Here is a 56,898-nt window from a genome sequence, read left to right on the forward strand (position 1 = left end):
AACCAGCAGGTCGCTGCGATGCTCGGATACTCCCCGGAAGAGCTCGGCCGCATGATCTTTTCCGAACTCTTCGTTTCCCGCGATATCCAGCGCCGGTTTTTTGAGCACCTGGGATCCGGGGAGGATATCAGGAATTTTGAAACCTGTTTTACCACGAAAACAGGGGAGCCCCACTGGGTCAATCTCTCATGGAGCCGGATCGATGACACTGTCGTGAGTTGTTCGGTCATCGACATCAATGCCGAGAAGATCGCCCGGGAGCTGGCGGTTGACAGCTCGACCCGGTACCGGCAGGTGACCGAAAACTCTCCTACCGGCATGGTTATCACGGAGCATACAAAAATTCTCTTTGCAAATCCAGCTTTTTCCTCTTTCTCGGGTTATGCGCCGGAAGAATGCACAGGCAGGGATATAACCGACAGCGTCTTTGAAGAGGATAGGGAGCGGTTTGCGACATTTGCCGGCCGCTGGGATGCACCCGTACCAGTCCCGGACCGGGCTGAGTTCCGGTTTGTTTCAAAGAATGGTGAGATCCGGCGTGCGGTTCTCTACTTTACCCCCATCACCCGGAACAACCGGCCGGCAGGGCTCGTCAATATTATTGACAATACCGAATGGGAGGAATACCGTGAGCGGGTGGAGCAGACCAAAGAACGGCGGCACGAAATAATGCGTGCCATCGCCCATGAGCTCAGGACGCCACTCCAGCCGATTATGGGGTACCTCAACCTGCTTCTCCAGGACCCCCGGTCGTTCGGGATGACCGATGAGGCACAGCAGATCCTTGACCGGTGTGCAAAAAGCGTGGACCGCGAACGCCAGATCATCAACCAGATGCTGGAACTCTCAGTGCTGGAAGGGGAGGAAACCGGCCTCGATTACTCGGTCTTTTCCGTCCGGGAGATGGCCGATGCCGTCATTGCGAACGGAGGGTATGCCCTCAAGGCGGAGATTGCAATAGAAATCCCTGCCGATCTCACGTTCGAGGCCGACCGCCAGAAGATCTCCTATGTCCTCGATATACTTCTTTCAAACGGGATAAGTTATTCCAAACCCCCTAAGAAGATTTGGATCACGTCATACGAGGGCTCTTTTGCCCTCCCGTTCCACCGGCTGTCGATTCGGGACAATGGTGTCGGCATCACCGAGGCCCAGCTTGACGAAATCTTCAAATCCGAAAACGACGGGGGTGCCGGTTCTCACCGGCCCAGCGCCGGAGAGACCGGGCAGTTGCTTGCGATTGCAAAAAAGTATATCCATCTGCACGGGGGGTATATCAGTGTGGACAGTATCGTAAATATCGGGAGCACGTTTACCATCCATATCCCGAAAAAACGACCCGACAAAGTTGATCGCCATGATACGTAAGATTGTTGTAGTCGAGGACGACCAGCCTATTCTCGACCTTATGGATATCCTGTTGAAAAAGCTGGGATACGAGCCGGTACTTATAGCGAACGGGCTTGACGCACTGACCTATGTACGGTCACAGCCTCCTGCCCTGATCCTGCTTGATATCATGATGTCCCCCCTGTCAGGCTGGGAATTCCTGGAACTGCTGCGGGCAAAATATAATTTAAAGGAGATCCCGGTGATCCTTTTTACAGCCTCACCCACGGTTCCCGGGAAGATGGCAGAACTCAATGATCCAAAATTGGGAATTCTCCAGAAACCGGTCACCTTTGATGAACTCAAAACCGCTCTCAGGCAATTTCTTGAATAATAGTACCAGGGATGGTAAGCGGGCAGCCTTTTTTATGACGGATTGCCCTGAATGCGTTTAATGCGCGTGTTTTTTAAAAAAAAGATATGATGCCGTACAGGCAGGGCGCGGCATACAACCTTATCTATGTTGAAAAACGATGGGAATATACGTAAGGTTTTGACCCGGCTCCGCCGGAGGCAGCCATGATCTCGGTCTTATATGTTGACGATGAATCAGCGCTCCTTGAAGTGACCAGGGTTTTTCTGGAACGGGGAGGTGAATTCAGGGTTGACACGGCCATTTCGGCACACGAAGCAATAGAAAAACTTAAAGCGGGACGCTACGATGCGCTGGTCCTGGACTACCAGATGCCTGGAATGGACGGGCTCGAGCTCTTAAAATACCTCCGCCCCCGCTGCAACGGGATGCCCGTCATCCTTTTTACCGGGAAAGGCAGGGAAGAGGTTGCAATTGAAGCGCTCAACTCCGGCGCAGATTTTTATATCCGGAAAACAGGTTCGCCCCGGACCCAGTTCGCGGAACTCGAGACAAAAATACGATCGGCCGTATCACGGCGGCAGAGCGAGCAGGCCCTCCGGCAGTCCGAACGGCATTACCGTTCGCTTGTGGAAAACCTCACGGACATTGTCTACGAAGTCAATGGAGAGGGGATAATCACCTATGTCAGCCCCGGCATCACCCGGTTCGGTTACAATCAGGAAGACCTGATCGGGAAGAATTTTGCCCTGCTGGTCTGTGCGGAGGATATTCCGTCAGTCGCCCGCCATTTCGCCAATGTTAACCGGGGTATTACCTCATCGTTCGAGTTCAGGATAACCTGTACGGGCGGGCAATCACGCTGGGTGCGTGCCTCGTGCCGCCCGCGGACGGTGCGCGGGAAGTTTACGGGGGGGCAGGGCCTGCTTGCCGAGATAACCGGATCAAAAAAAGATGATGAAACGGTGCGCAGCCGTGAGGTACTGCACCGGCTGCTGCTTGATTCCGCCACCGACGGGATGCTCATCATCGATCCCGGAACCGGTACTCCCGTTGAGTTCAACGAAGAGGCCTGCCGCCAGCTGGGCTATTCCCGGGAGGAGTTTGCCGGTCTTCGCCTGCATGACTGGGAGGTTGCGGAGGCGCCACAAAAACTCCGGGAAAGAATCCCTGACATCCTGCAGACCGGCCGGGCAACATTCGGGACACAGCACCGGACAAAAGACGGCAGGGTCCGGGAGGTGGTCGTAACTGCACGGGTTCTTGACGATGGCATGACAAAAAGGATCGGTGCAGTCTTCCACGACGCCACCGATGAGAACGAGGCGAGGCGGACCCTTGAGAACCAGGTTTGCAGATTCGGGGAGTTATTCGAGCGGGCCCCGCTGGCGCACCTCGCGCTCTCACCGGAAGGGTACGTAACGGCGGTCAACCGGGCAGGAACAGATCTTTTGGGCTGCCCCGAAAACGAGGTGATCGGAAAATCCCTTGCTGAATTCATCGCCAAAAATGAACAGTCACATTTTTTTCTTGCAATCCGTGAGCTGGGGCAATCCGGCAGCATTCACGCAGCACGGTTTTCCCTCGATCTCCACGATAACCGCAGTGTCCTGGTCTCCCTGGAGGGTACTGCTATCTGCGATAGCGAGGGAAAGGCGCAGCAGCTGGTTGTCACGCTCACCGACATCACCGTACAGGCAAAAGAGATGGCAACGGTGCAGGCTGCTGCCGCATCCGCGGAAGAGGTAATTGCCGGAGCCCGCGAGGGTATTTTCGTCTGCACCCCCGGCCAGGTCCTCACCGGGTGGAACCCTGCCATGGAGGATATTACCGGGATCGCTGCCCGCGATGCCCTGGGAAAGCAGCTTTCCGATATGCTGCCCTTCCTGGATACGACGGGGAACAACTCGCCGCCGGCACGCGCATTCGCCGGGGCGATCGTTGCAGCACCCGAAAGCAGGTACGAGTATCCCCTCACCGGTAAACGCGGCTGGGCAAGGACGGTCTTCTCGCCACTGCGGAACGCTCGCGGCGTAATTGAGGGGATGATCGGCGTTGTGCAGGAGATCACCGCCCGTACATCTGCCGTTCAGAGGATCCGGGCGGCAAACCGGCTTTACGCGATCAGTTCCCGGGTCAGCCTTGCTGCAGCAACGGTTCATGACCTGGAGACACTGCTTGCCGACACGTGCCGGATCGTTTCCGAAGAAGATGCCGGCTGTGCAGCATGGATCGGGCTTTTCGACAGGGCAGCTGGCATCCTCCGTCCGGTTGCGCACGCCGGGAATACAGGAGAGCTTCCCAGGGAGGGATACCGGATCACGGGTAGCGAACAGGAGGCCGGTCTGGCAGGTGAGGCTATCCTCTCGGGCGGATTTGTGGTCTGCAGTGATACCGGGGCAGATTCCGCTGCCCGGCCGTGGATGCAGGATGCATACCGGTACGGACGCCGGTCATGTGCTGCCATACCTTTCCGGCTCAAAGGTGAGATCGTCGGTGTCATCACCCTCAGCTCCGGTGAACAGGATACCTTTTCCGAGGCTGATGCAGAGCAGCTCGGGATCCTAAGCACTACGCTCACTTCAGCGCTCGATCTGCTGGATAAAAAAACACTCCGGCGCCGGGCCGCGAGAGGCACCCGCAGCAGCTGGGAACGCACACGGTTCCTTGCCGGCGGGATCGAGTCCGCCGCCGTCCCGTTTGCCGCGATTCTTCCTGACGGGAGCACCGGGGCGGTGAACGCGGCACTCTGCGCCATGCTGGGCTTCACCGAGGACGAGCTGCTCGCACTCCCGCTGACCAGCCTCCCTGGTACACCGGCAGATGCTGATCGGTTCCTGCAGGTTTCTGCCACAAAAAATCCCGGGCGCTGCGAAAGCACTCTCCGGAAAAAGGACGGCACCCTCGTCCCGGTCGAGCTCTTTTTCCAGACCATCCCTGATGAGACCGGCGGCCAGCCCTGTACCGGTGTTTTTATCGTCGATATTTCAGACCGCAGACAGCGGACAGAGCTGGTCGACGAAGAACGCCGCCAGTACCGGGCATTTTTTGAGACCGGCAGCGCCGCCATGCTGATCACAACGCCCGGGGGCGTGATCCTCGCCGCAAATCCGGCTGCATGCCGGTTGTTTGGCCGGACGGGAGATGAACTGCGTTCGGTTCCCGGGGAGGGTCTTGCCGGTGCCGGGGACCCGCGCTTTGTCGAACTCTCCCGGATGTGCGCGGAGGCGGGAAGCGCTGAAGGGGAACTGCGGCTCATCCGGGGGGATGACGCGCCTTTTGATGTGATGGTCGAGGCAGCCCGGTTTCTGGATCAGGACGGCAGTCCTGCCATGAATATGATCCTCAGGGATATCACCGGCCAAAAAAAGGCCGGAAGGGCACGGGCGCGGGATAAGGCGACAGCCGCGGCCATTCTCGACAGCCTGCCAAATCCCGTCCGCAGGTCCGATACCAGCGGCACATGCATCTTTTTCAACAAGGCATGGCTTGCATTTACCGGACCGGCTCCTGCCGATGAACAGGGAGACGGCTGGATGGAGGGCATCCACCCTGATGACCGCGATCATTACCGGGAAACATTCGGAAACCCCGGAGATATCCGGGGCTCATCTGAAACGGAGTACCGTCTTCGGCATCATTCCGGTGAATACCGGTGGATCCGCGAGGTCCGTATACCTGACGCCGTGCCCGATGATGAAGAAGCCGGCGTCACGTACTCCTGCTACGATATCCACACGTGCCGGCAGGCGATGGAAGCACTTAACCGGGAGAAAGCACAGTCACAGGCCGTCTTTGAGAGCACCGCAGATGCAACACTTCTCGTAAGTGACCGGATCCTCGACTGCAACGCCGCGGCGGCCCGGCTGTTTGCCTGTACCCGTGAGAATCTTATCGGACACGGCCCGCTCGATTTTTCCCCTCCCTGCCAGCCTGACGGCAGGGCATCTGCCGATATCGCAAGGGAGTACCTCGAGGCAGCCCGTGGAGGAACACCGCAGGTTTTTCCCTGGGTGAGCACGAGAAGTGATGGTTCGATCCTTGAGACTCACGTCACCCTGACCCCGCTGGACAACCACGGTGAGCGGAAGGTGCTCGCCGTCATTGCCGACGAGACGGAACAAAACCGGGCGGAGCGCGAGATCCGGAGGCTTGCCTCCTATCCGCAGATGAACCCCAATCCGATAATCGAGGTCAAGCCGGACCGGACCATAGGCTATGCCAACCCGGCAACTGCCGCAGTGCTCCAAGCACTCGGGCTTCCTGATGACGCGGCGGTGTTCCTGCCGGCAGACTTCGATGAGATCACAAGAACATTCAATCCGGCGCAGCCCGTGATGACAAAACGCGTCGTGCAGATCAAGGAGCGATGGTTCAACGAGACGATCTGCACCGCCCCGGGGTACGATCTCCTCAGGATCTATGCCTACGATATCACCGACCGGGTACAGGCGATGGCAGCGCTTGCGTATGCCAACCACAAACTGGGCATCCTCTCGAGCATCACCCGGCATGATATCAAGAACAAACTTACCGGGGTGCTCGGGTACCTCGATCTGCTCCGGGGATCCCTGAGGGATCCGCAGCTGATCGAATTCCTTGACAAAGCTGAAACCTCGGCCGATGCCATCCGGCACCACATCGATTTTACCAAGGATTATGAATCACTCGGAGGCACTGCCCCGGTCTGGCAGGAGATCGCGCCCATCCTTGCCGTGGTCAGGTCGCACTTTGATGTGGGACGGATTGCATTCGAGGAGCCGGCGCCGGGTTTTGCCGTCTTTGCCGACCCGATGTTTGCCAAAGTGCTGTACAACCTGTGCGACAACTCGCTGCGCCACGGGGTGCATGTCCGGCACATAAGGATTCAGGGCGAGCCTGATGAGAGAGGAGGGTGCACGCTCATCTATGAAGACGACGGGGTGGGCATCCCGCAGGACAAGAAGGAACTGATCTTCGAACGCGGGTTTACCACGTCGTCCGGCTCTGCAAAGTCATCCGGCCTTGGCCTGTTTCTCGTCCGTGACGTCCTTGCTATCACCGGAATTACCATAAAAGAGACCGGAGTGCCCGGGATGGGCTCGCGGTTCGAGATGGTCATACCCCCGGGAAAATGGAAGAGCGGGCCGGCAGAGTAGCTAAAGACACACATTTTGAGGAGGGGAACACCGGGCAGACACTGGTGTATCCCTGATAGGGATTCCACCATAACTTCCTATAATTTTAAAGGATGGGCAAACTCTGCATGATCTGATCCTGATCGCCTGCGGGAAAAGGGCCCGGTGGTTTTCAGGAGATTCATCCCTGGAAAAAGTGATAAAAAAGTTCAGATATACCGCGCTTTCAGGGAGAGTTTGCGCGGGGTATAGAGCGGGCGGAACGGTTTGCCCGCTATTTCTTTCTTCACCGTGGCCACAAGGGAGTCTGCGGTCACCTGTTCCTTATGGGGCTTGTTAGGCTCAGACATCCGGCGGATCGTCACGGTGAGTTTCTTACCGGCCATTTCCTCGTCACCGATAACTATCACATAGGGCACCCAGTCCATACCTGCCTCACGGACTTTTTTGCCCACGCTCTCCTCGCGGTCATCAAGATCGCACCGGATGCTCTGCGCGTTCATGGCATCGCAGACTTCCTGCGCATAGGCAGTGTGGCGCTCGGCAACCGGCACGATACGTACCTGTACCGGCGAGAGCCAGGTCGGCAGGGCCGGGACTTTCTGGGTCGAGATGTTTTCGAGGATCGCACAGATCACCCGCTCGACACTCCCGGTCGGGGAACAGTGGAGAATGGGCGGATACACCGGGGTGCCGTCGTCTTTGAAGTACCTGATGTTAAACCGGGTCGAGCTCTCGACATCGATCTGGACGGTCGGGTTCTCGATCGGGCGGTTCTGGCCGTCGATGGCTGCAAGGTCGATCTTGGCCTCCCAGTAGTGGACGCGCTCGGAAAGGATCTCGATGAGCATCGGGCAGTCTGAGTCTTTTACGATCTTTTTCACCCATGCCTCGTTCTCATCGTAGAACTTCTTCGTGCACCGGAAGGCAGCAACCAGTTTTGTCTCGAAGTCCCGGCCGGTCTGCCACCCGATGGCAAGCTGCTCCTCGAAGCACTTCATCGCCTCGGGCATATCGGTACAGAGCGAGTGCATATCGGGCATCGTAAAGGCACGCAGGCGCTTTAACCCGATCACCTCGCCTTTCTGTTCGTGCCGGAAGGAGTAGGTGGAAAGCTCGTACATCTTCAGGGGGAGTGTGTTTTTGGAGATGTGCATGTCACGCATAATGGAGAACATGCCAAAGCATGCGGCAAACCTGAGCATCATGTTCCGGTTGTTGCTCTTGAACCGGTACTGCCGCTCACCGAACTTGTCCGCATGCTCGGAGATTGCCTTGTCGCCGAGGTCGTACATGACCGGGGTCTCGACCGGGGTCGCCCCGTAGGGAAGCAGGATGGCGAGGACATAATCTGCCAGCAGGTCGCGGACAAGCTTGCCCTTGGGCATCCAGCGCAGGCACCCGACATCGCTCGCCGGTTCGTAATCGACAAGTTCCTTTGACCTCATCAGGTCGACGTGTGCCGGTTCGCCGCCGGTCGGCTCCGCGACGCCCAGCTCCTTTTTTACGAGGCAGCCAAACGGGGTGTCGTCAAGATACTGGTGGTAGTCGTGGGTCTTCCCGTCCGGGGTCAGGACAAACCAGTCGTGGGTGACCTCTTTCTTGCCCGGCTTTTTCAGGACCGATTCCCCTTCCCCGCCGCCGGGCACGATCGTCTTCGAGAGTTCGGAGAGCGGGTGGCCCTTGCAGGAGATCTTAAAGGACTTGTACCAGCCAAACGGGGCACGCTTCACGGCAAAGCCTTCCGCAGCAAGGCCGTCCTTAAGTGCTGTTAAAGCCGATACTGCCACATCCGGCCGGGCAAGGTCGCTTGAGAGGTGGGCGTACGGGTAGATGACGATCTTATCGGCATGCACCTGTGCAGCGGTCCTTTTTACCTCTTCGATGGCCTGGAGGATGACGCCCTCCATATCCTCTTCATCGACGGACTCGACCGCAGAGAAAACCGTAAGCGCGTCTTCTTCACGATCCGCGAGCACGGCCCCCTCCTCTGCCATCTTTGTCTTCTTTTTTGCTTCGTATTCGATGTAATCTGAATGTATCAGAAGAAGTCGCATTGCTTCATCTCCACTCCGGAACGATTATCCGAATAAAATGGGATCTTAAGGTATATACCCTCATTGCCCCCGGCACGCGGCCGGGACGGGGGTTTTCGGCACTCCACGCCACTCTACTTCCGGTTCTCGTGGTACCGGGAGAGGGTGGCCTGCCGCTGGTCGAGATACCTGGCATCGGCCTTTTTGTCGTACGGGTTCTCTGCCCGCTCGGTCGTGTAAAAGACCAGCTGGCCGATGGGCATACCGGCATAGACCCTGACGGGGCGTGCGTTCACGTTGGCCATCTCAAGGGTAATGGTGCCCCGGAACCCGGCATCGATCCAGCCGCCGGTCTGGTGGAGGGTGACGCCAAGCCGGGCGATGCTCGACTTGCCCTCGATGGTCGCGACGATGTTGTCCGGCAGGCCGATAATCTCGAGGGTTTCGGCGAGCACGAACTGGCCCGGCATCAGGATAAATGAGTCGGCGTGAGTCTCGCCTGTATCGGAGGTCACGGTCGCCTTGTCGAACGGGTCGATAACCTGTTCACCCGGGTTGTACCAGACAAAGTGGCTGCCGAGCCGGATGTCGACAGAATTGGGCTGTACGAGGGTGGGATCGAAAGGGTCGATTTTGATATGGCCCCGGGCGATGCGGTCCCGGAGCTGCCAGTCCACAAGAATCATTGATCTACCGGGTTGGTGTTGCTCGGTGATAATTTCTCCCGGGGCCGGGTTCCGGTTTACTGGTGTGGGGTTTTGGGAGTTTATAACTGCCGGGATTCGGCCGCACAAAAAGAGTGAGATTTCCTCCCGCATGATTCACGTGAGATCGCATGGGCATTCAGGAGTGGCCGGGATCTGCAATCCAGTCCCGGGTTGTCATCACGGTTGAGAACCGCATTGCCTGCGTCACGCAGATCGCCCGGTGCAGTTCTTCAGCCGTGACTGTCCCCGCGGTATTGGTAACAGCGAGCGTCCCGGTTGCATCGGAAATGAACCGGACACCATATCCCCGGTGGAAGGCCTGCCGCGCCGTGGTGTCGCAGCACATCTGGGTCATGTACCCGACAATGGTGACCGTGATAATCCCATGCTCCCTCAGCCATGCGTCAAGGCTGGTACCAGTGAAACTTCCCGGCAGGGTCTTTTCAATCAGGACATCGCAGGGACGGCTTTTGATCTCATCGAGCAGTTCCCACCCGTATGTCCCTTTACGGAACGTCTTTGCATCCGGCGCAGTGCCCGTATGCCTGATGACGACAACAGGGATATGATGGTCCAGCGCGGCGTCCATGATCGCAAGGATATTCTCGATGCTGCCGTGCGGGTGGGTGACCGGGAGGTCCCCCGTGAAATACTCGTTCTGGACATCGATGACGAGCACCGCTTCAGCTGTATGTTTTAATCCGGGAGTATCCTGTGCCACCGGGTCTGCCTCCATCTGTTCGAACAGATCGCGGTGGACGGTCATCTGGAAGAACTCGACGGGTTTTCCCTGGATATCTTCCGTACATTCCCCCGTGCGCTGGAACCGGAGCGATGCGTAAAGTTTCTGCGCCCGGAGATTGGTCTTGCGGACGATCAGATGGATTGAGTGAAGGGCAGGATCCAAAAACCCGTGCCGGAGCGTAAGGAGTGCGATAGTCTTACCGAGGCCATGACCGACCCGTTCCGGGTGCAATGCGATCCGGAACTCGGCACACCCGTCTCCATCGCGTGAGAGGATAGAGAAGCCGGCAATGGTGCCTGCATCCTCGGCAATGAGGATATCGGTTCCCGCTTTACCGGCGTACTCATCGAGCCAGCCGCTGTCCCTCAGGGCATAATCGAGCCCGGAAAACTCCGCGGGATACGGGGGCCACGATTTTATGGTACTGATATCCTGTTCGTTTACGGTCCGCAGGGAGATCATGCATGGTAGTGTGGGAAGGGAGGGATGAAAAAGGGGAGGGTGACAGGTGTTTTTGATATAATCCAGACGACTTGCTGGTAACCTGAAGGCCGGTTTTTCCCGGAATGTTTCAGCAGCTGGACCGGACTTTTTCCGGAAAATTGGATAACGTTGCCGGACTTTTCTTAGAAAATCCGATAGCCTCACCAGATTTTTTCCGGAAAGATCGATAACGTTGGTGAACTTTTTTTGAAAAGTCCGGTTACTTTGGTAAACTTTTTTAAAGAAAGTCTGACAACCTTCACGAATTTTTTACAAGAGTCCGGTAACCTTACCTGCTTTTTTCCGGAAAGTCCGGTAACTTCACAAAACATTTTTTGAAAAGTCCGGGCTGGTATAGGTCTTCTGTTCCGGGAAAACCCTTGTTTTTATTGCAAGTGCTCCGGGGATCCTCTTCTACCCCCTCCCGAAAAACGCCCGTAAAATCGTCCGATTATCCCCCATAAAAATTAAACCGCTAAAATGCCCCTATTTACAAAAATACGCCCAAATTGAGCCCCATATAATGCCCATTAGCAGGCAATAGCGGCCCATTAAAGGCCACTGTTTTCAGGATCAACCGAAAACCCATACGGGCATGAGATCGGGCCGTAAAACGCGTTTATGAGGACTTTTTAATTCGTCCGATTGCCAAAATAAGGCTGATTTGGGCTTATTTAGAAACGGAGCCCGATACGGGCTTCTTTTGAGATGTGAAAAGGGTAATCGGGGCTCGAATTGAGCCCGGATTGGTGTGAGTCTGTAATGAGGTTCACAGTAAAAACGACTGTATCAGGGCAGGTTTGGACGGGGTGACATGATGCTGATGGTACTCAAACGATCTTCTTCTGATGAATTTTAATTCGCATTATTGTAAAAATTTTTGATTATTCAGATACGATTACAAAACGATCCGGATAAAATTATCAAAAAGTATCATGGCACGAAGAAAAAAGTCCCGGCTCCATGAATAGTTCTCCTCTTTTTTCCTGGCACGTTCAGTTTGCTCCCTGTCCATGCCCCATCATCAACTTTGCCGACCCCGCAGACAAAACCCGGCACGACCGCATGGTTACGCTCGTCACCCGGATGCTTGACCTGAATAAAAGATTGCAGGACGCCCGCCTTGAACAGGAGAAGACGCAGTTGTCCCGGCAGATCGAGGCGACGGATGCGGCGATTGATAAATTGGTGTACGAGTTGTATGGATTGACGGAGGAGGAGATTGCGATTGTTGAAGGGGTAAATTTCAGGTCCTTTTAATAGAACCTGAACCCTTCCCTCTTGAACATCTCCAGATGCGTGATACAGGGAATCCCGAGTTTCAGACACACATCCGGGATCTTCTCGATCTCACTGTCACGCAAGCCAGGGTTTTCCACCAGTTTTCCTTTCTCCTCGGCAACGACGACAATAGTACGAGGCTCAAACCGGGCTTGCTTCCCCTGTTTTATTGCGAGACCTACAACGAAGGGGTCTGCGTGATCCGGCTTCTGGGATAATGCATGTGTGCTGTGCGCGGGAACGTATTCACAACAATACCGGTTGTCGCCCATAATTCTGCACTGATGCCTTCGAACATTTTACCGTGGTGGTTAACCCAGCCCGTCAGGTCATCATCCTGCCGGTTAATCTCAGTTCTCACGTATTCCGGGGCGACAACCCTTCCTTCCCGGATGAGCGCATCAAGATCCTTCCAGATACCCGGCAGGGTTCTCTCCGGATAGCGTTTGTGGATCTCAATAAGAAAAGACGTATCGACAACGTAAAGAAAAACAGGTTGATCGGGTTCTGACATTCAGGCGCCCATCGATTCCTGGAACTTTTCCAGATGCCGGAGTTTCACATCGAGATAATCAAGGGCTTCACTGTTACTGATATGCCCTTTTCGGATATTCTCCATGACAAGAGCGACATATCCGGTCCCTTTTTCCGCCACGCATTTTTTATCCAGATGAATCCCGAAACCGCCCTTTTCCTCTTCGCCGGGCTGCCCGATCACTTGTTTCTTTTTCGCCTCCCGTAATGTGAATTCTTCACGGATCTTATCCCGACCCTGGATGAATTGCGAGGATGTGATGTACTTCAGGGTAAGCAATCGCATCAGCCCTGCTTCATTGCTGATCAGGAATTGTTTCCTGATCGAGCCTGCGGCCCGCAGGTAATTCCCTGAGGCAAGTGCCTGCCGTATGGAGGGATTTTTTCCTATCTCTTCCTCAGGGGCAAGGAATGCGCCGGCAAAATGATTGCACCAGCGTTCGATGGGGGCATATTCCTTAAGATCATCCTCCCCCTGATTACAGATCACCGGGATATCCAGGAGGATGTGGGCGTATTCGTGAAACAGAGTGAAGAGCCGGGCCCGGTCAGCATCGGCAGAATTCACAACAATCACATACGGCTCCCCATCCGTGAGGGAAAAACCCCGGGCATCGCCCGTTGGCATCTTCGTTTTCAGGACAGAGATATTCTGGGACTCAAGCCATCCCCTCCAGATTTCAAATGCCTTTACCGGGGTCATACCGGCATTATCTCCCGGGAGATGGATCCCGGAACGCACGCGCTCTTCCAGTGCTACTTTTTCGGGATCGTCTTTAAGAGTCCGTATTTTCAAGGGAACCTTCGAAGAAATATGCAGGTTATCTGTCAGCTCATGATGAATTTCCTGAATTCTCCGTGCTTTACGGATAACAAGGAGCAGTTCCTTTGAATAACCCGGTCCTGCATTCTGATGTCGCCGGAAATCTTTAGGAAGCCGGGGTTCATCCGGAGGATGTGACAGGAGAAATGTTGCGAGAGGTCGTTTAAACAATTCGGCAAGATGTTCAACTTTCGTAAGCGGGACAACAGGCTTCTGAGTACCTTCACACCATGATCTGACGATCCGTTCGGATACGCTTATTTTTTTTGATATGTCGGCCGCTGTAAATCCCGAGCTACCACACAACCACCGGAAGACGTCCGGTGCGATGACAACCTCGGGAGATGAATGGGCCATAATCCTCTACTAGAGATTTTTTTATAATCTATTAAAAGATACCCAGAGTTGACAGGGTGAAAGTGATCGCATGGTCACGCTCGTCACCCGAATGCCTGGCCTGAACAAAAAGGTGCAGGACGCCCGCCCCGGACAGGAGAAGACGCAGTTGTCCCGGCAGATCGAGGCGACGGATGCGGCGATTGATAGTCTGGTGTACGAGTAGTACGGGCTGACGGTGGAGGAGATTGCGATTATAGAATGGAGCGGGGAAATGAAACAATATATTCATCTGATAACATACGCAAGATAGACAATACTCAAACGGAGATATTCTTAAATGACAACTGATTCCGGCGAATGGTTCCGGCAGGCGCAGTATGATCTCGGAACTGCCGAATCTCTTGCCTCGGCAGGACGATATCCACCGGCAATATTTTTTACCCATCTCGCATTGGAAAAAGCCTTAAAAGCGTTATACATAGAAAAATTCAATGACAATCCGGAAAAGACCCACAGCCTTATTTATCTGGTTGAACTTCTTGAACTGGAACTACCGCAACACTATCTTGACTCGCTGTTTGTCATCAACCGTATCGGGGTGACCGGACGATACCCCCATAACCTTGAAGAAGTCCTTGAACAATATACCAAAGCAAAGACACAAAAGATCATATCCGAAACAAAGGAGATCCTGACATGGTTGATGCAAAAGTCCTCGAAACGGTAACTTTTTTTGGCGCACAACTCCGGACTAACGGAGTCCGCATCAACAACCTTATCCTGTTCGGTTCATCGAGCACGGGCACCGCGACACCGGGAAGTGATATCGATATCGCAATAATCTCTGAGGATTTTACAAACCGGGATATTTTTGATCGGGCACTCCTCACAAAAGATGCAGAGATGCATACCGTAAAAAAATTCAAAGTGCCTCTTGACGTCATCACGCTAACCCCGCAGGAATACCGGGATCAAAAATCCCTGATTGCAGGAACGATCAGGAAGGGAATTATACTCCCAACGGTATCCACGGCATAAAAATGAAAACACTCCACGACATTCATACAGAATGTATGGCTGCGCTCTTAAAAGCCCTCGGCCCGGACGATGCAATCCGGTTCCTCCAGATCTATGAAACGGGCAGCGGTGACTGGACAAAAGAGCGGAAAACACTCCTTGAAGACGATCCGGATAAAATTATCAAAAGCATCATGGCCCGAAGAAAAAAAGTCCCAACTCCATGAACAGAGACTCCATTTTTCTTACGGCACTTACATCCCGATCTGTACCCATTCTCTGGTGAACCCCGGTAGAAAACACTCGCTATCTATCCCTCACCCGGATCCTGATCCGTAGATGGTTCCCCCTCGTCATACTTGTTCTTGTGCCGCCGCTGTGCCTCTTTCTCCCGGTCGAGCGCATCGGGATCGACATGCCACTCGGTCCGGCGCAGGAGGCCGTGCAGGGTGCTTGCCTCACGGGTCGTAAGGCCTGCCCGTCCCAGAATGCGGCGGATCATGATCATCGTGTTCTCGCGCTTGAACGCCGGGTGGTGTACTGAGTCCAGGAACCGGTCGATGTGCCGGTACAGGTGTCCCATCTCGTAGGGAGAGGCGAGCCGGTACTGCGGCGGAGGGAGATGGGCGAACTCGTAACAGACGACGCCGACAGCGTGGGAGAGGTTCATGATCGGGTACTCGTCCGCAGTGGGGATCGTGCAGATCATATCGCTGCGTTTCACTTCATCGTTGTTGAGCCCCCAGTTCTCGCGGCCAAAGAGGATGGACACCCTCCCTTCAGCGGTACCGATGCGTTCGCGCAGCTCGCGGGGCGAATAAAACGGCATCCTCATCGGCGTGCAGACCGACTTGCTCACCTGCCCGGTCGTGGCGACCACGATACTGCTCCGGGCGAACACGTCCTCGATAGTGCAGACCTCCGCGTTACCCAGCACATCCTGTGCATGGGAGGCGCGGGCTTTCGCCTCGTCGCCGAGTTTGCAGGGATCGACAAGCACCAGCCGGGTAAACCCGAAATTTTTCATCACTCGTGCGGCAAACCCCACATTTCCCTCGTAAAGGGGGGCCACGAGGACGATGTCGATCTCGGGCATAAAAAGAATTACTGGACCGCGTCCACGGTTGCCTTGAGGACGGCGGAGCCCTTGTCGTAGACCGCGTTTCCGATCACGATCGTATCAGCATATTTTCCCATCTCCGCGGCTTTTTCCGCCGAATTGATCCCGCCGCCATAGTACAGGATCGACCGGTCGATCACTTCCGAGGCTGCTTTCACGACGGCAGGATCGCCGTATACGCCGGAATATTCGATATAAACGACCGGGAAATGGAAGTAGTGGTCGGCGACCGAGGTATACGCCGCAACATCGGAGGGCCTGAGATCGCAGATTGCTTTTGTAACTTTGCCCACCGAAGAGTTGGGATTGAGGACGATATAGGCCTCGGGAACGACCGCATCCCACGGGATATTGCCATCCTGCTGCTGCACCCAGAAACGGTGTTTGCCGACGATCCACTGCACATCGGTCGTGTTCATCACGCTTGGCACAAAGACATATTCGATCCCCTCGAGGAGGACTGCCTCGGGCCCGGCAGGCTCCATTACGAGCGGCAGGTCGTACCTGGCGATCTGCTTCTGGAGGGCGAGAAGGTTCTCTTTTGTCACGTTCAGGGTGCCCGAGAGCATCAGTGCGTCGGTCCCGCTCGTGGCGATCGCATCGATGTCACCGGGCCTGAGCTGCTTGTCAGGGTCGAGTTTTGTCACATGCACCCAGTCTTTCCACTTCATGTCAGTATCAGCAGTACCTATGTTGTTTATCCCAATAAACCGGTGCTCCGGGAGGTTGGTCAGGTTAACGAATTTTACCGGAGTCCAATGATTCAATCGAGCAGTAAAAACGCCGGCGATAAGAAATCAGGTAACTATAACAGGATTTATATCACGGAAATCACCATGGAAATGTACACTGGTTTTCATGAATCTTCAGGAAAAAACTCTTTTTGTTCTTGTTGTTTCGTTTGTGGCCGTGATGATTTTCATTACGATTTTTGTATCTGGAACTCTTATTGCAAGTTATTCTAATCTTGAAAAGAGTTATGTTGAAAAAGATCTCCAGCAGGTGCTCAACAAGGTACAGGACGATAGTGACTCTCTTTCATCGGTTGCCAGTGACTGGGGGCCGCGGGACGACACCTACAATTTTGTCATTGGCAACCAGCCGGATTATATCTCTTCAAATCTCATCCCTGAAACATATGAAAACATCAGGGTAAACTTCATCATCATCACCAACCGCAACGGGGATATTGCCTATGCAGGGGCGTATGATACCCGGACACATACGATGGTTCCGGTCCCTGGTGCACTGCTCGGGCAGCTTGACAGGGAAAACCCGCTTATGAACATGTCCAATCCCCGGGGGGAATCCGAGGGTATCCTGATGCTGTCCGGTACACCCGTGCTTGTTGCCTCACGCCCTGTTGTCCACGCTGATTTTTCCGGCAACCCTCAGGGCGTCGTTATTATGGGCAGGTATCTCGATCAGAATGAAATGAACCGGCTTTCCCCGGGCGACCATGTTTCGTTAAAGATTATCCCGGCGACCGATGCATCCCTGCCAGCTGAAGTCACAAAAAATCTGCAGGAAGAACCCGGCAGCGAACCGGAATTTATCACACCGATCAACTCCAGTTATATAGCAGGGTTTGCCCTCATCCGTGATATCTACGGCTCTGACGCAGCGGTCGTTGAAACCGTCCAGCCACGCGATATCCTCGTACAGGGGCTGACAACGACGATGCAGTTTATCCTCATCATACTTGGCGCGTTTGCGCTGCTTGGCGTAATCGTTATTGTCATGATCGACCGGTTTGTCCTTTCGAGACTGGGATTCCTTTCCCAACAGGTGCGTGATCTCGGAACTGCACATGAACCTGATCAGAGACTCAGGCTTACCGGGGATGACGAGCTGTCCGGACTTGCAACGGATATTAACCTGATGCTTGAAAAAATCAATGAGACGCGGAGGGATCTTCAGCACAGCGAGGTGAGGTTCAGGGAGCTTGCCGAACACCTTCCCCTGATCTTCTTTGAGATGGATACCGTCGGCCATCTCCGGTATATCAATAAAACCGGTGCAGATTTGTTCCAGATCAGCGATGATGATATCACGAAAGGAGTGAACATCCGCCATTATTTATCTCCTGAAAATATTGACCGTATGGAGCGGGGGCTTGCGGCTGTACTATCGGGGGCCCCGTCTCCGGGAGAGATCTATACGTTAAAACAGCCCGATGGAAGAGTGATGAAAGCCATGGTCCACACCTCACTCATTCGCCGTGAGGGGAGAGTCATCGGCTTCAGGGGCGTTGTAGTCGATCTCACCGAACGTATCCGGCTCAAGGAGCAGCTTGAAGAAAATACAAAATTACTCGGCGGCATTCTTCAGGCGTCACCGGTGGGCGTGTTCAGGATGAACCCTACAGGAAATATCCTCTTCATCAACGATATGTTCACTAAAATCACCGGCATTCCGTTTGAAGACATCCGGGGAAAATACTGGGCTGACATCCTCCCGCTGGAAGATAAGGAAACCCTCCTCAGAACTCTTAGCGAAGAAATTCGCCAGAAAAAAATGATTGGGGCTGAATCACGATTTGTCCACCCGAATGGATCCGTGTACTGGTTATACGGCCAGGTCGTTCCGATTGTCACCTCCTCAAATGTGCTGGAAGGCTGGGTTGGCACGATCACCGACATTACAGAACGAAAAAACATTGAACTCGCCCTCGCAGAAAGCGAAAACAAGTACCGTACGCTTGCCGAGAACAGTTCCGACATCCTCTTTTCCACGGACATTAAGGGGGTGATCACCTACATCTCGCCGATGGTCAACCGTTACGGGTACCTTGCTGAAGAGGTCGTATCCCGGCCGATAGAACGGTTCATTTACCCGGCGGATCGCGAAGAATTCCTGAAGGGTCTTCTTAGGGAATTATCCGGGGGCGAACCCATTGACTCCAGTTTCCGGATGCTGGATAAATGGGGGTATATCCACTGGATAGAGGAAAAAAGCACGATTATTGTCGACCAGAATGGACAGGTGATCGGCGTAAATGGAGTGCTCCGGGATTTTACCGATCGCAGGAGAGCAGAGGATGCGGTCATGCTCGCGAACAAAAAACTCAACCTCCTGAACAATATCACCCGTCACGATATCCTTAACACGATTACCGCGCTTTTGGGCTGCGTTGACATGGCAAACGCCACGAAAGTGCCAGCCGAACGCGAAGAGCTCCTCGGCCAGATCAAGGAACTTATCCGTGTCGTCCAGCGGCAGATCGAATTTACCCGCGAGTACCAGTCTGTAGGAGTAACCGCCCCAAGATGGCAGAATATCAGGGAAATCGTAAAACTGGTGATTGTTAATTTCTCCGGATCCGGGATCGCATTTGCCGATGAGATCGAGGATATAGAAGTCTATGCAGATCCCCTGCTCGAAAAGGTCTTTTACAATCTCATCGACAACGCGATCCGGTACGGGGAGAACATCGGGATCATCCGGTTCTATTACCAGATCTCTGACGAAGGACTTGCCCTGATCTGCGAGGATGACGGGATTGGTATTCCTGATAATGAGAAGGAGCGGATCTTCGAGCGGGGGATCGGCAGGAATACCGGCATGGGCCTTTTCCTGACCCGGGAGATCCTGCTCATTACCGGTATTACGATCAGGGAAACCGGCAGACCCGGCTGCGGGGCGCGGTTCGAAATGCTGATCCCCAACGGTGCATTCCGGTTTGTCAGGGAAAATACAGATAAAAAACGGGAGGGATAACCATATGTTATTACCCGGGCATATATTGACAACGAGGCGGGAAAGGTCATGTCTGATTATACAATTCTTCTGGTAGAAGATGACGATATCATAGCCAAAATCGCCGAGTGGCGCCTAAAAAACCTGGGATACCGGGTCTGCGGGCGGGCGGTAACCGGTGCCGAGGCGATGGAGATGGTGGTAAACTGCAAGCCGGACCTTGTGCTGATGGATATCAACCTTAAAGGGGAAATCGATGGCATCGAGACCGCAAAGATGATCAAAAAGGGGTTCAGCATCCCGGTGATCTATGTCACGTCCCATTCCGACGGCCCCACCCTGGAACGGGCGCGTGAGACCAAGCCTGACGGGTTCATTGTCAAACCGTTCGATGACAACGATCTGCGGGTGGCAATCGGGCTTATCCTGAAATGAGAGGGGGGCAGTCAGATCCGGATGACCGCGTTCTCGCGTTTCCTTTGTAAGAGAGCCTGGTAGTTCCGGATCTTCTCTGCATCGATACCTGTGGTGGTGGAGAGCTGCTGTGCCTCCGCTGCGAGCAGGCTGTCCCCGTCGATGATCCCGGCGCCGGCAAATTTCTCTGCCATCGCGCCGGTCAGGCCTTTGATCGAAAGCAGCTCTTTTCGCCCTTTTGCGATCCGGGCACGGGGGATTTTTACCGGAACGGGCCGGTGAAGGTGCGCGCTGACAAGCGCCACATGCCGGTTGATGGTACCGGTACTCATGCCCGTCATCTTACTGAGGTTTTCAGGAGTCGTCGAAACAAACTCATCCGGACTGGTGATCCCTGCGGCGAAATATTTTTTGAGGCTTACCGCGGGAATGCCGATCTCCTTTAAGACCTGCCCGTTATGAGTGACCCGGGCTTGTGCCAGGAGGTCATGCGCCTCATTTTCACTGACACCGGCTTTCTGGAGGGTAGTCGGCTCTGCCCGTGCAAGGCTTGCAAGATCGGTCACACCGGACTCTTTTAAGGCTGCCATGATTTTCGAATAACTGCGCCCTTTTCTTGGGATCAGGTGGTTCCTCATGAACTTGCGGCATTCAGAGCGCCGGCGCAGTTTTTCGAGCACACCTTCCGCCTCATATTTAAGAATCTGTGCCGCATCCGGTGCCAGACCAAGGACCTGAGCAAGGTTTTCTGGATTCCTGCGGGAGATCTCGGCAACCGTGTAGATATGCCGGGACCGGGCTTTTTCCAGAAGAGTCTCATTCATGGAGGGAATCTCGGTAAGCGATTCTGCATTGGAGCTGATATGGTGGCAGAGCGGGCACCCGATATCCCAGGGGCGGGCGCCTTTCCTTACGAGGCGCACGAAATGGAGATGGTGTTTTTCGCAGATGTCATCGGTACGGACTGCCCAGCCCCACTGGGTAACGGGCAGGCCGATATTGAACGTGCACTCCGGATACCGGGAACAGCCGATAAACTGGGTGGAGCCCCGCATATGCTTTATTGCAAGCGTCCCCCCGCAGGCCGGGCAGCGGCCCAGGTTGAGTTCCTCTGCGGTGCGATCCCGGATGTCATCTCCTATCACCTGCTCGTTTGCCTCGAGCTGGTCGAATGCTGCGTGCAGCATGCTGCGCGATTCTTTTATGACATCATCGCGGGTACGTTTGCCTTCCTTTATCTGCTGCATATGCGATTCGATCGTCTGGGTCATGTCGGGCTTTGTGATCGCATCGGCGTTGTGCTCGAGCGCCTCGGTCACGACCCGGCCTACGAGGGTCGGGCGCAGCGGGTTACCTTCCACGTACTTACGGGAAACCAGTTTTGCAATCACTTCGTGCCGTGTACTCTTTGTCCCCAGTCCCAGTTCCTCCATTCTCTGGATAAGCTTGCTCTGCGTGTACCGGGCCGGGGGCATCGTCTCCTTTTCATCGAGGTTGACCTTGCGGATCGGCAGTTTCTCACCGGCGACAAACACCGGGAGGATCGTCTCCTTTGCCTCGGAGAACGGGTAGACTGCGTGCCAGCCCGGTTCGATCAGGTGCCCGCCGGTCGTAGTATACACTTCGCCGCCGGCATCGAAATTGACTTTCAGGGTCTGCCAGAGCGCGTCCGGGGCAAGGGTCGCGAGAAACCGGCGGAGCACGAGCTCGTAGACCCGGAACGCATCGTCCCCGATCCCTTCTTTCGTGGCAACCCCGGTCGGGTGTATTGGCGGGTGGTCTGTAGAGGACTTCTTGCCCCGTGTCGGCTCCGGGCGCCGGTGGGCGATTGTCCACTCCACGTCTTTTTTAAAGGGTGAATTTTTGAGCGTCGCAAGCAGGCCGTTCAAATCCAGCGATGCAGGATAGACCGTGTTATCGGTTCTCGGGTAGGAGATATACCCGTTCATGTACAGGTCTTCTGCGATCCGCATCGCGTTTGCCGCAGAGAACCCGAGCCGCGCGGCGGCGACGATATAGGTTGTCGTGTCGAAAGGCGAGGGGGACCGGTCCTGCTTGGTACCTTCCCTGACCTCGATCACGACCAACGGCTCTTTTGTCCGGTCGCGGGCAAGTCCGGCAGAGGCCTGGTCTTTAAACCTGCCATTCGTGTGCCTGGCCTCGATCTGCTCGCCAGCCTTCTCGGTTACAAGGCCGAGCTGCCAGTATTTTTCCGGGACAAACTTTTCGATCTCCTTTTCCCGGTCGACAATCATGGAGAGCGTGGGGCTCTGCACCCGGCCGACCGAGAGAATATTGTTCCCGCCACGGCGTGCGGCAAGAGAGATAAACCGGGTCAGCGACGCGCCCCACATCAGGTCGATGGACTGCCGGGCCTCCCCTGCAGAGGCAAGCGCGAAATCAAGGTCTGTGGTGTTCGCAAACGCGGTCTTTATTTCCTGCGGGGTGATCGCGGAGAACCGGGCCCGGTCGATTTTCACGTTCCGGTTGACGGCCCGGACCAGTTCGAACGCTTCTTTTCCGATCAGTTCCCCTTCGGTATCAAAATCTGTTGCAATGGTGACCCGGTCAGCGTGCCGTGCCAGTTTCTGGAGGAGTGCAACGATCCGTTTCTCGGTCGGCACCTTGATAGTCCTTGCATCGATCAGGCTGCGGGGAGTGGAGGTCTCGCTGCGCCAGTTCTCGTAGCCGGGCTCGAAGTCAACCTCGACCACGTGGCCGCGCAAGCCCACTGTCGTCGTGTCACCGAAACTGTAGGTCGACACCCCGGCATCTTTTTTCTCGACGACTTTTTCTCCCCCGGCAAGAAGCTGGGCGATCCTGCGGGCCGAGATGTTCTTTTCTGCAACGATCAGGTGCACGTCAGGTCACTGCTCCCTGCTCTTGAGGGCTGCAACCATCAGCCGGTTGAGCTCGCCCGGATCGGCACAGCCCCGCGTCTTTTTCATGGCCTGTCCCACAAGGAAGTTCAGGGCCCCGTTCTTTCCGGCTGAATAGTCCTCGACCGCCTTCGGGTTTCCGGTTATGACCTCGTGAATGATGCTCATGAGTGCTGCATCGTCACCGGAGGTCTTTGCAAGGCTCAGGCGGGAAACGATCGCCTCCGGCGTCTCGGCCGGCTCACTCCTGAGCCGCTGGTCAAGCATCACCCGCAGGACCTCGACACCGCTTTTGTCGGTGATAGTCTCCCCTATCAGGAGCTGGAGCAGGCCGGTAAAACTTTTTGCATCCACTGCATCGATCCCCATGCTCCGGTAGTTGAGTTCGCCGGCAAGCGTGTCTGCGATCCATGTCGCGGCGAGAGCGCAGAGGTTTTTTTCGTCTCCTGTCACAACAGCCTCAAAGAAGTTAGCCATCCTAAGTTCCCCGGTCAGGGTGCGGGCATGATTCAGGGAACATCCGTACTGCTGCACGAACCGTTCGCGCCGTGCATCGGGGAGTTCGGGGAGCAGGATCTCTTTTACCCAGGACTGGACGCGGAGTGGGCGCAAATCCGGCTCCGGGAAGTACCGGTAGTCGTTCTCCATCTCCTTTGAACGGGCCGACTGCGTGATCCCGCGTGCCTCAAGGTAATGCCGTGTCTCGCGTTCGACCTTAAGCCCGCGCCGGATCAGGTTCTTCTGCCGGGTCACCTCGAAAGTCAGCGCCTTCTCGACCCCTTTATAGGAGGTGATGTTTTTGATCTCCACGCGCTCGCTGCCCCGGAGCGAGATGTTAGCATCGACCCGGAGCGATCCTTCTTTTTCTGAATCGAATACGCCGAGGTATTCGAGCGTGGCCCGCAGCTTGTTTAAGAATTTGCGCGCCTCTTTTGGCGAGCGCATGTCGGGTTCCGACACGATCTCGATGAGGGGGATACCCGCACGGTTGTAGTCCACGAGGGAGTACCGGCCGCGCTCGGCGTTTCCCATATGCACGAGCCGGCCCGGGTCCTCCTCGACATGGATGCGGGTGAGCTGGATCTTCCGCTCCTTCCCATCGTCGCCTTCGATCTCGACGTAGCCGCCAAGAGCCAGGGGCTTGTCGTACTGCGTGATCTGGTAGGCCTTGTTGAGGTCGGGGTAGAAGTAGTTCTTTCGCGCAAACTCGGACTCGTCGGCGATCGTACAATTGACCGATTTTGCCACTTTCATGGCATACTCGATAACCCGCTTGTTGAGGACGGGCATGGTACCGGGGAGCCCGAGGCAGACCGGACAGACGTGAGTATTTGGCCCGTCATTCCGGTAATCGGTCGAGCAGCCGCAGAAGAGCTTGCTCTTTGTATCGAGCTGGCAGTGAACTTCGAGGCCCACAACAACATCGGCGTCGATCATGGCTTCACCACCTGCTCGTACGCATAGGCAACATCGATCACGCGCTCGTCCTCAAACGGCCTGCCCATGATCTGGAGGCCGACCGGCATTCCCTGTACCTTCCCGCAGGGAACAGATATTGCCGGGATGCCCGCGAGGTTGACCGGCACCGTGAGGATATCGGACAGGTACATGGAGAGCGGATCACTCTTCTCGCCCAGTTTAAAGGCAATGGTGGGCATGGTCGGGCCGCAGAGGACGTCCACGTCAGCGAAGAGCCGGGCAAAATCCTTCCGGATGTTTTCCCGGGCGACCTGTGCTTTTGCATAGTACTTCCCGTAATACCCCGAGGAGAGGGCAAACGTCCCGAGCATGATCCTGCGCCGTACTTCGGAGCCGAACCTTTCACGGCGGGCGTCCTGGTACGCTGCATGCCACGATTTTCTGGTATCTGCAGCAGGACCGTACCGCACGCCGTCGAACCGGGCAAGGTTGGAACTGGCTTCGCTCGTGCAGATCACATAGTACGCAGCAAGGGCGTATTCCATCGAGGGGATGCTGCACGGGACGGTGACGGCACCGAGTTCTTCAAGACGGCCGATTGCACGCCGGACGACTGCTGCGACCTCCGGGTCGACACCTTTCCCAAAGTATTCTTCAGGGATGCCGATCCGCAGACCCCTGATGTTGGCAGACGGGGTGTGATTATAGGGTCGGTTGTGGGACGTGGAATCTTTCCTGTCGTGACCGGCTATCACTGACATCAAAAGCGAAACATCGGCGACATTTTTTGCCATTGGCCCTATTGTTTCCAGTGAATTTGCGTACGCGATCAGACCGTACCGTGAGACCCGGCCGTAGGTGGGCTTGAGCCCGATAATACCGCAGAATGCGGCAGGGCACCGGATCGACCCGCCGGTATCGGTACCTAGCGCCATCCGTACCATGCCTGCTGCCACCGCCGCCGCGCTGCCCCCGGAGGATCCACCGGGCACGCGATCCGTATCGCAGGGATTGAGCGTGGGGCCGAACGCCGAGTTCTCGGTGCTCGTCCCCATCCCGAACTCGTCCATGTTGGTCTTGCCGGCAACTGCGGCACCGGCACCCTTTATGAGTTCGACCGCATGCGCATCGTACGGCGGGACGTAGCCTTGGAGGATCTTCGATGCGCAGGTAGTCTCGATTCCCTGTGTCGAGATGTTGTCCTTGACCGCTATTGCCACCCCGGCAAGTTTTCCCTCACCGTGGGAAGGCTTTGTGCAGACTTTTAAGAACGCGTTGTACCGGTCGTCGGGTTCGAAACTGATCGTGTGCACGGCCACTACATCACCCGGGGTGCCTTGATAAACCCATCTTCCCGCGCTCCGGCATTTCGAGTCGCTTCATCCTGCGAAAGCGAGGTCTCGACAACGTCATCCCGCAGCACATTATAGAGATCCCGGGCGACTGTGCCATTGCCCTGCACCCGGTCAAGCACGTCAAAATAGTCCACAATGGCGTTGAACTGGCCGGTAAAAGTGGCCAGTTCAGCGGTATCGATGCCGATATCGGCAAGTTCACCGATATGCTCTACGTCTTTTTCAGTGACCATGTTCCACCCGTCCGATGTGGTTTATGTAATCTTGCACGGACGTTTTATAACCATTTTTACGGGCAAGCTTTTTCAATACTCCCCAGACCCCGCTCCCGTACTGCATGGCTTTTTTGCCGTATACTGCCAGTTCCTGCGGGATATGACGCCCTGCGACCTCACGCAAGGGGATCTTCCGCTGCCCGTCATGCACCTTTTCATGGGCCGGGATCGCGCGTGCGGCGCGCACGACACGGATATCCAGATAGGGCATGGAGAGGTACGTGCCATGAAGGGCAGCGACTGCCTGGTCACGGTCAGCCTGGGCTTCCAATCCGGCAACGTCCCGGGCAAGATCCTCTTCCAGCGCCGGAGATGCGAGGTAACGGGCGTATCCGCCAAACAGCTCGTCCGCTCCCTGCCCGGCGAGGATACGCCGGTGCCCGTGCTCACCTGCCCACCGCGCGATAAAATACTGGGTGACCGCGATGCTGGTGTTGACCGGGTCTTTTTTCGGGATCGCGGCGATAACAGCGGGGAGCGCGTCAGCAATCTCTTCCTGAGTTATTTCTACTTCAGTGCAGGTCAGGCCGAGCAGATCTGCTGCATGCCGGGCCTGTTCAAGATCATGGGATCCTTTAAGACCGACTGCCACGCATTCCCGCCCGGCAAGCGCGGCGACAAGGCTCGAATCCACCCCGCCGGAAAGTGCGGTGACGCCCTCGCCGCTCCTGATCCTGACTGCCGTTACAATCGCCTCATCGAGCGTGCAGGGAGCAGGAGCAGGTTCAATCAAACACCGCACCTGCCCGTTGCAGACCACCGCGCCTTTCTGGCCCGGTCCCCTGACAATGCCAAAATGATCACGTGCATGGCAGGAACCAAATGAAAACGCAAATTCTCCGCCAAACCTGCGGATCTGCCCGGGATCTGTCTTTACTATCTTCTCAACATCAGACAGGGAGAGCACGGTACCATCCACCTCAACCCAACCTGTACATTCAAATAAGGTCATGCACTTGCCGGATACAGTATGGTAACGGCCAAGCATATAATGCGTGGCAATGGCGTAGCAGGAATCTCTGTCAGGGTCGGTTTCCGGTGTTTCAGAGACGTGGCGAAGGCAGCCCGAAAACTCCCTGTCCGGCAAACTGAACAGTCATACACTAAGGTAATCACCGTCTCTCCCCGGCCACGATTCTTTTTATTGTACACACGAAATACTATAGAACGCGAGGGTACGAAAGTGGCCAACTCGGCTGGACTTAAGATCCAGTTCCGCAGGGATTCATGGGTTCGACTCCCATCCCTCGCATTCCCACCGCAGGGTCAAATCTCTTCTTCAATTGAAAATTCCCTGAGATGTTTTAAGAATAGCAGCACAGCTGAATCTGATGTGTTCAGCGGTACAGGCTCGGGTGCACCAACCCCGGAACCAGTTCAGTTTCACCACATCAAACCGGAGTACGCTACCCGCTCTCTTGAGAAAGCACGTAAGAAAGGTCAGATTACTGAAGACGACCGTACTCTTATCCAAAAGTGTTCTGTTGCATCGGGACTTAACGAAAATATCATCATCGTGACTTATCAATGTTGACTGTTTAAACGTCCCGACAATGCGCCAGAACCCGCCGGCCCGCCCGGTCCTTCCACGGAGCGCCCCTAGAAAGTACACCGGATTAACATCCTTCCCGGTCAAGGGAAAAACGGTTCCAGAGATTCGGGAATTTCGCCCCTGGAAAGCGGATACCTGATGAATAGGTACTTCACCATGATCAGGATAGCAGGATATTTTTTTTCCTGCATGTGCCCGAAGTGTGGGAAACAGGATGAAGAGGGCCCGGAGAGGGCATCGGGGTTTTCATACTCTTTGACCGGCATCCCCCGGATTTTCCTGTTACCGCATACCTTTGTTGAGCATGGTCATCGCACCACATCACAGGTAACCGCCCGCTCTTCGAGCGTTTGTTACCAGGTCTGGCGTTCCAGAATCTGTTTTTTTAGTGTTTTCATCGGTGATCTTTCATGCCCATTCCCCCGCTTCGGATTACCTGACAGATTCCATCATTTCACCGGAGGTTATTGCGGTCGGGCACTCATGGGGAAAGGTCCCCTTACAAAGGCGTGGGCCGGAAACCGTCAGTCTCCGGGGGTCTTCTCCAGGAACCGGCTTGTCCTTGTATACCTGCGAAAGTATTGCACTGCATTCGTTAGCACAGGTAAGTAATTTCTTCATCATCTGCAGCTTGGCACAGGTCTCGTTCTTTTTCTGCTCTTCAATACTATTGAAGATCTCCGGAAGGGGTTTTGCGAGCCGGAAGGTTTTCGCCGGCCGCCCTGTTTTCTTTCCTTTGACCTCCTTACATACAATCCATTTTTTATCTATCATGTATGCTGTGGCAAGACTGACTTCCGGCTGGCGGAGATCCGTACCTCTCTCAATATCATGTGTCGTGGATTCCGGTTTGGAAGAGAGATAAATCATTACCTTTGCAACCATTTTCTTGAATCCCAGATTCATGAGGAGGTTGGCAACTTCCTCTTCCTTTTCTGTGAAATAGGTAACTTTTTTTACTTCCATTCAGGCACCCCCTCCGGGGTATCACTGACCTTCATGAGTCATCCCGGTAATCTCCTGCCGGTTCTGCTGGTTATAGGCCGGTGTCATGGTCCATTCACGCTTCCGGATACCGGCGACCCAGATCGAGTTTACCACGTTGTAACTTGACATCAGGGACATTGCGACGATCATCGGCCCTGATAGTTTCCAGATTGCCCGTTTCGGATCGCCTTTAAGGATTTCAACGCCCAGGGTTTCGTCCGTGAAACAGGATTCATTTTCCGAGAGCACAGGATTATCTCCATTTCTCGCCATGAATATCACTCATGCCTGAGTGCATCGATCGGGTTGAGGTTTGCCGCCTGCCACGCCGGATACATTCCGCAGAGGATACAGATGAGGATCCCAAAGATTACCCCCTCGACCACTGACATCATGCTCGACACGGTGAAAAGGTACTTGGTGGTGCCAAGCATCAGGGCGCTTATCACGTACCCGGCAAGGAGACAGAGAAGCCCCCCAATGAGGCTTCCGACTACACCGATGATGGCAGCCTCGTAGATGAACATGCTCATCACCTCTTTTTTCTGGGTGCCGATGCTGCGCATGATCCCGATCTCCTTGATCCGCTCGTTCACCGACATCATCATGATATTGAAGATGGAAACACCGGCAACAAGCATCGAGATGCCGCCTATGGCCGTGACAAAGGTCGTGACCGTGCTAAAGGTCGAGTAGATGGTGGCAAGCGTTGCCTTGCTGTCTGTCACTGAAACAGTCTTCTCTCTGGTGTTCCGGTTGAGCTGCTTTTCTATGATTGTTTTTACACTTGCGGTATCGCTGCTGGTGACCTTCACGACCACTTCGCTGTATTGATCCTTATCGTTGTAGGTATTTTCAAACCAGTCCTGTGTCACGACAATGGCACTGTCGGTACTGATATCAAAGCTCATCCCCCTTTCCGCGATAATACCAGTCACCCTGAGCGTGCCGTATTCCCCGTCGGTCCCGATGGAAATCCGCGAACCGACCTTGATGTTGTGATCCGATGCAAAGGTCGAGCCTACCAGACATCCGGAGTTTGCATTGTTGTAACCCCCTGCCTGGAGATTGGGTAAGAGATCGGATTCATCGTTCGTCGGGAGACCATAAATGGTCGCCACGATATCGTCGCTTCCGACACCCACTTTCATGTGTTCCGATGTCGAATGAACAGGAATCGCTACGTTCGGGGCAACTGTCCGTTTGATCTGCTGGTAATTCTGGTCGGTAAGCATCAGGTTTGCAGAACTTGCTCCCCCACCACCACCCATGCCTCCTCCTCCTCCTCCGCTATACGGGGTGACAATTACCGAATCTCCTACAGAGGAGAGACTCGAACTAATCTCTTGAGTCATGCTGTTCCCAAGGATGCCCATGGCACCGATAGCGACGACGCCGATGATGATCCCGAGCATCGCAAGGCTCGAGCGCAGCATGTGGATCCGGATATTTCGTTTGGAGATCTCCCAGAATATGGTACTCATGTTGCAATTCTCCCGTCCACGATCCGGATGATCCGATCGGTATATTCAGCGACATGGGGATCGTGAGTAACAACGATGACGGTCGAACCCTTCCTGTTCAGTTCCGTCATGAGTTCCATGATGCTTGCCCCGGTCTTTGAATCGAGGTTGCCGGTCGGTTCGTCGCAGAGCAGGATATCCGGATCGTTAATAAGCGCCCGTGCGACCGCAACCCGCTGTTGCTGGCCTCCCGAAAGTTCGAGAGGGGTGTGGGGGAAGAGATGTTCGTCCAGCTGGACGGCACGGAGCACTTCCCGGGCCTTGTCTTCATTTACTCCTTTCCCGGATTTGAGCATCTGGGGAAAACTCACGTTCTCGATAATGTTTAACAGCGGGAAGAGCTTGAAGAACTGGAAGATGAACCCGATGCGATCCCGTCGCAGGTTCGTGAGTTCGACATCGGTCATATCGCGTACGCCGATCCCACTTATGAAAATGTCACCGGTAGTCGGCGTATCAAGGCATCCCATAAGGTTCAACAGTGTTGATTTGCCGGAACCCGATGGACCCATGATAGAGATGAACTCCCCGCGTTCCACTTCAAATGAGATGTGGTTAAGGGCGGTCACATCTCCGGCCCTGAGCGGATAGACCTTGACCACATCGGAAAACTGGATGACCGGTTGCATGACGGCCTGCTCCTTACTGGTTTTTCCGCTTCTTCTGGTAGAGATACCCGCCAACGCCAAGGACAATGATAATGACAACGACCAGTGCCGGGAGCATGCTTGGTTTTGAACCCGTCTGTGTTGTGGCCTGGGTCAGATCGATATTCTGGACGGAGGTGATCACATTGCCGTCATTGTCTTTGTAGGATTGCTGGAGGGGAACGCTTGTCGTGCCATCCGGGGCGGTAAAGGTGATCTCGAAACTGCCGAAGTCGTCAGGCTTGAGTGTACCGATCACGTAATTCCTTTCCGGGTCCTGCGGCACGGCGGGAGAGAGCGATGTAACCGTTACACCATTTGCGTTCGAAAGACCGGCGTTGGTTACATCTCCGGTGACATCGTAAGTCCCGTTGTTGAGGGCGATAACAATATTGCTCATCACCGGGTCAGCCTGGAGCTTGTCAGTCGTAAACAGGATCGGCAGGGTCGTATTGATGGTATGGGAATTATCCCCATTACCGTAATCGACATGCATGAAGAGGGTTGTGGGTTCATCGGCGGTTGCGGTAAAATTAACCATCGTACTCGTGCCGGCAGCCAGATCCCCGATATAGGTCTTTGAAGGCGTAAGGGTAACATCATTACCCGTGGCCTCAAAGATGACATTTTTTACATCGTTGTCACGGGGGTTGGAAATCTGAACACTGATTGTTTCTTTTACCCCTTGGGTGAATGAATCCGGCTGGTCAGCAATGGTCATGACAAGGAGGGTATTGTCCACCTTGACCGGAGTCCGGTAATACATGCCGTTCCCGGCGGTGAAGCTCAGCGAGAAGGAGGGATAATAGGTACCCGCAGGCTTGTCAGTCCCGATAGAGAATACGAACGGACGGGTCTGGAGAGGCCCGATATTGGTATTGGTGACATATGAACTGCTGGTAAGAAGGATATCGTTATCCCCGAAGGTCGCATGGTTGACCATGACGCTCTGGTTTGCATTCCCGTTGGTGACGTAAAACGTTGCCGTCGCCGTATCCCCCGTAAAGAGGACCGCCGGATCTATCGTATAGTTTGATACGTATACGTTGTTCGCAGCCTGGATGGTATCGGTTGTGGCGTCACCACTGGCCGGAAGAACCAGAAATCCGATGGTTACAAGAAGGAACAGGAAAACCATGTACGCGGGACGTGGGGTCCCGGGTGAAGATCGTTTTATTGTTCCTGGATGAGTCGGTTTGTGGTCTGCTGAAAAATCCCGAGTATCAGGATATGCTGAAGGGTATGCCACTCTGAACATTCGTAATCCTCAATGGAGTAGTAAATTTTTTTACTACAACCTGTTTTACTAGGATTTTACCTAAGACTTAATAAAAATATGTTTCCAAGTAGTAAAATATTTAACAACTTTGTGATTATTATTGATTATATGGAGAGCATACCCGCATCTCTCGTAAAATCGCTCAATGATCTCGGATTATCCAATAATGAAGCGAAGGTCTACGCCGCGCTGGTTCTGTATGACAACGCAGAAGCAAAAGATCTTGTCGAATATCTCTCTATCTCCAAGCCAAGCGTGTACGAGGCGCTGGATAATCTGGCGGAAATAGGACTGGCCGTGAAAAGGATCTCAAAACCGGCACGATACAGCGCGGTCTCTCCTCAAATGGCCATTGACCTGCTCATGGGCAACCACAAGAAGGCGGCCGATCTGGCACTGGTGGCACTGGAAAAACTTGAAACTGAAAAAGTGCAGACCGAGAAAGAGGAAGCCCTCTGGACCATTTATGGCGATAAGAGCATCGAGTATAAGATCCGTGACCTCTTCGGGAAGGCAAAAAGCCATATCCGGTGCATGATCGGAGAGCGATACCTTCCGTTCATTGAAAACATACAGATAAAGGATATTTCCCTGCTGCTTATCGTGATATCCGATCAGCCGGGTCTTGAGAGAAAATTGCGGAAACAGTTCCCGGGAAAGAACGCGAATATTTATGTGATCTCCTCGGAAAAATTCGCAGTCCCCCCTCCCTTTGCCCCCCCGGAATTTGAGGAGATCCAGAAACTGATGAGAGTCGAAAATACGCTCGAACTGATCACTGATGACGAGGAACTCCTTATGATACCGCCGTTTTTCTCCAGTACGGTTTCAGTTCTCAATACCCGGAACAAGGGTGCAGTCCTCCAGATGAAACTCTTCAGCCAGTTCAACTGGAAGCGACTCATCGATGGGGAGGATTTCCCCGTCCCCCCACATCTTCACAAGAAAAAGCGGACATGATCATTAGGTAAGACAGCGGACATATAGACATATGAAAACGGGATCTATTGCGTTTCACGGCTGGTAACCAATATTCCACCTTGTTAACCTTTCCAAATCAACCGCCGATACGGTTGAATCCATAATCTGAATCCGGTTTCCGGGTCGGATTTTTCCGATGATTTCCCAAGCAGGGAACTCTCTAAAATTTTGGAGTCTATGTTGTTCGTTTAATGGGAATTCAAAGAATCCTATAGGATAATCCTATGGGACACTCTTTCGATTTTTACCCCATAGGAGTCCCCCGGAAACATAATGGGTTCATGTCCAGAACCCTCGTTAAAGAAATATGGATCGGAGGTTCCTATCATAAGATAAAGATGATTATCCGCGTCACTAAAATATCTGCTATAAAGGAGGTTTTATCATGAAAGGCCGTGTAAATGAAGATTTGACCTCCAAGGGGAAGCTCCCCTCCCTCGCATACATCCTGTTTTCTTTCGGGTTCACCCTGAGTCCGGCCCAGGGCCGGCGTACCCCGGAGACAAGTCCTTATCGGCTCATACAGGATACATTCCTGTATGACTTTGATCAAAAAGCACCGGGTACGCACAAAAACATCCCTGACAGATACCCTGCCGGAGATGCTTGTCTCTGCCCTTGCCAATCATGAAGACTTTGTGGTGACCTGCGAGACGGATCCGGAGACAAAAAAGAAGTCGCTGTATGTGATGACCGGGAACCTTATCACCCCGGAAATACTTGCCCTCATCAGGCAACAGATAGAACACAAAAAGGAGGAAGGATCTACGATCATCACCCGGGACTGGAAATAAGACATCCTGATGCCGGGCTGGAACCGGCTGCCATTTTCTTAACGGCTGTCACCGGGGACGTCAGTTCCGATGATGCGGGCAACCCGTCCCACACGCCCGTCCCTGAGCCGGACCTTGATGCCGTGCGGGTGAAATGAAGAATTTGTCAGGATCTCCTGTACGATTCCCCGCGTCACTCTTCCGCTCTGCTGATCCGCCTTGAGGATAATATCGACCGTGCAGCCGGGACATATGGCGTCGCGGCGTTTTCCCCCGTGTGGCGGGTCGGGTTGTCTGTCCATGGGAATGTACCGAAAATGTTCAGGTAAGGATACCGGCCTGTCCCGGCGGTCATATTGTTTCTATTGAAAGGGTAAAATTATGAGGTGATAGTTGGTGCATCATACTCACCGATACCGGATTCGATCCAGCCCAGAGTGGTCATCCACCCATGGTTTTCCCCATGAATCGTCAGCATGGCGATCCGGTTTTCATATGCATTGGACTCCGGTGTAAAGATAGTCCAGGAATTTGTCGCCTCAAGACTGGCGTTAATGCTTACCGATACTGAAGAGGCAGCGGTATAATCGGCATAGATATTGGTGAAATAATTAAAACACTCTGTCGTATTATCGGTTTTTGCCTCACCGGCCGGACATGCCACCTCATGGATACCCTGTACCGGGCGGAACACGGCTGCATTCTCAACGGGCGAGCGCGTGTCGATCAGGGCAGGCGATGACGTGTTCACGGCAAGGGTGACGGAGGTTATCTGTGCGCTCCCGTTGATGGCAGGCTTTCCTATCGTCGGGGCAGAGACTTTCAGGAGCGTTGCCTTTCCGGTGTCAAAGAGCGTAAGATTCCAGTCGCCGGGAACCCCGGTCACATCCCGGCTGCTGATCTGTGCGACCACCGGTGAGTTTCCGTTCGGATCCGCAGGGACCGGCAAAAAGAACGTGACGTTAGAAATGACGGCGTCTGTCGTAATGGTGCAGGTATATGCATAGGTCCCGGAAAGCGAGTTCCTGTAGGTCGTATCGATATACGACATGTAAGAAAAAAAAGCAACAAAAACGACCAGAATGAGGATGAAGAATCCCAGCGTAATTTTAATGATCTTATCCATGATCTCCCTCGTGGCACCGGATCCACCGCAGGATTTTTGGTGAACGACAGAGCCTGCTTCTCCGGCGCGATATCATACTATTCCGGGACACACTAGAAAAAACATTGTATTCGCCGACCGGATCGCATCTGGTTTTTTTAAAGAAACAGCATGACTATATGGTCAGGTGCCGATCTTATCTGCATGGAACGCCGTCCCGCCCTCGTGCTGGCAAATGTTCAGGTTCCCGGCGGGCGCAGGGCTGATATCGCGATACGGGATGGCCGGGTCGTTCATACCGGTGCCGGGAGTGCAGCCGACCAGGTGATCGACTGCACGGGCCTTTTTGTCCTCCCGGCGGCGGTCGATATCCATGTCCACATGCGGGGAGGGAGCCAGTCGGCAAAGGAGGACTGGAAGACCGGCAGCACAAGCGCCCTTGCCGGGGGGGTGACCGTTGTTGTCGACCAGCCAAACACCATCCCGCCCCTGACAACGTCGGAAGCGTTTATAACCCGGGTTCATGAGGCGCAGGCGCACTCTTTGTGCAGTTTTGCGATCAACAGCGGCGTTACCCCGGACACCCCGTTTGAGGCGATGTGGAAGGCAGGGGCGATGGCATTTGGCGAGACTTTTTTTGCCCCCTCCAGTTATGGTAAGGCGCTGGACGCCCCGGAACTCTCCCGTGCGCTCGGGCGCATCCGGGGTCTCGGTGGACTTGCCACAATCCACGCGGAAGGAATTGCCCCGGGCGAGGATACTAATCTTGCCGCCCACGATTCCCTGCGTTCACCGGAAGGCGAGCGGGAAGCAGTGATTGCTGTACAGGCCTGTAATCCGGTCGGCTGCAGGATCCATTTCTGCCATATGAGCACGGCGGGCGCAATCGATGCGGCAAAAGGGACCGTGGAAGTGACCCCTCACCACCTCCTCCTCTCGCGGGAAAAAACCGGATCTGCTGACTCACGGTTCAAGGTAAACCCCCCTGTAAGGACCGAAGCGGAGCGAAGGGCGCTCTGGACACGCTGGGAAAGGATAGATATAATCGCCTCCGATCACGCACCCCATACGAAGGCAGAAAAAGCCCTCCCGTTTCCAGATGCCCCTTCAGGAGTCCCGGGCGTGGAGACCATGGTGCCGCTGCTCATGGCCGAAATGATTGATAGAAGGATCACCCTGACAGACCTGGTCCAAAAGACCGCGACCGCACCTGCGGCTCTCATCGGCATACCCCCGGCGGGGTTTGTTCCCGGTGACAGGGCGGACTTTGCACTGTACCCCCGGTCTGCGGTGACGGTGGAGCCGGAGATTCTGCACAGCCGGTGTGGCTGGACGCCATTCGAAGGGTGCCGTGCCGTCTTTCCCGAAACGGTGATCATGGGTGGCGCTGTAGTGTACCGGGACGGGGAGTTTTTCCGTGGCAATCCTTCATGGTTTGCCGGCAGAGGACATGTCCCGCAATCGCAGGAACCGCCCGGAACCTGACGTCCCCTGCGTCGTATTTCGTCAGATACCATGGGGTGAAGGGAGCGGCGGTTCGTACGGTTCGCTCACGAAACGCTAAAGACCCCGCACGACAGATGAGAAAGGGTGCCGACAAAGCGCACCCATAGGTCCCCGGGTGATCGATTGGCAAGCGCCTGGATATGATCCATGGGACAACCCGGGTGCGCGACAGGCATCGCCCGGCTGAGGGTTTTATCCACCGGTGAAGAACGGCAGCAGCCACTGGTGATCCGCGTGTGTTTAAGCCGGGCGACACTTCCTTTCACGAAAGGGTGGTTCATGTCCACAATGGCAGATGCGCTTTTTGACGATGCCGACGGGGCACTTCTTTCAGTCGAGGTTTCTGCGGGTGCGAAATCAAATCTCTTTCCTGCAGGCTACAATGAGTGGCGAAAGGCAATCGGCTGCCGGGTCACAGCCCCTGCCGTAGATGGGAAGGCGAACAAAGCGGTTGTATGGCTTATTAGCACAACGATCGGGGTGCCAGCCTCGGCGGTTTCTATAGTATCCGGGGTTACCTCGTCCCAGAAAAAAGTGAGGATTATCGGAGTTACCAGGACGCAGCTGAGTAACTTGCTCCTTTCCAAAAGTCCCGAAAAATAATAGCCGGATGTTCACCTCCCGGGAAAACGGGCCACTATTTGACCGGACAAGCACTTACGATCACATAAAAGGGTTTTCGCACGAATTTTCGCACGAAGCTACACTTTAAGTAATTCCACACAATATATATAATTTATACCTATGATCAGGCATTTCATCCATCGCATGATACATGGGGGTGCGTTTACGTGTATTCACCGGATACTACCAAGTACCTTATTCACATCAGCCTCACTGCAGAGGGGGTGGTCGAGAAACCTGACGTAGTCGGTGCCATTTTTGGGCAGACTGAAGGGTTACTCGGCGAAGACCTTGACCTGCGGGATCTCCAGAGGACCGGGCGTGTCGGCAGGATCGACGTCCAGATAGTAAGCAAGAAAGGAGAGACGAGCGGAGAGATACTGATCTCGACCTCCCTTGACCGGGCAGAGACCGCTATTCTCGCCGCGTCGCTTGAGACCATCGACCGCGTGGGGCCCTGCGTAGCACACGTTATAGTGAACAGCATCGAGGACATCAGGGTCAGCAAGCGCAAAAAGATTGTTGAACGTGCAAAGGAGATCCTTGTCGAACGATTTGACGACGGGACGATAGACAGCGACGAGCTTCTTGACGATGTCCGGCAGACCCTCAGGGTTGAAAAGATCGGGACGATCGGCGATGAGAAGCTGCCGGCCGGTCCCAACGTCCTTGAGTCGGATGCTGTCATAATCGTCGAGGGCCGGGCGGATGTCATCAACCTCCTGCGGTACGGTATCAAGAATGCAGTGGCCGTGGAGGGAACCAAGATCCCCAAATCGATCGTTGACCTCTGCGAGAAAAAGACCACAACCGCGTTCTTCGATGGCGACCGGGGAGGGGAACTGATCCTCCGTGAGCTCCTTCAGGTAGCAGACATCGACTACGTCGCATTTTCCCCCCGGGGAAAGAGTGTCGAAGACATGACCAAGAAAGAGGTCATAAAGACGTTGCGGAACAAGGTGCCGGTCGAGTATGTCCGCGACCAGTATTTTGAAGATGCAGCCGAGCTCCCGCCTGACTTGTCCCGGCCGCCCCGTGCTGTTCCCGGTTCCGACGAAGCGAGTCGCAGTGACGCAACCGGCCGGTCCGGTACCGGTCAGAAGAGAGCAAAAGAGAGCGGGCCGAAAGCGCCTGTAACCATCCGCGATCACATGGAGGACGTGAAAGGCAGGAACGTCGCGAGATTCCTGAATGAGGACATGGCGGTGATCAGGGAGATTCGGTCTGAAGAAGTGGAGAAAGCCGTGGAAACGCTGGATGCCCCTGCAGCCGGCCTGGTAATTGATCGCACGGTCGATCAGAAACTGCTCGACCGGCTGGTCTGGAAAGGGCTCGAATATGTTGCGGCAAAAGATTTTAAGGGAATTATAAAAAGGCCGTTGAACATTCGGTTGATGAAAATGAGCTCGTAAAAGCGGCCTCACACAAATTTATTTATGCAAGGTGTGCACCATGTAACACTTTGGAGTCGTAGTATGCATAAGGAAGAACTTATCACCCTTCACAAGATCCTCTACGAGGTCAAGGACTATTTTGAAGAAGTCAACCCGGACCTGAAGTTTTCCCAGTACGGCGCCTTAAAGATCATCCCGTCCCAGCTGCACAAAAGTAAGCTCGAGCACAAATACGCCATCTTCGTGCTGGGGAACGAGATTGCAAATGCGATGAAGGATGTCGATTATACGTCGTCATCGCGAATCTCGGCACGTATGAAGGACCTGGCGGAAAAAACACTCAGGGAAATGGAATACGCCTGAATTTTCTGATGCTTTTTTAAACCCGTATTATCACGGAATAACGGGGGATATACGGGAAGTCTGCCAGGCGTAAGGAAATGTTCTGGCACCGCATACTGGTGAACTTATCTTAATGCAAGGGATCTCCTGCCGGAGCATAACGCTAAATCCGTTCAGGGGGATCAATCGTGTATGCGATACTTTCCTGATCCGGACCGGGGACTTGACATTGGAGAGGTTAACCGGGTGGTTGAAGCAGCATTTGCCGATCACGGGAAGGGGCTCGTGCAGATGCCGCCCAAGGTCTATATTACCCTGCCCGCAGGGGATTTCCGGACGATGCCGGCGTATCTTCCTTCGCTGGGGATTACCGGGGTGAAGATCGTCAACGTCCACCCGGACAACCCGAAAGTGGGGCTTCCGACCGTGATGGCGCTCACGGTTATTCTCGATACAGCGACCGGCAGGCCGACAGCTATTTTGAACGCGACCCGGCTTACGGACATGCGGACAGGGGCCGCGGGGGCAATTGCCGCAAAATACCTTGCGCCCGGAAAAGAATGCGTGCTCGGTGTCATCGGCACCGGCCGGCAGGCAGAGGCACAGGTAAAAGCCATCGCGCAGGAACTCTCCCTCACCAGTGTTAGGGTATGGAGCCGGAATCACGCACATGCTGAGGCGTTTGCCACACGCCTCACGCCACTCTCAGCAGAGAGCGTATCTATCGAGAAAGCCTGTGACTGCGATGTCCTTGTGACGACGACACCGTCCCGTACCCCCATCGTCAAAAGCGAATGGATACATGCCGGCACACATATCAATGCAATAGGTGCAGATGCTCCCGGAAAAGAGGAACTTGATCCTGATATCCTCCACCGTGCCCGGGTCTTCGTGGACGATCCTGCACAGGCATTTCACTCGGGAGAAATAAACGTCCCTATCACCAGGGGGATTTACCAGCCGTGGATGATCGCCGGCACGCTCGGGGAAGTCGTCATCGGCAGACGAAAGCGCGAAAGTAAGGATGAGATCACGGTTTTTGACTCAACCGGGCTTGCCATCCAGGATCTGGCGATCGCATCGATCGCGATGAGACAGGCAACCGGCATGGAACTGCCGTTTTTGTGAGGACCGCATCTTTCCAAGCAGGATCCAGCACGCTGTGCGATTGCCTCTTAATCAGGGGAAGGAACCGCAGGCACGCAAAAAGAAAGCGAGGCCCTGATACCCCCGGGCAATAGATCGCCACCACAACACATTACCCAAGGGGCCCCCAACCCCGGAACTCCGGTGAGGGCTGCCGGATTTTAGTTGGATGTACATCCAACGGTCACAGGTAAATCCAACTGCCGGATGTACATTCAACTCACACTTTTCGCGGTCGTAAGATTGTGTGTGGCCCATACCGGAAAACCCTGGAGATGAAAGACGCCCCGTATTTGGGTGCCGATACGGTTTGAGGGATTAAATTGCCTGAAAAGGATCTGTAATTCGTGATTCACTTAACTGTCCACATTCAAAAATCAAAAAAATATGCTCTGTAGAAATCCATGAGCAGGTTGTATGAACGCTATTGGGTGGGGGCTACGGCAATTTTTGCCTTCGCCCCAGCACGCTTGTGGCATCCCCCGCTTCGCGATAGCGCTGTATTACCCGTACTCCGGCATGCCCCCGACACGGGTAATACGAAAAGCATCGCATGTGCGCCCCGCCGTCCCCCTCGGGAGACAGGTGGCGCGAAGAGGGGGGCTCGCACAAATTTAAAAACAGGTTTTCTACAGAGCAAAAAATAAAAAAAATTACTGTTGCTCTTTTGCGTATTTCTTCCAGACCTGCTCACGATAGACCGGGCCGCTGTTGTAGGTACAGAAGGGAATAAGTTTACCGTCAGGTGTCGCATAGTGAATACAGCACCGCTGGACGCGCTCGATGTCGTAGTTGTACCGGTCCATGAAATGCATCGTACCGATAAAGAGTGCATTCCAGTGGAACTCCCTGAGTGCATCGAAGTTCTGGCCGATGAGGGTCTTTCCGATTAGCTTCCAGAACTCGGCCGTGCTCCCCTTCTCACCTTTCTTGAACGACGCATGGAGTTCTTTGACGCCTTCAAGCAGCGTTGCATATTTATTGATAGTACCGCCTTTCTTGAGCTTGTTTGCCATCTGCTCGATCGCCGCAAAGAGGCTCTCGACATCCACCATACGGGTCACCGGGATCATCCCCTCCTTCGTGACAAAGACATAGGTTGCCGCCCCGCAGTGCTCATGAGCAGTGAAGCGCACCTGTGGCCGGCCGGTATAGGCCTCCACGAGATCGGAAAACGGCAGTACGCAGGGAACCGGGTAGAAGTCACTCTTCTTTAAGATACCATCGGTCTGGGTCTCTATATCCCCGATGAGCTCAGGGATCGTGATCCGTTCCTTCTCGACATCCTCATCCTTTGCGGCACCGGTAAATGCGACAGGCTGGAAGTTTACGCCACGGACAATCGAGATGTGATCGGCGGCAAATTTCAGGATCTCTCCTACTTCCTGATCGTTTCTCCCCTTGATGATAGTCGGCACAAGCACCACACCCACACCGGCCTTATTCAGGTTCTCCAGTGCCTTGAGGTGGATTTTTAAAAACGGGTTGGTCGCAGGAGTGACCCCGTCGAAATGAAGATAAACCGTCGAGAGACCTGCATCCTTGAGCTGCTGGGCAAGGGCCGGGTTGTTTGCCAGTTTCACACCATTTGTTGCGATCTGCACCTGCGGGAATCCCAGTTCCTTTGCCTTTTTGACGATATCGACAAGGTCATCCCGCATGGTCGGTTCCCCGCCGGAGAACTGCACGGCAGGCGCCGGCACGGGTTTCTCGTTTCTGAGCACCTGCATCATGCTCACGATCTCGTCAAAGCCTGGTTCGTACACGAACCCGCACGCACGGGCATTGGCAAAACAGAAATCACAATCGAGGTTGCACCGGTTGGTCAGGTCGATATTTGCAAGGAGCGTTCCCGAATGGTGGTTGCTGCACAGGCCACATGCGGCAGGACAGGTATCTGACGTTACCGGGTTCTGGGGATTGGTCACACCACGGCCGATCACATCGTAATGTTCGAACCGGTGGTACATCTCAGGATCGGACCAGTAAACGTGCCGGTACCTGCCGTGTTCGGGGCAGGTCCGCACAAGCCAGATCTTCCCCTCTTCTTCTACGATCTCCGCTTCCAGAACTGCCCCGCAGACAGGGCAAAGGCTGCGTGTTTTTTTAATCAACATATATCCACCCGATGCAGCAATGGCCGAATTCTCTTTGGCTTGTTAGAGTAACCTTAATCTTTTTATCTGCTCTTTATTAGAGGTATTGGAGTGCTACACTATTAGTGCTGAGTCATTCATAATACCATTGCTCTCGACACTGCTCGCTGCATTCTGGATCATGGTTCCTGCGTATGTCCCCAACCCCGTCGCCGCACTGTGCGGTGGCGGGACGCCGGTAGATTTTGGCAGGAACTACTCAGATGGCCGCAGGCTTCTCGGGGAGGGTAAAACGTTCCGCGGCCTCGTATGCGGAGTGCTTGCCGGTGTCGCCGTCGGGGCACTGCAGATCTGGCTGGCCGGTACCTGGGGGTGGACATTCCTTCCGCAGCATACGGCAGCCTCGATTATCATCCTCCCGCTTGGGGCACTTCTCGGGGACATGGGGAAAAGCTTTGTCAAGAGGCGCCTGGGGAAAAACCGGGGAGAGTCATGGCCGATCGCCGACCAGTATGACCTCGTTGCCGGTGCTTTTATCCTGATGCTTGTCTTTGACCCGTCGTGGCTTTTTACGTACGTCACATGGCCGATCCTTATCGTTATCCTGATCCTGACACCGATCCTCCACCGTGCGGTCAACATTATCGGATACATATGCGGGGTCAAGAAGGAACCCTGGTGAACACGTATGAAAAAGATCGCTGACCTCCTCATCAGGCACAAAGCCATCGAATTCGGTGACTTTACCCTCGCGTCCGGAGCAAAGAGCCGGTACTATGTCGATGTAAAAACTGCAGTAACGCATCCTGACTTTCTCGCGGAGATCGCCCGGGAGATCGCAGAGAGATACGATTTCGATGTCGTGGCCGGTGTTGCCGTCGGGGGGGTACCGCTGGCCGTCGCGACTGCGCTTGCCGCACAAAAGCCCTTCGCAATCATACGGGCGGAGGAGAAAGATCATGGCAAGAAGGCACCGGTTATCGGGGATGTAAAGGGAAAAGACATCCTCCTTGTAGAAGATGTTACCACATCAGGGGGGTCCGCATTGTATGGCATTACCATGCTGCGCAATGCCGGTGCACGGGCCGACCGTGTTGTCACCGTGGTGGACCGGGAGCAGGGCGCAGCAGCAACGTTAAAAAAGCAGGGAATCGACCTCTGCCCGCTTGTGCAGGTGAGTGAGATTCTCTGACGCGCATGCACCGGAGCGTAAACCATTTTTAACAACAAGAACCCATGTGATGGATAATGAAGATCCTCGTTGTTGGTGGCGGAGGACGGGAACATGCCATAGCTGCAGCACTCTCCCGCAACAGCGAAACTGAAATTTATTCCGTAATGGCAAGGAAGAATCCTGGTATCGCCCGCATCGCAAGGAAAATCTGCGTTACCCATGAAACAGATCTCGCCCGGATCACGGCGTTTGCTGAAGAGACGGGCATCACACACGCCGTTATCGGTCCCGAAGCCCCGCTTGAAGCCGGTGTCGTTGACGTGCTCACTGCCGCGGGTGTGGCGTGCGTCGGCCCGACCAGAATGGCGGCCCGCATCGAGACCGACAAGGCGTTTTGCCGGGACTTAATGACACACCATCATATTGGCGGCAACCCGGCCTACCGGGTCTTCCACGACACTGCCGAGGCAATCGCGTTTGTAAAAGACCATGACGGCGATCTGGCCATCAAACCTATAGGTCTCACCGGGGGAAAAGGTGTCCGAATCATGGGAGAACAGGTAGACCTTGCCGGTGCCATTGACTACATACAACAGATCAAGGGGGAAGTAGTCTTCGAAGAACGCCTCATCGGCGAGGAGTTTACCCTTCAGGCATTTGTCGACGGGTTCCATATCGTTCCCATGCCGCTTGTGCAGGATCACAAAAGGGCATTTGAAGGAGACACCGGGCCAAATACCGGAGGCATGGGGTCATACTCGATGCCGGATCACATGCTCCCCTTCGTGAGCAGGAAGGATCATACCGCTGCCCTCTCCATCATGGCCTCGGTCGTTGCCGCGATGGCAAAGGAAGGGTATCCCTACAAGGGTATACTTTATGGCCAGTTCATGAATACGGCAGAAGGGCCCAAGGTGATAGAGTTCAATGCCCGGTTCGGGGATCCCGAAGCGATGAATGTGCTGACACTGCTCTGCTCTGATATGACCAAAGTGATCACCGGAATCACCGAAGGTACACTCTCCGCATCAAACGTAGCTTTCGAATGTGCGGCGACGGTCTGCAAGTACCTCGTACCCGAGGGCTACCCGGCCGCCCCAAAAACCGGCAGACCGCTCGTTTTCGGGGATAATGGCGACGCGATCCTCTATTATGCAAACGTGGATGAACGGGACGGCAGGTTCTTTACCCTTACCTCACGAACGCTTGCGTTTGTCGGGAAGGCCGATACTCTTGCAAAGGCAGAACACATCGCTGAGCAGGCTGCATCGGCCATAAAGGGAAGTGTTCATCACCGCCGCGATATCGGGACGCAGACGCTGCTCGACCAGCGGATCGCTCATATGAAGGAGCTGCGATGAAGAAAGATTTCCTTTCAATTCTGGATATTACCAAAACGGAACTCGGTGAGATCCTTTCTGACGCAGAGCGCCTCAAACGGCAGAAACGGGCGGGAGTACCTCATGAACTGCTGCGGGGCATGTCGCTTGCCATGATCTTCGAAAAGTCCTCCACCCGGACGCATATCTCGTTTGAGGTGGGCATGCATGAACTCGGAGGCCATGCGCTCTTTTTAAATGCAAAAGATCTCCAGATCGGGAGGGGGGAGGAGATCCGGGATACCGCACGGGTTGCGTCCCGCTACGTGTCCGGTGTGATGATACGGGCCTACCGGCACAGTACGATCGAAGAACTGGCCGCTAATGCCACGATCCCGGTCATCAACGGCCTTTCCGACCGCGAGCACCCCTGCCAGCTCCTCGCCGATATCCTGACAATCAGGGAGCATTTCGGCGATACCAGGGATCTCACCGTCGCTTGGGTGGGGGACGGGAACAATGTCTGTACTTCCCTCATACTCTCGTCTGTTCTTACCGGCATGGCGGTCACCGTCGCCAGCCCAAAAGGCTACGAAGTGGCACCGGAGACCATACAACGCGCATGCAAACTCGGGGGAACGGTAAAAACGGCACCCTCACCGGCAGAAGCGGTGAAAGACGCACACGTGATTGTCACGGATACGTGGGTCTCTATGGGCGATGAGACGGAGCGGGAAAAACGGCTCGCCGCCTTCCATGGGTTTACGGTAAACGACCAGCTCCTCAGGCATGCAGCACCTGACGTGAGGGTCCTTCACTGCCTCCCTGCCCACCGGGGGGAAGAGATCACCGGGGGCGTGCTCGATGGCCCGCAGAGCCTGGTGTGGGACGAGGCGGAGAACCGGCTTCACGCCCAGAAAGCATTGCTGGTAAAACTCCTTAAAAAATAAAAAAACGATACCGGGGCACCAGGATTTCCCGGTGATTATTCCCCGATAAACGCGCGGACTCTTTCGATCATATGTTTTTCAACCTGCTCTGCAACCTCTCGCCGGGCACGGAAGGCCAGGAGTTCCCGCTCGTCGCCGTCCATGTTGGCGAAACTGAGCACCTGTTTGCGTTCCACTACCTCGACATCAAATTTTTTTGCGATATCAATAATAACCGAACGCGGGACCCCCGGCGGGATAAGGACATCATAGAGCGGTTCTTCGGCTGCCGGGTTTTCACTTTTCTGCTCGTTATTCATCTGGTCTGACATGGTACATTCCTACTTACCTATTTTGATCCGCCGGCTCATAATACAGGGCCCGCCACGCACTCCACCGATAGGATTTTTGGGCTTTCCAAGCGAGTTCATGCACCGGCCCATCAGGGATGCACCGCGGGCGAGACCGTCATCCACAAAGACGAGGTGGTCGTTTGGATCATCAAAAAGGTTGCGTTCGGTGATCCCTTCTAAAATGTACCCGGGTTTTCGCCCGGAGATAGCTGCCCTCCCGGTAAAACCGATCGATGCGTTCCGTGGGACAAGATGCTCTTCCACCGCCACATCGATAAGCCGGAGCGCCATCTTCGCGCACACCCGGTCAACTACTTCGTTCAGAAATGACAGGTTGTAGTTTTTGTGGATCTCGGCCCCAATCTCGAATAATTTATCGAGATCGCTGCTGTTAACCCCGCAGTCACACCCTATCATTGCGATGTTGGACTCTTTCGCGAGCTTGGCATTGACCGGTACACGCCCGAACCTGTCCCGGTCCGATGGCACAATTCTTATATCGATATGCTCATGGCACCGTTTGACATACTCGTCCACCGTCTTACGGTTACCACCGGCAAAAATCCCCCCAGCGACACTGTGCTCGCCAAAGATGTCGAGAGCGGTACCGGTCCGTTCCTGGACAAGACCGGTCCCCCTGACAATCGCATCGGGAATTGCTCCTGCAAGGCCGCAGAAGTTTCCGATGGTCTTTGCAAAGGGGTTGGGATCGTCGGGGCTGACATCACTGGTGATCCTCCCGTCAAGTGTCGTTCCGAAATCTACGGAGACACAGGGATTCCTGAAATCGACCGGCGTCCACTTTGCCCCCTCCTTGATCCCGGCCATAGCAAGTTCGCCTTCCATCTCATTTGCGACCATCTCGACCCCGGTTGAGCCCACCGGCGGAATCACCCCGGCAACGGCACCGATAAAAACGACCTTGTCGGCAAAACTGAACGGCTGGAGTTTTTCCGACTGGTTGGCTTTTGTCATGGGCGGTGTCATCTTCCTTGGCGGGACACCCGCTATAAGGCAGCCGTTTGCAAGAGCGATAACAAAATCCCCGACCTGATCCGGGGATTCCATCTCCGCAACCACACCGGTGCTGCGGACAACGAAGTCAAGATCCGTCTGGATATCGAGATGTGCCTCCTGGTGGCACTGGATCAGTGTATCCCGCACCAGTTCGGTGACCGCCTTGCGCGAGAGTTTTGTCCCGTCAAGCGTCTCACCGAAGATTTCCTCGCCGGGCTTTGGCGGTCGTATATCCCGGCTCATACTCACGGTCTTGTTGATGACATACGATTTGCCGGTCTCCAGACTCACCCCGGTGAGGATGCACTTGGTGGTTGTATTACCCATTTCTACAGAGGCCACGATAAAATAGGGCTTGTTCTTGTATTCCGGGATCTGCATCCCTGCACCGTGCGCGATCGAGGGGAGGGGAGGACTTTCAACGATGTGGGGCTGTGGTTTTACCCAGCGGCTGAAAAAACTGGCGCACATACTTTAACGATCTGGTTGTTACGGGATATAAGTTTCTTTTTTTCATGCATGACGAAAAGAGGGGGAGAGAGGCCCGATAGCAACAAGCATAATACATCGGAAAAAATGAAAGTTGGCCTCAGTAGAGGAATTTATTGTTTGCCGGCATTCTTTCTTGTCTTCTCCCCCATGGCATGGACGAGGCGAGCCTGTATCCCGAAATACTGGGAGACACCAATCGCATGGCACTGGTCGATGGATGCGCTGTCAAAGGAGACCAGATCTCCGGAGTATATCGCCTGCGAAGAGCTGCGCCCGAGCACCCGGACACCTCCTTTGTAGAGTTCGAGATCGACGTGGCCGTTCACCCGATCCTGCGTTGTACCGATAAATGCGTTGAGCGCCGCATACAACGGTTCGTAAATAAGACCCTTGTATGCCAGTTCCGACCACTTGTCATCCACCATCCTTTTGAACGCAAGTTCCTGCCTTGTAAGTACCAGGCTTTCCAGATCACGGTGGGCGGTAAGGATAACCGTCGCTGCCGGGTGTTCATAGTTCTCCCGCGCTTTGAGCCCGAGGATACGGTCCTCGATCATATCGTTCCTGCCGATCCCGTGCCTGCCGGCAAGAATGTTGAGTTTCTGGATCAGGTCATAACCGGAGAATTTTTTCCCGTTTATAGCCACAGGAACGCCACCGGAGAAGGTGAGGGTGATCTTCTCCGGTTTTGCCGGAGCCTTTTCCGGTGAGACTGTCCAGAGATAGATCTCCTCGGGCGGATGGAAGGCCGGGTCCTCGAGCCGGCCGCCTTCGATACTCCGGCTCCAGCAGTTCTCGTCTATGCTCCAGGGCTTGCTCTTCTTAACAGGTACCGGAACCCGGTGCTCCTTTGCGTATTCAATCTCCCAGTCACGGGTCAGGTTTAATTCCCGTATCGGCGCGACAACGTCAAGACCGGCTGCACGGATGATGAAATCGAACCGGAGCTGGTCGTTGCCCTTGCCGGTACAACCATGGGCAATCGCGGCCGCCTTCTCTTTCTTTGCGATCTTTACAACTTCTTCCGCAATCAGGGGCCGGGCAAGCGAGGTACCCATCGGATAGCCTTCGTAGGATCCATTCGCCTTGATGGACGGGAAGATGTATTCTTCAACAAATCTCTTCCGGACATCGATGGTATAGTGGCAATCGGCGAATTTCTGTCCTTTTTTTGTCGCCACCTCGATCTCCTCGTCCCTCTGGCCGACATTGACAGCAACGGTCACCACACGATTATAGGAATACCGTTCCTTTAAAAGAGGGATACAGATGGAGGTATCAAGCCCTCCGGAATATGCAAGTACGACAGTACCTTTTACCATAATGAATACTTCCGTTGTCAGATCATCAGGTTGGACGTCTCACCATATATTTACAAAGGCTATCGTGGAAAAACAGATCGGCCCAAGCGAAGAACGGATGCCAAAAAGCCAGAACAAAAATGGATCGTTCAGGAAAGATTTCCTGAACGCGGATATCCGCCCGTTTTTAACTTACGACAATTGCTCCGGCAAGTTGTGGCTGGAATATGGTGGCATAATGATAAGTGCCTGTCTGGTTGAAGGTTACATTAAACATCTTGTGATAAGGTATCGTGACGGATCCGAAATAGGCACTGGTTGATCCAACCGACTGGATCCCATGGGGCTTGAAGGGATCATTGTTGCACCAGACAACGGTGGTACCGACTGGCACGTAGATTGTCCCGCTCGGAGTCATTGACAGGCTCTGCGTGAAGGTAATCTTGACCACATTTGCAGGTGCTGGCACAGCAGTCACATTGGCAGTCACATTAGCGGTTACATTGGCCGTCATGTTGGGGGTGACGACCTCGGTCGGAATGGCGGTCGGAACGGGAGTGGCAACCGTTGTCGGAACTGCCGTCGGCGTCGGGGTGGCTGCGGATGGCGATGACTGGGATGTACATCCCGCAAACAGGATCCCGATAAACAGGACTACAAGAACAACACTCAATTTCTTCATGCATGTTTTTTTGTTATCTCGGTATATAAGGATATTCTATTAGAATACGCGTCCGACCCGGTTCCGGGTCACCGGTACTCTGGCCCCGAACCTGTCAAAAAAATGATATAACGGTGAAACACGCCGGAATTATTTGAGATAATGGCTGATCGGCTCGAGAGTCATCTTCTCGCGCTTGATCGCATCGATCGCAAGCGCCGCTGCACGCGCTGCCTGCAGGGTCGTGATATACGGGATTCCGAAATCGACCGCCGCCCTCATGATCTGGTAATGATCCTGACGGGACTGCCGGTCCTGGGGGGTATTGATGATAAGCCGGATCTCACCATGGTGCATCATGTCCAGTACATTGGGGGAGCCTTCCTGCACTTTCCGCACGAGGTGCGCTTCCACCCCGGCATCGTGCAGGTAGTCCACAGTGCCCTCTGTCCCGTACAGGGTAAGACCGAGATCCCGCAGGCGCCGGGCGATCGGGATCACTTCGTCTTTCTGGCCGATGTTGACCGAAATAAAGATATTTCCCTTGAGCGGGAGCTCGTTATCTGCTGAAATACAGGCCTTATAAAAGGCGAGACCGAAATCATAATCGATTCCCATTACCTCCCCGGTACTTTTCATCTCGGGTCCGAGTATCGTATCGACGCCGGCCAGTTTGTTGAAGGGCAGGAGCACCTCTTTTACTGCCACATGATTGATCTTTTTTTCGTGGAATCCCAGGTCCCGGAGTTTTTTCCCGATCATAACCTTGGCTGCGATCTTTGCAATGGGAAGACCGGTTGCCTTTGAGACAAACGGAACCGTGCGGCTTGCCCGTGGATTGGCCTCGAGAATATAGACCACATTATCCTTTACGGCCATCTGGATATTGACGAGACCGACCACACCAAGGCCGAGCGCAATCCTCCGGGTATATTCCCGGACGGTCGCAATGATCTCCGGGGAGAGTGACTGGGGGGGGATGACGCACGCGGAGTCCCCGGAATGTATACCTGCCTGCTCGATGTGTTCCATGATGCCGCCGATGAGTACCTCTTCGCCGTCACAGACCGCATCGATATCGAGCTCAATGGCGTTTCTTAAGTACGAATCGATCAGCACCGGATGATGCTGGCTCACCCGCACGGCTTCTTTCATATATGTCTCGAGTTCTACCGTGTCATGGACGATCTCCATCGCCCGGCCGCCAAGTACGTAGGATGGCCGGACAAGTACCGGGTAGCCGATTTTCTCAGCTTTTTCCTTTGCTTCGGCTTCCGAATAGGCCGAGCTGTTGGCAGGACTGGGGATCTGCAATGTGTCCAGCAGGACGCTGAACCGGTCGCGATCCTCGGCAATATCCATCGCATCCGGGGTGGTACCAAGGATCCTTGTTGGCAGGCCCCGCAGTTTTATCTCCTTTTCGAGAGGGACGGCAAGATTGACTGCGTTCTGGCCGCCAAACTGTACCATCACGCCGTAATACTGGTCAGTCCTGATGATGTTGGAGATATCCTCAAGCTGCATCGGTTCAAAGAAAAGACGATCGGAAGTATCGAAATCCGTGGATACCGTCTCAGGATTGTTGTTGACGATATGGACCTCGACACCCTCTTCCCGCAGTGCTTTTACCGCATGTACCGTGCAATAATCGAATTCTATTCCCTGGCCGATCCGTATCGGTCCCGACCCGAGAATGAGTACCTTCTGCCGGTCGTCCGGGACAATCTCGCTTGTAGAATCCCGGGTCGAGTAAAAATAAGGAGTACTGGCCGGAAATTCCGCTGCACAGGTGTCCACCATCTTGTAGACCGGCGCGCCCACCATTTCTTCGATTGCGACCGTATCTTTCCCGGTGAGTGCTGCTATTTCGGTGTTGGTGAACCCATAGGTCTTTGCAAGGATGATATTCTCGTCGCTGCAACCGGCAGCAAGGCGTTTTTCCAGATCCACAATATTTTTGATCTTTTCCAGGAAAAACGGTGTGATGGCGGTAAGGTGAACGATCTCTTCGAGGGTAAAATTCTGCCGGAATGCATCAAAGAGGCAATGGAACCGTTCGTCGGTCGGGCGGGAGAGGATCATCCGGATCTCGCTTGGGCTTGTATGAATGCTGACATCGGTATCGATCGAACGCTTGGCTTTCATGAACCCTTCTTCAAGCGTTCTCCCGATCGCCATGACCTCCCCGGTACTCTTCATGGACGTCGAGAGCGTCCGGTCTGCTCCCTTGAACTTGTCAAATGGCCAGCGGGGTACCTTGACAACGACATAATCGAGCGTTGGTTCAAACGACGCTGCAGTGCACCCGGTCACCGTGTTCTTGATCTCGTCCAGACGCAGGCCGATGGCGATTTTTGCGGCGACTCTCGCGATAGGATAACCGGTCGCTTTCGACGCCAGTGCCGATGACCGGGAAACACGGGGGTTGACTTCGATGACCCGGTACTCACCGCCTTGAAATGCGAACTGGATGTTGCAGCCGCCCTGGACGTCAAGGGCCCTGATGATATGGATAGCGGCGCTGCGCATCATCTGGTACTCATCATCCCGCAGGGTGAGGATAGGGGCAACCACCACACTTTCGCCCGTATGAATCCCCATCGGATCAACATTTTCCATACTGCAGACGATAACACAGGTGTCCGCCGAATCCCGCATCACCTCGAACTCAAGTTCCTTCCAGCCCATCACACTCTGCTCGATAAGAACCTGATGAATGCGGGACCGGGAGAGCCCCAGTTCGACAATCCGGGTCAGTTCTTCCCGGGTCCGGCCGATGCCTCCCCCGGCTCCCCCCAGGGTATAGGCCGGGCGCACAACCGCAGGCAGGCCGATTTGTGTAATCGCCTCATCGATCTGGCTGAGGGTGTTGATCACCATGCTTTTCGGGACCGGCTCACCGATCTCGTTCATGAGATCCCGGAATTTTTCCCGGTCTTCACCTTTGTAGATTGCTTCGAGCGGCGTGCCGAGGATCTCGACGCCTTTAAGCGCGCCCATCTCCGCAAGCTCCGCGGTAAGGTTGAGGCCGGTCTGGCCCCCCATACCGGAGAGAATCCCGTCCGGATGCTCTTTTTCTATGATCTTTGCGATGATGTCGGCCCGTAACGGTTCGATATAGATCGCTTCTGCCATCTCCGGGTCGGTCATGATCGTCGCCGGGTTGGAGTTGACCAGCACAATCTCGATGCCCTCTTCCCGGAGGGATCGGCAGGCCTGGGATCCGGAGAAATCGAATTCTGCCGCCTGGCCGATCTGGATCGGCCCCGATCCGATGATCAGGACTTTCCGGATATCCGCGCGCCGGGGCATTTAATCCAGCCTCCGGAAGAGCGCGTCAAAGAAATGCGCCTCGGTGTCCCGTGGGCCCCCGTGGGCTTCAGGGTGGAACTGTACGGTGGTCAGGCACAGGTCATCGTTCTCAAACCCCTCTACCGTCCCGTCGTTGACGTTTGTGTAGGACACACGGCAGCCCTCCGGCAGGGACCCGGCATCCACGGCAAAACCGTGATTCTGCGTCGTGATGAAGATCCTTCCGTCTTTGTACCTTACCGGCTGGTTTGCCCCCCGGTGACCGAACTTGAGTTTGTAGGTATCGCCACCAAGCGCAAGTGCGGAGACCTGGTTGCCCATGCAGATCCCGAAGATGGGGAGTTCTCCCAGAAGATCCTGTATGCAGCGGATCGCATCCGTAGCCTGCTTGGGGTCGCCCGGGCCGTTACTCACGAAGAGGGCATCGGGAGTGCAGGCCCTGACCTGATCTGCCGTGGCGTTGTAGGGAAAAACGTACAGGTCCCCGTTCCGTTTTGAAAGGCTGGTAAGCATGTTCTTTTTGATCCCGAGATCGATGACCGCGATCCGTTTACCGGTACCGGGGATACGGTAGGGTTCCCTGCACGATACTTCGGGAATGGGAACGATATCACATATGGTTGGCGTCTTTTTTGCAAGGGCCACTGCATACGCTCCGTCATCGCTTCCCACAACAAGCGCAGCCCTCATCGTGCCGTGTACCCGTGCCTTGATAGTCAGGGCACGCGTGTCGACACCGGTCATTCCAAGAAGGCCGTTTTCTTCAAAAAAAGTCCTCACAGACGGTTCATATGCGGGTTTCTCGCAGATCTCTTTTGCGATGCATCCCAGTGCACATACGTGCGGGTTCTGGAAATTTACGGGATCGACACCATAGTTGCCAATCTGGGGAAAAGTGAACATCAGGATCTGCCCGAAATAACTCGGATCGGTGAGAGATTCCATGTAACCGGTCATCTGCGTGTTGAAGACCAGTTCCCCTGCACATTCACCTTTCACCCCGAATCCTTCACCGACAACAAAGTCCCCGTCTTCAAATCCCAGAACCGCCTTCATGATGTCCATACTTTATGTGCCGGATTAGTTATTAACGCTGATGCAAAGGACAGAACATGCCTGCCATTATCCCTCGCACGCTGGTCTGGCAACCGGTCCGTAAGAATTCTGCTGCATGCCCGTTACCAGGCCCGGCATACACTTTTGATTGCACCACAACTACAGGTCAGCGGGATCCGGACGGGAGGTCAAATCCGGCCTGCTCCGGGGTAATGCTCCGGGGTAATGGATCCGCCCGTATCCCCATTTTTAAATAGTATATGCCGCAATTTCATTTCATTGAAGGTGTTTTACAACGCCAACGCACGTGAACGGAAAAAACAAGGGAGCAGTCATGCTGTACGCACTCTCGACCTGCCAGTGGTGCCACAAAACGAAGGTGCTGCTGGAAGAACTCGGCATTGCATTCGATTACGAGTACGTTGATTTGCTTGAGGGAAAAGAACAGGATGCGGTAATGGACGCATTAGAGCGATGGAACCCCAAAGGATCGTTTCCCACACTGGTGATCAACAACAAACGTGCAATCGTTGGATTCCGCGAGCAGGAAATCCGGGAGGCACTGGCACTATGAATGTCCCCGAGATTACGGAGATAGCCATTGATGCCACATACCGTACGCTCAAGGCCGATGCTGAAAAAAACGGGTACCGGCTGAACCCGGATGAAGATTTTGTAAAAAATCTTGTCCGGGGCCTGTTGAAAAACGAGCAGCGATACGGGTACCGTGCCTGCCCCTGCCGCCTTGCCTCCGGTAAAAAAGATGAAGATCTCGATATTGTCTGCCCCTGTGATTACCGGGACGCCGATGTTGAAGAATACGGTTCCTGTTACTGCGCCCTGTACGTGAACGAGGCGATTGCTCTGGGGAAACAGAAAGTTGTCCCGGTCCCGGAGCGCCGTCCGCCCCGCTCAGAACGGGGGAAGACCCGTATCGTCAGGACGGTTTCGACAACAGCACTCCCTGTTTTTCCCCTGCCGGTCTGGCGCTGTAAAGTCTGCGGGTACCTCTGCGCACGCGAGCAGCCACCGGAGATCTGCCCCATATGCAAGGCCTCAAAGGAAAGGTTTGAGAGGTTTGTGTGAGGGTTTTTTTCAGGAAAACTGCCCCGGGGAGGGAGGTATCTTTTATTATAGCGCTGGAGAGGGGGGTTGAATCTCGATCGGTGCGCCCTTTGCTGGTGTTTTTGATGTTTGAATGAGTGATGTTTTTCGCTCTATCCTAAAAGATCAAACATTTCCGGATTTGAACAAACTTTTAATATATCTTAGTAGAGATTTTTCAAAATTTAAAATATTTTCAGATGTTAAATCAAACTCTATCTTGTTTTGAGAAAGTTTACACTAATCCAATAATTTCGCGCGTTTCAAGTAGAATAATAGCAGAAATGGGTATATGCCACGTTCATCAACTGTCTTTAATGTATTAATCGCTTCACCTTCTGATGTTGAAGAAGAAAGGGAAGGAAGTTCTAAATGTCATTGCCAACTGGAATGCTGTGCATTCACAAAAAGAAAATGTTATCCTAAATCCTGTTTTATGGGAAACACATTCATGGCCAAAACTTGGTGATCGTCCTCAAGCAATTTTAAATGAACAAATTGTTAATGGCTGTGACATATTAATCGGATTTTTTTGGACTAGAATTGGTACATCTACGGGATTTGAGGAATCTGGGACAGTAGAGGAAATAAAAAAATTCTCGAAAGCAAAAAAACAAATCTCATTATACTTTTCAACGCGTCCAATTACTCCAGATTTAATCAATAATGAGCAATATGAAAAATTAAAGAAATTTAAACAGGAATGTAAACAATTAGGATTAGTCTCAGAATATGTGACTATTAATGATCTAAAGGATAAATTGTCTAATGATCTCACCCGAATTGTCAATGATTTACAAAACAGATTTGGCTATTTCCCGAGAACGGGATTGTCCGAAAATTTTGAAAGTTCGAATATCAAAAGGATATATAAACGTATATACGTCTTTGAAAATCGATTTGAATTGGAATTAGAGAAATCACTTGCCAGACCTTCACGAACATACGAATATGGGGCAGTATGCAGCGTATTAAACTGGGCATATACGGACTTATGGGAAATCTATGGGGACATGATTGATCCTGAAATTCAAGATTACGCAAAAAAAGTTGGAAATGCAATAAAATACATCATTTCTGCAAAAGAAGGAGCTGAAGGAAAAGATCTACTTGGGGGTGGATTGGGCTGGATGAGTTTTGATTATGAGCAGAATGTAAAACCCCACGTTGAGAAATTTATTGACACTTTAAATGATTGTTTAATCTCTCTGGATAAAAAAATAAAAGAGGATTTCCCTGATTAACCCGAAAACTCATCTACATAAATTATGTTCAATTTTGTTCCCGGATTAACGGCACCTGTCTGGACTTCTTCACCCAAATAAAGCCTGCCTATTTTTAAGCAATTCACGGAATGATACATTATATTTACTGGATACTTCTTTAGTAAATCTCTTGATAACCGTTTTCTAGTCTTTGACCACATCTTATAAGGTTGATTATAAAACTTCTGAAACTGGAAATTTTTCTTTCATATTGGAGGCGATTCCTCCCCCTCCTCGCTTCTGCTCGGAGTCGCTCGGGCGCCTCGTCGGGCCCTCGCTGGGCAGATTACCTGCACACTCATTTAGGTAATTGATCCGCCGCGGGGGCGCCCCGTCGGGGGCGGCGGCACTGCTCGCTCGTGGGGGTATGGGGGCGACAGCCCCCATCTTCCAGATCCGTTCCCGGAACCTGGCAGATCCGTACAGACACCCGCACTTTTCTTTGAAAACTTCCGGTCGCGAGCCGGCAATTCCGGAAAAAGTCCGGCTCAGTTGCTGAGAATTTTAAAAAAAGACCGGATCGATTCCTGAGAATTCCGGAAAAAGTCCGGATCGGTTGCTGAGAATTTTAAAAAAAGACCGGACCGATTTCTGAGGATTCCGGAAAGTCCGGCAACCTCATCCGGCTTTTTAGAAAAGTTCGATAACCGTGCCGGACTTTTTTTTTAAATTGCTGACAGCGTTATCGATCTTTCTCCGGAAAAGCCGGAAAATACCTGTGAACATTTTGAGCGGGCAAAGGGGGAAGAGGGATGCCCGCCCCATCCTGTTTGCGTTCAGGGAGGGTTACTGCTCTACCCTAATCCGGGCTCAATCTGGCCTCCGATTGCCTGTTTTCAGATCAAAAAGAAGCCCGTATCGGGCTCCGTTTAAAAACAAGCCCAAATAGGCCTTATTTTTGCAATCGGACGAAATAAAACGGACCCGATAATGCGGTTTTACGGGCAAATCTCAGGCCCGGATGGGTTTTCGGTTGATCCAGAAAAACAGTGGCCCGTAATGGGCCGATATGACC

The 56,898-nt window shown here is 54.0% G+C and carries 48 protein-coding genes, 1 tRNA gene and 1 pseudogene; 24 read left to right on the forward strand and 26 right to left on the reverse strand.

Going from position 1 to position 56,898, the window contains the following annotated elements; genetic code table 11:
• The 3 genes from ACLQMU_RS08600 to ACLQMU_RS08610 all read left to right on the forward strand — a co-directional run.
• A partial coding sequence (locus ACLQMU_RS08600) for a PAS domain-containing sensor histidine kinase (RefSeq protein WP_443673657.1) occupies window positions 1–1,368 on the forward strand: 1,368 nt, incomplete at its 5' end.
• Window positions 1,358–1,723, forward strand: coding sequence for a response regulator (locus tag ACLQMU_RS08605; RefSeq protein WP_422150539.1), 366 nt, complete (start codon window positions 1,358–1,360; stop codon window positions 1,721–1,723). The genes ACLQMU_RS08600 and ACLQMU_RS08605, both read left to right, overlap by 11 nt.
• A gap of 185 nt (window positions 1,724–1,908) precedes the next feature.
• On the forward strand, window positions 1,909–6,840 hold the full coding sequence (locus ACLQMU_RS08610) for a PAS domain S-box protein (protein ID WP_424040112.1): 4,932 nt from the start codon (window positions 1,909–1,911) through the stop codon (window positions 6,838–6,840).
• Between the two features lie 188 nt (window positions 6,841–7,028).
• Here ACLQMU_RS08610 and ACLQMU_RS08615 read toward each other — a convergent pair whose 3' ends face one another.
• From ACLQMU_RS08615 to ACLQMU_RS08625, 3 genes are all read right to left on the reverse strand, one after another.
• The gene (locus ACLQMU_RS08615; protein WP_422150541.1) at window positions 7,029–8,876 is read right to left on the reverse strand and encodes a threonine--tRNA ligase; all 1,848 of its coding nucleotides are present in this window, start codon (window positions 8,874–8,876) and stop codon (window positions 7,029–7,031) included.
• A 113-nt stretch (window positions 8,877–8,989) separates the two neighbouring features.
• On the reverse strand, window positions 8,990–9,541 hold the full coding sequence (dcd, locus tag ACLQMU_RS08620) for a dCTP deaminase (protein ID WP_424040111.1): 552 nt from the start codon (window positions 9,539–9,541) through the stop codon (window positions 8,990–8,992).
• Between the two features lie 157 nt (window positions 9,542–9,698).
• On the reverse strand, window positions 9,699–10,769 hold the full coding sequence (locus ACLQMU_RS08625) for an isochorismatase family protein (RefSeq protein WP_424040110.1): 1,071 nt from the start codon (window positions 10,767–10,769) through the stop codon (window positions 9,699–9,701).
• Between the two features lie 984 nt (window positions 10,770–11,753).
• Here ACLQMU_RS08625 and ACLQMU_RS08630 point away from each other — a divergent pair.
• Window positions 11,754–12,050, forward strand: coding sequence for a hypothetical protein (locus ACLQMU_RS08630; RefSeq protein WP_422148275.1), 297 nt, complete (start codon window positions 11,754–11,756; stop codon window positions 12,048–12,050).
• Here the strand turns inward: ACLQMU_RS08630 and ACLQMU_RS08635 are convergent.
• Together ACLQMU_RS08635 and ACLQMU_RS08640 are read right to left on the reverse strand one after the other, a co-directional pair.
• Window positions 12,047–12,585: pseudogene (locus ACLQMU_RS08635) on the reverse strand (DUF4411 family protein). The gene ACLQMU_RS08630 and the pseudogene ACLQMU_RS08635 overlap by 4 nt on opposite strands.
• On the reverse strand, window positions 12,586–13,401 hold the full coding sequence (locus ACLQMU_RS08640) for an ImmA/IrrE family metallo-endopeptidase (protein WP_422148274.1): 816 nt from the start codon (window positions 13,399–13,401) through the stop codon (window positions 12,586–12,588).
• A gap of 703 nt (window positions 13,402–14,104) precedes the next feature.
• Between ACLQMU_RS08640 and ACLQMU_RS08645 the strand changes: the two genes are divergently transcribed.
• The 3 genes from ACLQMU_RS08645 to ACLQMU_RS08655 are packed head-to-tail and all read left to right on the forward strand — an operon-like array spanning window position 14,105 to window position 15,011.
• Window positions 14,105–14,494 (forward strand): HEPN domain-containing protein, encoded by a 390-nt coding sequence (locus ACLQMU_RS08645; protein WP_422148272.1) that lies wholly within the window; start codon window positions 14,105–14,107, stop codon window positions 14,492–14,494.
• Window positions 14,464–14,805, forward strand: a complete 342-nt coding sequence (locus tag ACLQMU_RS08650; protein ID WP_424040890.1) for a nucleotidyltransferase domain-containing protein — start codon at window positions 14,464–14,466, stop codon at window positions 14,803–14,805. The genes ACLQMU_RS08645 and ACLQMU_RS08650 overlap by 31 nt, the downstream gene beginning before the upstream one ends.
• Window positions 14,806–14,807: 2 nt before the next feature.
• Window positions 14,808–15,011: a hypothetical protein gene (locus ACLQMU_RS08655; protein WP_424040889.1), complete on the forward strand. Its 204-nt coding sequence runs from the start codon at window positions 14,808–14,810 to the stop codon at window positions 15,009–15,011.
• Window positions 15,012–15,094: 83 nt separating this feature from the next.
• On the opposite strand, the gene ACLQMU_RS08660 is transcribed toward ACLQMU_RS08655, so the two are convergent.
• Window positions 15,095–15,880: an RNA methyltransferase gene (locus tag ACLQMU_RS08660; protein WP_422148269.1), complete on the reverse strand. Its 786-nt coding sequence runs from the start codon at window positions 15,878–15,880 to the stop codon at window positions 15,095–15,097.
• A gap of 8 nt (window positions 15,881–15,888) precedes the next feature.
• Window positions 15,889–16,575, reverse strand: coding sequence for a phosphoglycerol geranylgeranyltransferase (locus tag ACLQMU_RS08665; RefSeq protein ID WP_422148268.1), 687 nt, complete (start codon window positions 16,573–16,575; stop codon window positions 15,889–15,891).
• 187 nt (window positions 16,576–16,762) lie between these two features.
• Between ACLQMU_RS08665 and ACLQMU_RS08670 the strand changes: the two genes are divergently transcribed.
• Both ACLQMU_RS08670 and ACLQMU_RS08675 read left to right on the forward strand, forming a co-directional pair.
• Window positions 16,763–19,624 (forward strand): PAS domain S-box protein, encoded by a 2,862-nt coding sequence (locus ACLQMU_RS08670; protein ID WP_443673658.1) that lies wholly within the window; start codon window positions 16,763–16,765, stop codon window positions 19,622–19,624.
• A 48-nt stretch (window positions 19,625–19,672) separates the two neighbouring features.
• On the forward strand, window positions 19,673–20,038 hold the full coding sequence (locus tag ACLQMU_RS08675) for a response regulator (protein ID WP_422148266.1): 366 nt from the start codon (window positions 19,673–19,675) through the stop codon (window positions 20,036–20,038).
• Between the two features lie 11 nt (window positions 20,039–20,049).
• On the opposite strand, the gene ACLQMU_RS08680 is transcribed toward ACLQMU_RS08675, so the two are convergent.
• From ACLQMU_RS08680 to ACLQMU_RS08700, 5 genes are read right to left on the reverse strand one after another with little or no spacing between them, the layout of a single operon-like run.
• Window positions 20,050–22,878, reverse strand: a complete 2,829-nt coding sequence (locus ACLQMU_RS08680; RefSeq protein ID WP_422148265.1) for a DNA topoisomerase I — start codon at window positions 22,876–22,878, stop codon at window positions 20,050–20,052.
• A gap of 6 nt (window positions 22,879–22,884) precedes the next feature.
• Window positions 22,885–24,333 carry an Asp-tRNA(Asn)/Glu-tRNA(Gln) amidotransferase subunit GatB gene (gatB, locus tag ACLQMU_RS08685; protein ID WP_424039754.1) on the reverse strand — a complete coding sequence of 483 codons (1,449 nt, stop codon included), beginning with the start codon at window positions 24,331–24,333 and terminating at the stop codon, window positions 22,885–22,887.
• On the reverse strand, window positions 24,330–25,634 hold the full coding sequence (gatA, locus tag ACLQMU_RS08690; protein ID WP_424039755.1) for an Asp-tRNA(Asn)/Glu-tRNA(Gln) amidotransferase subunit GatA: 1,305 nt from the start codon (window positions 25,632–25,634) through the stop codon (window positions 24,330–24,332). The genes gatB and gatA overlap by 4 nt, the downstream gene beginning before the upstream one ends.
• Entirely contained in the window at window positions 25,634–25,903 is a 270-nt protein-coding gene (gene gatC / locus ACLQMU_RS08695) for an Asp-tRNA(Asn)/Glu-tRNA(Gln) amidotransferase subunit GatC (RefSeq protein ID WP_422148262.1), read from the reverse strand. Before gatC ends, gatA begins: the two co-directional genes overlap by 1 nt.
• Window positions 25,893–26,864, reverse strand: coding sequence for an asparagine synthase C-terminal domain-containing protein (locus tag ACLQMU_RS08700; protein ID WP_443673659.1), 972 nt, complete (start codon window positions 26,862–26,864; stop codon window positions 25,893–25,895). The genes gatC and ACLQMU_RS08700 overlap by 11 nt, the downstream gene beginning before the upstream one ends.
• A 250-nt stretch (window positions 26,865–27,114) precedes the next feature.
• On the opposite strand from ACLQMU_RS08700, the gene ACLQMU_RS08705 reads away from it, so the two are divergent.
• Window positions 27,115–27,197, forward strand: a tRNA-Leu gene (locus ACLQMU_RS08705).
• A 732-nt stretch (window positions 27,198–27,929) separates the two neighbouring features.
• On the opposite strand, the gene ACLQMU_RS08710 is transcribed toward ACLQMU_RS08705, so the two are convergent.
• The 5 genes from ACLQMU_RS08710 to ACLQMU_RS08730 are packed head-to-tail and all read right to left on the reverse strand — an operon-like array spanning window position 27,930 to window position 31,792.
• Entirely contained in the window at window positions 27,930–28,463 is a 534-nt protein-coding gene (locus tag ACLQMU_RS08710; RefSeq protein WP_424039653.1) for a hypothetical protein, read from the reverse strand.
• Window positions 28,464–28,484: 21 nt separating this feature from the next.
• Window positions 28,485–28,757 carry a hypothetical protein gene (locus ACLQMU_RS08715; RefSeq protein ID WP_422148259.1) on the reverse strand — a complete coding sequence of 91 codons (273 nt, stop codon included), beginning with the start codon at window positions 28,755–28,757 and terminating at the stop codon, window positions 28,485–28,487.
• A gap of 5 nt (window positions 28,758–28,762) precedes the next feature.
• A complete protein-coding gene (locus ACLQMU_RS08720; RefSeq protein WP_443673660.1) occupies window positions 28,763–29,968 on the reverse strand; it encodes an ABC transporter permease in 1,206 nt (401 codons plus the stop codon).
• Window positions 29,965–30,636: an ABC transporter ATP-binding protein gene (locus tag ACLQMU_RS08725; RefSeq protein ID WP_443673661.1), complete on the reverse strand. Its 672-nt coding sequence runs from the start codon at window positions 30,634–30,636 to the stop codon at window positions 29,965–29,967. The genes ACLQMU_RS08720 and ACLQMU_RS08725 overlap by 4 nt, the downstream gene beginning before the upstream one ends.
• Window positions 30,637–30,649: 13 nt before the next feature.
• A complete protein-coding gene (locus tag ACLQMU_RS08730; protein WP_443673662.1) occupies window positions 30,650–31,792 on the reverse strand; it encodes an LPXTG cell wall anchor domain-containing protein in 1,143 nt (380 codons plus the stop codon).
• A 249-nt stretch (window positions 31,793–32,041) separates the two neighbouring features.
• Here ACLQMU_RS08730 and ACLQMU_RS08735 point away from each other — a divergent pair, with 249 nt between their 5' ends.
• Window positions 32,042–32,893, forward strand: coding sequence for a TrmB family transcriptional regulator (locus tag ACLQMU_RS08735; protein ID WP_443673663.1), 852 nt, complete (start codon window positions 32,042–32,044; stop codon window positions 32,891–32,893).
• 560 nt (window positions 32,894–33,453) lie between these two features.
• The gene (locus ACLQMU_RS08740; RefSeq protein ID WP_422149693.1) at window positions 33,454–33,708 is read left to right on the forward strand and encodes a hypothetical protein; all 255 of its coding nucleotides are present in this window, start codon (window positions 33,454–33,456) and stop codon (window positions 33,706–33,708) included.
• Between the two features lie 38 nt (window positions 33,709–33,746).
• On the opposite strand, the gene ACLQMU_RS08745 is transcribed toward ACLQMU_RS08740, so the two are convergent.
• Together ACLQMU_RS08745 and ACLQMU_RS08750 are read right to left on the reverse strand one after the other, a co-directional pair.
• Window positions 33,747–33,989, reverse strand: coding sequence for a YwbE family protein (locus ACLQMU_RS08745; RefSeq protein WP_422149694.1), 243 nt, complete (start codon window positions 33,987–33,989; stop codon window positions 33,747–33,749).
• Between the two features lie 77 nt (window positions 33,990–34,066).
• The gene (locus ACLQMU_RS08750) at window positions 34,067–34,813 is read right to left on the reverse strand and encodes a hypothetical protein (RefSeq protein WP_443673664.1); all 747 of its coding nucleotides are present in this window, start codon (window positions 34,811–34,813) and stop codon (window positions 34,067–34,069) included.
• A 150-nt stretch (window positions 34,814–34,963) separates the two neighbouring features.
• On the opposite strand from ACLQMU_RS08750, the gene pyrC reads away from it, so the two are divergent.
• The 5 genes from pyrC to ACLQMU_RS08775 all read left to right on the forward strand — a co-directional run bounded on the left by pyrC (window position 34,964) and on the right by ACLQMU_RS08775 (window position 39,786).
• A complete protein-coding gene (gene pyrC, locus ACLQMU_RS08755) occupies window positions 34,964–36,277 on the forward strand; it encodes a dihydroorotase (protein ID WP_422149696.1) in 1,314 nt (437 codons plus the stop codon).
• A 168-nt stretch (window positions 36,278–36,445) separates the two neighbouring features.
• Window positions 36,446–36,901 carry a DUF167 domain-containing protein gene (locus tag ACLQMU_RS08760; protein WP_422149697.1) on the forward strand — a complete coding sequence of 152 codons (456 nt, stop codon included), beginning with the start codon at window positions 36,446–36,448 and terminating at the stop codon, window positions 36,899–36,901.
• A 188-nt stretch (window positions 36,902–37,089) separates the two neighbouring features.
• Complete coding sequence (gene dnaG / locus ACLQMU_RS08765; protein WP_424039375.1) at window positions 37,090–38,334, forward strand: DNA primase DnaG; 1,245 nt, start codon at window positions 37,090–37,092, stop codon at window positions 38,332–38,334.
• Between the two features lie 63 nt (window positions 38,335–38,397).
• Complete coding sequence (locus ACLQMU_RS08770; protein ID WP_422149699.1) at window positions 38,398–38,679, forward strand: UPF0058 family protein; 282 nt, start codon at window positions 38,398–38,400, stop codon at window positions 38,677–38,679.
• A 171-nt stretch (window positions 38,680–38,850) separates the two neighbouring features.
• The gene (locus ACLQMU_RS08775; RefSeq protein ID WP_422149700.1) at window positions 38,851–39,786 is read left to right on the forward strand and encodes an ornithine cyclodeaminase family protein; all 936 of its coding nucleotides are present in this window, start codon (window positions 38,851–38,853) and stop codon (window positions 39,784–39,786) included.
• Window positions 39,787–40,457: 671 nt separating this feature from the next.
• Here the strand turns inward: ACLQMU_RS08775 and tes are convergent.
• Window positions 40,458–41,921: a tetraether lipid synthase Tes gene (tes, locus tag ACLQMU_RS08780; RefSeq protein ID WP_422149701.1), complete on the reverse strand. Its 1,464-nt coding sequence runs from the start codon at window positions 41,919–41,921 to the stop codon at window positions 40,458–40,460.
• 127 nt (window positions 41,922–42,048) lie between these two features.
• Here tes and ACLQMU_RS08785 point away from each other — a divergent pair, with 127 nt between their 5' ends.
• From ACLQMU_RS08785 to argF, 4 genes are read left to right on the forward strand one after another with little or no spacing between them, the layout of a single operon-like run.
• Window positions 42,049–42,582, forward strand: a complete 534-nt coding sequence (locus tag ACLQMU_RS08785) for a CDP-2,3-bis-(O-geranylgeranyl)-sn-glycerol synthase (RefSeq protein WP_422149703.1) — start codon at window positions 42,049–42,051, stop codon at window positions 42,580–42,582.
• 6 nt (window positions 42,583–42,588) lie between these two features.
• Window positions 42,589–43,092, forward strand: a complete 504-nt coding sequence (pyrE, locus tag ACLQMU_RS08790; protein WP_424040351.1) for an orotate phosphoribosyltransferase — start codon at window positions 42,589–42,591, stop codon at window positions 43,090–43,092.
• A 56-nt stretch (window positions 43,093–43,148) separates the two neighbouring features.
• Window positions 43,149–44,435 carry a phosphoribosylamine--glycine ligase gene (gene purD / locus ACLQMU_RS08795; protein WP_424040350.1) on the forward strand — a complete coding sequence of 429 codons (1,287 nt, stop codon included), beginning with the start codon at window positions 43,149–43,151 and terminating at the stop codon, window positions 44,433–44,435.
• Window positions 44,432–45,343 (forward strand): ornithine carbamoyltransferase, encoded by a 912-nt coding sequence (argF, locus tag ACLQMU_RS08800; protein WP_422149390.1) that lies wholly within the window; start codon window positions 44,432–44,434, stop codon window positions 45,341–45,343. Before purD ends, argF begins: the two co-directional genes overlap by 4 nt.
• Before the next feature lie 35 nt (window positions 45,344–45,378).
• Here argF and ACLQMU_RS08805 read toward each other — a convergent pair whose 3' ends face one another.
• From ACLQMU_RS08805 to carA, 6 genes are all read right to left on the reverse strand, one after another.
• Window positions 45,379–45,654, reverse strand: a complete 276-nt coding sequence (locus ACLQMU_RS08805; RefSeq protein ID WP_422149389.1) for a hypothetical protein — start codon at window positions 45,652–45,654, stop codon at window positions 45,379–45,381.
• 9 nt (window positions 45,655–45,663) lie between these two features.
• The gene (locus tag ACLQMU_RS08810; RefSeq protein ID WP_422149388.1) at window positions 45,664–47,163 is read right to left on the reverse strand and encodes a methanogenesis marker 14 protein; all 1,500 of its coding nucleotides are present in this window, start codon (window positions 47,161–47,163) and stop codon (window positions 45,664–45,666) included.
• Window positions 47,164–47,294: 131 nt separating this feature from the next.
• Window positions 47,295–48,506 carry an argininosuccinate synthase gene (locus ACLQMU_RS08815; RefSeq protein ID WP_422149387.1) on the reverse strand — a complete coding sequence of 404 codons (1,212 nt, stop codon included), beginning with the start codon at window positions 48,504–48,506 and terminating at the stop codon, window positions 47,295–47,297.
• A gap of 166 nt (window positions 48,507–48,672) precedes the next feature.
• Complete coding sequence (locus ACLQMU_RS08820; protein ID WP_422149386.1) at window positions 48,673–49,167, reverse strand: cupredoxin domain-containing protein; 495 nt, start codon at window positions 49,165–49,167, stop codon at window positions 48,673–48,675.
• A 129-nt stretch (window positions 49,168–49,296) separates the two neighbouring features.
• On the reverse strand, window positions 49,297–52,458 hold the full coding sequence (carB, locus tag ACLQMU_RS08825; RefSeq protein WP_422149385.1) for a carbamoyl-phosphate synthase large subunit: 3,162 nt from the start codon (window positions 52,456–52,458) through the stop codon (window positions 49,297–49,299).
• Window positions 52,459–53,514, reverse strand: a complete 1,056-nt coding sequence (carA, locus tag ACLQMU_RS08830) for a glutamine-hydrolyzing carbamoyl-phosphate synthase small subunit (RefSeq protein WP_424040347.1) — start codon at window positions 53,512–53,514, stop codon at window positions 52,459–52,461.
• A 334-nt stretch (window positions 53,515–53,848) separates the two neighbouring features.
• On the opposite strand from carA, the gene ACLQMU_RS08835 reads away from it, so the two are divergent.
• The 3 genes from ACLQMU_RS08835 to ACLQMU_RS08845 all read left to right on the forward strand — a co-directional run bounded on the left by ACLQMU_RS08835 (window position 53,849) and on the right by ACLQMU_RS08845 (window position 55,862).
• Complete coding sequence (locus ACLQMU_RS08835; RefSeq protein ID WP_424040352.1) at window positions 53,849–54,088, forward strand: glutaredoxin family protein; 240 nt, start codon at window positions 53,849–53,851, stop codon at window positions 54,086–54,088.
• Window positions 54,085–54,600, forward strand: coding sequence for a ferredoxin-thioredoxin reductase catalytic domain-containing protein (locus ACLQMU_RS08840; RefSeq protein ID WP_424040345.1), 516 nt, complete (start codon window positions 54,085–54,087; stop codon window positions 54,598–54,600). Before ACLQMU_RS08835 ends, ACLQMU_RS08840 begins: the two co-directional genes overlap by 4 nt.
• A gap of 359 nt (window positions 54,601–54,959) precedes the next feature.
• Window positions 54,960–55,862 carry a hypothetical protein gene (locus ACLQMU_RS08845; RefSeq protein ID WP_424040344.1) on the forward strand — a complete coding sequence of 301 codons (903 nt, stop codon included), beginning with the start codon at window positions 54,960–54,962 and terminating at the stop codon, window positions 55,860–55,862.
• The last annotated feature ends 1,036 nt before the right edge of the window (window positions 55,863–56,898 follow it).

Source organism: Methanoregula sp., from assembly GCF_052325125.1.
In the GTDB taxonomy this organism is placed as follows: Archaea; Halobacteriota; Methanomicrobia; order Methanomicrobiales; family Methanospirillaceae; genus Methanoregula.

Coding starts and splice junctions, on each gene's coding strand:
- ACLQMU_RS08610 (WP_424040112.1), top strand. CDS start 1,909: ATGATCTCGGTCTTATATGTTGACGATGAATCAGCGCTCCTTGAAGTG.
- ACLQMU_RS08650 (WP_424040890.1), top strand. CDS start 14,464: ATGGTTGATGCAAAAGTCCTCGAAACGGTAACTTTTTTTGGCGCACAA.
- argF (WP_422149390.1), top strand. CDS start 44,432: ATGAAGAAAGATTTCCTTTCAATTCTGGATATTACCAAAACGGAACTC.
- gatB (WP_424039754.1), bottom strand. CDS start 24,333: ATGATCGACGCCGATGTTGTTGTGGGCCTCGAAGTTCACTGCCAGCTC.
- ACLQMU_RS08715 (WP_422148259.1), bottom strand. CDS start 28,757: ATGGCGAGAAATGGAGATAATCCTGTGCTCTCGGAAAATGAATCCTGT.
- ACLQMU_RS08630 (WP_422148275.1), top strand. CDS start 11,754: ATGAATAGTTCTCCTCTTTTTTCCTGGCACGTTCAGTTTGCTCCCTGT.
- pyrC (WP_422149696.1), top strand. CDS start 34,964: ATGACTATATGGTCAGGTGCCGATCTTATCTGCATGGAACGCCGTCCC.
- carA (WP_424040347.1), bottom strand. CDS start 53,514: ATGAAGGCGGTTCTGGGATTTGAAGACGGGGACTTTGTTGTCGGTGAA.
- ACLQMU_RS08730 (WP_443673662.1), bottom strand. CDS start 31,792: ATGGTTTTCCTGTTCCTTCTTGTAACCATCGGATTTCTGGTTCTTCCG.
- ACLQMU_RS08805 (WP_422149389.1), bottom strand. CDS start 45,654: ATGTCAGACCAGATGAATAACGAGCAGAAAAGTGAAAACCCGGCAGCC.
- ACLQMU_RS08745 (WP_422149694.1), bottom strand. CDS start 33,989: ATGGACAGACAACCCGACCCGCCACACGGGGGAAAACGCCGCGACGCC.
- ACLQMU_RS08815 (WP_422149387.1), bottom strand. CDS start 48,506: ATGGTAAAAGGTACTGTCGTACTTGCATATTCCGGAGGGCTTGATACC.
- ACLQMU_RS08660 (WP_422148269.1), bottom strand. CDS start 15,880: ATGCCCGAGATCGACATCGTCCTCGTGGCCCCCCTTTACGAGGGAAAT.
- ACLQMU_RS08720 (WP_443673660.1), bottom strand. CDS start 29,968: ATGAGTACCATATTCTGGGAGATCTCCAAACGAAATATCCGGATCCAC.
- ACLQMU_RS08845 (WP_424040344.1), top strand. CDS start 54,960: ATGTTGAAGAAGAAAGGGAAGGAAGTTCTAAATGTCATTGCCAACTGG.
- ACLQMU_RS08665 (WP_422148268.1), bottom strand. CDS start 16,575: ATGAAGTGGAAAGACTGGGTGCATGTGACAAAACTCGACCCTGACAAG.
- purD (WP_424040350.1), top strand. CDS start 43,149: ATGAAGATCCTCGTTGTTGGTGGCGGAGGACGGGAACATGCCATAGCT.
- dcd (WP_424040111.1), bottom strand. CDS start 9,541: ATGATTCTTGTGGACTGGCAGCTCCGGGACCGCATCGCCCGGGGCCAT.
- pyrE (WP_424040351.1), top strand. CDS start 42,589: ATGAAAAAGATCGCTGACCTCCTCATCAGGCACAAAGCCATCGAATTC.
- ACLQMU_RS08675 (WP_422148266.1), top strand. CDS start 19,673: ATGTCTGATTATACAATTCTTCTGGTAGAAGATGACGATATCATAGCC.
- ACLQMU_RS08760 (WP_422149697.1), top strand. CDS start 36,446: ATGGGACAACCCGGGTGCGCGACAGGCATCGCCCGGCTGAGGGTTTTA.
- ACLQMU_RS08740 (WP_422149693.1), top strand. CDS start 33,454: ATGACTTTGATCAAAAAGCACCGGGTACGCACAAAAACATCCCTGACA.
- ACLQMU_RS08655 (WP_424040889.1), top strand. CDS start 14,808: ATGAAAACACTCCACGACATTCATACAGAATGTATGGCTGCGCTCTTA.
- ACLQMU_RS08810 (WP_422149388.1), bottom strand. CDS start 47,163: ATGTGCGCCAGTTTTTTCAGCCGCTGGGTAAAACCACAGCCCCACATC.
- carB (WP_422149385.1), bottom strand. CDS start 52,458: ATGCCCCGGCGCGCGGATATCCGGAAAGTCCTGATCATCGGATCGGGG.
- ACLQMU_RS08710 (WP_424039653.1), bottom strand. CDS start 28,463: ATGGAAGTAAAAAAAGTTACCTATTTCACAGAAAAGGAAGAGGAAGTT.
- tes (WP_422149701.1), bottom strand. CDS start 41,921: ATGTTGATTAAAAAAACACGCAGCCTTTGCCCTGTCTGCGGGGCAGTT.
- gatC (WP_422148262.1), bottom strand. CDS start 25,903: ATGGTCACTGAAAAAGACGTAGAGCATATCGGTGAACTTGCCGATATC.
- ACLQMU_RS08750 (WP_443673664.1), bottom strand. CDS start 34,813: ATGGATAAGATCATTAAAATTACGCTGGGATTCTTCATCCTCATTCTG.
- ACLQMU_RS08725 (WP_443673661.1), bottom strand. CDS start 30,636: ATGCAACCGGTCATCCAGTTTTCCGATGTGGTCAAGGTCTATCCGCTC.
- ACLQMU_RS08775 (WP_422149700.1), top strand. CDS start 38,851: ATGCGATACTTTCCTGATCCGGACCGGGGACTTGACATTGGAGAGGTT.
- ACLQMU_RS08735 (WP_443673663.1), top strand. CDS start 32,042: ATGGAGAGCATACCCGCATCTCTCGTAAAATCGCTCAATGATCTCGGA.
- ACLQMU_RS08615 (WP_422150541.1), bottom strand. CDS start 8,876: ATGCGACTTCTTCTGATACATTCAGATTACATCGAATACGAAGCAAAA.
- ACLQMU_RS08645 (WP_422148272.1), top strand. CDS start 14,105: ATGACAACTGATTCCGGCGAATGGTTCCGGCAGGCGCAGTATGATCTC.
- ACLQMU_RS08770 (WP_422149699.1), top strand. CDS start 38,398: ATGCATAAGGAAGAACTTATCACCCTTCACAAGATCCTCTACGAGGTC.
- ACLQMU_RS08820 (WP_422149386.1), bottom strand. CDS start 49,167: ATGAAGAAATTGAGTGTTGTTCTTGTAGTCCTGTTTATCGGGATCCTG.
- ACLQMU_RS08670 (WP_443673658.1), top strand. CDS start 16,763: ATGAATCTTCAGGAAAAAACTCTTTTTGTTCTTGTTGTTTCGTTTGTG.
- ACLQMU_RS08840 (WP_424040345.1), top strand. CDS start 54,085: ATGAATGTCCCCGAGATTACGGAGATAGCCATTGATGCCACATACCGT.
- ACLQMU_RS08625 (WP_424040110.1), bottom strand. CDS start 10,769: ATGATCTCCCTGCGGACCGTAAACGAACAGGATATCAGTACCATAAAA.
- ACLQMU_RS08835 (WP_424040352.1), top strand. CDS start 53,849: ATGCTGTACGCACTCTCGACCTGCCAGTGGTGCCACAAAACGAAGGTG.
- ACLQMU_RS08605 (WP_422150539.1), top strand. CDS start 1,358: ATGATACGTAAGATTGTTGTAGTCGAGGACGACCAGCCTATTCTCGAC.